The sequence below is a fragment of the Erwinia sp. AnSW2-5 genome (assembly GCF_045107195.1).
Taxonomy (GTDB): domain Bacteria; phylum Pseudomonadota; class Gammaproteobacteria; order Enterobacterales; family Enterobacteriaceae; genus Erwinia.
The window spans coordinates 1-56,989 of sequence record NZ_JBJGXA010000004.1 but is presented as its reverse complement, the minus strand read 5'-3'; the positions used below and the strand labels follow the sequence as shown (position 1 = coordinate 56,989).

The 56,989-nt window shown below is 53.2% G+C and carries 53 protein-coding genes (1 of these 53 cut by a window edge); 27 read left to right on the top strand and 26 right to left on the bottom strand.

Features of this window, described 5'->3' with window-relative positions:
* The 5 genes from accB to ACFL9S_RS04420 all read right to left on the bottom strand — a co-directional run.
* A protein-coding gene (gene accB, locus ACFL9S_RS04440; protein ID WP_133844177.1) for an acetyl-CoA carboxylase biotin carboxyl carrier protein crosses the window boundary here: on the bottom strand, nucleotides 1-199 show its 5' end (the start). 272 nt of this gene lie to the left of the window's left edge; only the first 199 of its 471 coding nucleotides appear in the window; it begins with the start codon at nucleotides 197-199; the stop codon falls past the left edge of the window.
* 21 nt (nucleotides 200-220) lie between these two features.
* Entirely contained in the window at nucleotides 221-673 is a 453-nt protein-coding gene (gene aroQ, locus ACFL9S_RS04435) for a type II 3-dehydroquinate dehydratase (protein WP_405260463.1), read from the bottom strand.
* A 229-nt stretch (nucleotides 674-902) separates the two neighbouring features.
* A complete protein-coding gene (gene msrQ, locus ACFL9S_RS04430; protein ID WP_405260462.1) occupies nucleotides 903-1,514 on the bottom strand; it encodes a protein-methionine-sulfoxide reductase heme-binding subunit MsrQ in 612 nt (203 codons plus the stop codon).
* Nucleotides 1,515-2,519 (bottom strand): protein-methionine-sulfoxide reductase catalytic subunit MsrP, encoded by a 1,005-nt coding sequence (msrP, locus tag ACFL9S_RS04425; protein WP_405260461.1) that lies wholly within the window; start codon nucleotides 2,517-2,519, stop codon nucleotides 1,515-1,517.
* A gap of 134 nt (nucleotides 2,520-2,653) precedes the next feature.
* On the bottom strand, nucleotides 2,654-3,631 hold the full coding sequence (locus ACFL9S_RS04420; RefSeq protein ID WP_405260460.1) for an MDR family oxidoreductase: 978 nt from the start codon (nucleotides 3,629-3,631) through the stop codon (nucleotides 2,654-2,656).
* A gap of 226 nt (nucleotides 3,632-3,857) precedes the next feature.
* Between ACFL9S_RS04420 and csrD the strand changes: the two genes are divergently transcribed.
* The 8 genes from csrD (at nucleotide 3,858) to tldD (ending at nucleotide 16,344) form a co-directional block, all read left to right on the top strand.
* Nucleotides 3,858-5,807, top strand: coding sequence for an RNase E specificity factor CsrD (csrD, locus tag ACFL9S_RS04415; protein ID WP_405260459.1), 1,950 nt, complete (start codon nucleotides 3,858-3,860; stop codon nucleotides 5,805-5,807).
* Nucleotides 5,808-6,120: 313 nt separating this feature from the next.
* Nucleotides 6,121-7,164 (top strand): rod shape-determining protein MreB, encoded by a 1,044-nt coding sequence (gene mreB / locus ACFL9S_RS04410; RefSeq protein WP_126485560.1) that lies wholly within the window; start codon nucleotides 6,121-6,123, stop codon nucleotides 7,162-7,164.
* A 69-nt stretch (nucleotides 7,165-7,233) separates the two neighbouring features.
* On the top strand, nucleotides 7,234-8,262 hold the full coding sequence (mreC, locus tag ACFL9S_RS04405) for a rod shape-determining protein MreC (RefSeq protein ID WP_405260458.1): 1,029 nt from the start codon (nucleotides 7,234-7,236) through the stop codon (nucleotides 8,260-8,262).
* Entirely contained in the window at nucleotides 8,259-8,747 is a 489-nt protein-coding gene (gene mreD, locus ACFL9S_RS04400; RefSeq protein WP_405260457.1) for a rod shape-determining protein MreD, read from the top strand. Before mreC ends, mreD begins: the two co-directional genes overlap by 4 nt.
* A 9-nt stretch (nucleotides 8,748-8,756) precedes the next feature.
* The gene (locus ACFL9S_RS04395) at nucleotides 8,757-9,350 is read left to right on the top strand and encodes a Maf family protein (protein ID WP_405260456.1); all 594 of its coding nucleotides are present in this window, start codon (nucleotides 8,757-8,759) and stop codon (nucleotides 9,348-9,350) included.
* Nucleotides 9,340-10,809, top strand: a complete 1,470-nt coding sequence (gene rng / locus ACFL9S_RS04390) for a ribonuclease G (protein WP_405260455.1) — start codon at nucleotides 9,340-9,342, stop codon at nucleotides 10,807-10,809. The genes ACFL9S_RS04395 and rng overlap by 11 nt, the downstream gene beginning before the upstream one ends.
* A 158-nt stretch (nucleotides 10,810-10,967) precedes the next feature.
* Entirely contained in the window at nucleotides 10,968-14,774 is a 3,807-nt protein-coding gene (gene yhdP / locus ACFL9S_RS04385; RefSeq protein ID WP_405260454.1) for an AsmA2 domain-containing protein YhdP, read from the top strand.
* A 124-nt stretch (nucleotides 14,775-14,898) separates the two neighbouring features.
* Nucleotides 14,899-16,344: a metalloprotease TldD gene (gene tldD, locus ACFL9S_RS04380; protein WP_405260453.1), complete on the top strand. Its 1,446-nt coding sequence runs from the start codon at nucleotides 14,899-14,901 to the stop codon at nucleotides 16,342-16,344.
* Nucleotides 16,345-16,410: 66 nt separating this feature from the next.
* Here tldD and aaeR read toward each other — a convergent pair whose 3' ends face one another.
* A complete protein-coding gene (aaeR, locus tag ACFL9S_RS04375) occupies nucleotides 16,411-17,325 on the bottom strand; it encodes an HTH-type transcriptional activator AaeR (protein ID WP_405260452.1) in 915 nt (304 codons plus the stop codon).
* Between the two features lie 274 nt (nucleotides 17,326-17,599).
* Between aaeR and aaeX the strand changes: the two genes are divergently transcribed.
* The 4 genes from aaeX to ACFL9S_RS04355 all read left to right on the top strand — a co-directional run bounded on the left by aaeX (nucleotide 17,600) and on the right by ACFL9S_RS04355 (nucleotide 21,118).
* A complete protein-coding gene (gene aaeX, locus ACFL9S_RS04370) occupies nucleotides 17,600-17,803 on the top strand; it encodes a p-hydroxybenzoic acid efflux pump operon protein AaeX (protein WP_133844248.1) in 204 nt (67 codons plus the stop codon).
* A gap of 7 nt (nucleotides 17,804-17,810) precedes the next feature.
* Nucleotides 17,811-18,743 (top strand): p-hydroxybenzoic acid efflux pump subunit AaeA, encoded by a 933-nt coding sequence (aaeA, locus tag ACFL9S_RS04365; protein WP_405260451.1) that lies wholly within the window; start codon nucleotides 17,811-17,813, stop codon nucleotides 18,741-18,743.
* Nucleotides 18,744-18,756: 13 nt separating this feature from the next.
* Nucleotides 18,757-20,715: a p-hydroxybenzoic acid efflux pump subunit AaeB gene (gene aaeB, locus ACFL9S_RS04360; RefSeq protein WP_405260474.1), complete on the top strand. Its 1,959-nt coding sequence runs from the start codon at nucleotides 18,757-18,759 to the stop codon at nucleotides 20,713-20,715.
* Between the two features lie 133 nt (nucleotides 20,716-20,848).
* Nucleotides 20,849-21,118 (top strand): hypothetical protein, encoded by a 270-nt coding sequence (locus ACFL9S_RS04355; RefSeq protein WP_133844145.1) that lies wholly within the window; start codon nucleotides 20,849-20,851, stop codon nucleotides 21,116-21,118.
* An 81-nt stretch (nucleotides 21,119-21,199) separates the two neighbouring features.
* Here the strand turns inward: ACFL9S_RS04355 and yhcN (ACFL9S_RS04350) are convergent, their stop codons facing one another.
* From yhcN (ACFL9S_RS04350) to argR, 4 genes are all read right to left on the bottom strand, one after another.
* Complete coding sequence (gene yhcN, locus ACFL9S_RS04350) at nucleotides 21,200-21,463, bottom strand: peroxide/acid stress response protein YhcN (protein ID WP_133844143.1); 264 nt, start codon at nucleotides 21,461-21,463, stop codon at nucleotides 21,200-21,202.
* 92 nt (nucleotides 21,464-21,555) lie between these two features.
* Complete coding sequence (yhcN, locus tag ACFL9S_RS04345; RefSeq protein ID WP_133844141.1) at nucleotides 21,556-21,825, bottom strand: peroxide/acid stress response protein YhcN; 270 nt, start codon at nucleotides 21,823-21,825, stop codon at nucleotides 21,556-21,558.
* Nucleotides 21,826-21,950: 125 nt separating this feature from the next.
* A complete protein-coding gene (gene yhcN / locus ACFL9S_RS04340; RefSeq protein ID WP_405260450.1) occupies nucleotides 21,951-22,214 on the bottom strand; it encodes a peroxide/acid stress response protein YhcN in 264 nt (87 codons plus the stop codon).
* Nucleotides 22,215-22,641: 427 nt separating this feature from the next.
* Nucleotides 22,642-23,112: a transcriptional regulator ArgR gene (gene argR / locus ACFL9S_RS04335; RefSeq protein ID WP_133844137.1), complete on the bottom strand. Its 471-nt coding sequence runs from the start codon at nucleotides 23,110-23,112 to the stop codon at nucleotides 22,642-22,644.
* Nucleotides 23,113-23,429: 317 nt separating this feature from the next.
* On the opposite strand from argR, the gene mdh reads away from it, so the two are divergent.
* Complete coding sequence (mdh, locus tag ACFL9S_RS04330) at nucleotides 23,430-24,365, top strand: malate dehydrogenase (protein WP_405260449.1); 936 nt, start codon at nucleotides 23,430-23,432, stop codon at nucleotides 24,363-24,365.
* Nucleotides 24,366-24,435: 70 nt separating this feature from the next.
* On the opposite strand, the gene degS is transcribed toward mdh, so the two are convergent.
* From degS to zapG, 3 genes are all read right to left on the bottom strand, one after another.
* Entirely contained in the window at nucleotides 24,436-25,500 is a 1,065-nt protein-coding gene (gene degS, locus ACFL9S_RS04325) for an outer membrane-stress sensor serine endopeptidase DegS (RefSeq protein ID WP_405260448.1), read from the bottom strand.
* A gap of 81 nt (nucleotides 25,501-25,581) precedes the next feature.
* A complete protein-coding gene (gene degQ / locus ACFL9S_RS04320) occupies nucleotides 25,582-26,967 on the bottom strand; it encodes a serine endoprotease DegQ (RefSeq protein ID WP_405260447.1) in 1,386 nt (461 codons plus the stop codon).
* 123 nt (nucleotides 26,968-27,090) lie between these two features.
* Nucleotides 27,091-27,489, bottom strand: a complete 399-nt coding sequence (gene zapG / locus ACFL9S_RS04315; RefSeq protein ID WP_133844129.1) for a Z-ring associated protein ZapG — start codon at nucleotides 27,487-27,489, stop codon at nucleotides 27,091-27,093.
* A 176-nt stretch (nucleotides 27,490-27,665) separates the two neighbouring features.
* Between zapG and zapE the strand changes: the two genes are divergently transcribed.
* The 5 genes from zapE to sspB all read left to right on the top strand — a co-directional run bounded on the left by zapE (nucleotide 27,666) and on the right by sspB (nucleotide 31,329).
* Nucleotides 27,666-28,793: a cell division protein ZapE gene (gene zapE, locus ACFL9S_RS04310; RefSeq protein WP_405260446.1), complete on the top strand. Its 1,128-nt coding sequence runs from the start codon at nucleotides 27,666-27,668 to the stop codon at nucleotides 28,791-28,793.
* Between the two features lie 244 nt (nucleotides 28,794-29,037).
* A complete protein-coding gene (gene rplM, locus ACFL9S_RS04305; RefSeq protein WP_048914439.1) occupies nucleotides 29,038-29,466 on the top strand; it encodes a 50S ribosomal protein L13 in 429 nt (142 codons plus the stop codon).
* Between the two features lie 15 nt (nucleotides 29,467-29,481).
* Nucleotides 29,482-29,874, top strand: coding sequence for a 30S ribosomal protein S9 (rpsI, locus tag ACFL9S_RS04300; RefSeq protein ID WP_034890399.1), 393 nt, complete (start codon nucleotides 29,482-29,484; stop codon nucleotides 29,872-29,874).
* Between the two features lie 307 nt (nucleotides 29,875-30,181).
* The gene (gene sspA / locus ACFL9S_RS04295; RefSeq protein WP_405260445.1) at nucleotides 30,182-30,823 is read left to right on the top strand and encodes a stringent starvation protein SspA; all 642 of its coding nucleotides are present in this window, start codon (nucleotides 30,182-30,184) and stop codon (nucleotides 30,821-30,823) included.
* Between the two features lie 5 nt (nucleotides 30,824-30,828).
* Entirely contained in the window at nucleotides 30,829-31,329 is a 501-nt protein-coding gene (sspB, locus tag ACFL9S_RS04290) for a ClpXP protease specificity-enhancing factor (protein WP_405260444.1), read from the top strand.
* A gap of 96 nt (nucleotides 31,330-31,425) precedes the next feature.
* Here sspB and ACFL9S_RS04285 read toward each other — a convergent pair whose 3' ends face one another.
* Both ACFL9S_RS04285 and ACFL9S_RS04280 read right to left on the bottom strand, forming a co-directional pair.
* Complete coding sequence (locus ACFL9S_RS04285; RefSeq protein ID WP_405260443.1) at nucleotides 31,426-33,183, bottom strand: sulfite reductase subunit alpha; 1,758 nt, start codon at nucleotides 33,181-33,183, stop codon at nucleotides 31,426-31,428.
* Nucleotides 33,184-33,250: 67 nt separating this feature from the next.
* Nucleotides 33,251-38,782, bottom strand: a complete 5,532-nt coding sequence (locus tag ACFL9S_RS04280) for a glutamate synthase-related protein (protein WP_405260442.1) — start codon at nucleotides 38,780-38,782, stop codon at nucleotides 33,251-33,253.
* A gap of 1,015 nt (nucleotides 38,783-39,797) precedes the next feature.
* Here ACFL9S_RS04280 and arcB point away from each other — a divergent pair.
* Nucleotides 39,798-42,137, top strand: coding sequence for an aerobic respiration two-component sensor histidine kinase ArcB (gene arcB / locus ACFL9S_RS04275; protein WP_405260441.1), 2,340 nt, complete (start codon nucleotides 39,798-39,800; stop codon nucleotides 42,135-42,137).
* Between the two features lie 793 nt (nucleotides 42,138-42,930).
* Nucleotides 42,931-43,656 carry a monofunctional biosynthetic peptidoglycan transglycosylase gene (mtgA, locus tag ACFL9S_RS04270; protein ID WP_405260440.1) on the top strand — a complete coding sequence of 242 codons (726 nt, stop codon included), beginning with the start codon at nucleotides 42,931-42,933 and terminating at the stop codon, nucleotides 43,654-43,656.
* 58 nt (nucleotides 43,657-43,714) lie between these two features.
* On the opposite strand, the gene npr is transcribed toward mtgA, so the two are convergent.
* The 11 genes from npr to ACFL9S_RS04215 form a co-directional block, all read right to left on the bottom strand.
* On the bottom strand, nucleotides 43,715-43,987 hold the full coding sequence (gene npr, locus ACFL9S_RS04265; protein ID WP_405260439.1) for a PTS phosphocarrier protein NPr: 273 nt from the start codon (nucleotides 43,985-43,987) through the stop codon (nucleotides 43,715-43,717).
* A complete protein-coding gene (gene rapZ, locus ACFL9S_RS04260; protein WP_405260438.1) occupies nucleotides 43,984-44,838 on the bottom strand; it encodes an RNase adapter RapZ in 855 nt (284 codons plus the stop codon). The genes npr and rapZ overlap by 4 nt, the downstream gene beginning before the upstream one ends.
* A 110-nt stretch (nucleotides 44,839-44,948) precedes the next feature.
* Nucleotides 44,949-45,431: a PTS IIA-like nitrogen regulatory protein PtsN gene (gene ptsN / locus ACFL9S_RS04255; protein WP_405260437.1), complete on the bottom strand. Its 483-nt coding sequence runs from the start codon at nucleotides 45,429-45,431 to the stop codon at nucleotides 44,949-44,951.
* A 178-nt stretch (nucleotides 45,432-45,609) separates the two neighbouring features.
* Nucleotides 45,610-45,897, bottom strand: coding sequence for a ribosome hibernation promoting factor (hpf, locus tag ACFL9S_RS04250; RefSeq protein ID WP_133844107.1), 288 nt, complete (start codon nucleotides 45,895-45,897; stop codon nucleotides 45,610-45,612).
* A 22-nt stretch (nucleotides 45,898-45,919) separates the two neighbouring features.
* Nucleotides 45,920-47,353, bottom strand: a complete 1,434-nt coding sequence (gene rpoN / locus ACFL9S_RS04245) for an RNA polymerase factor sigma-54 (protein WP_405260436.1) — start codon at nucleotides 47,351-47,353, stop codon at nucleotides 45,920-45,922.
* A 48-nt stretch (nucleotides 47,354-47,401) separates the two neighbouring features.
* The gene (gene lptB / locus ACFL9S_RS04240) at nucleotides 47,402-48,127 is read right to left on the bottom strand and encodes an LPS export ABC transporter ATP-binding protein (RefSeq protein WP_405260435.1); all 726 of its coding nucleotides are present in this window, start codon (nucleotides 48,125-48,127) and stop codon (nucleotides 47,402-47,404) included.
* A 5-nt stretch (nucleotides 48,128-48,132) separates the two neighbouring features.
* A complete protein-coding gene (gene lptA / locus ACFL9S_RS04235; RefSeq protein ID WP_200642723.1) occupies nucleotides 48,133-48,681 on the bottom strand; it encodes a lipopolysaccharide ABC transporter substrate-binding protein LptA in 549 nt (182 codons plus the stop codon).
* Nucleotides 48,653-49,228: an LPS export ABC transporter periplasmic protein LptC gene (lptC, locus tag ACFL9S_RS04230; protein WP_405260434.1), complete on the bottom strand. Its 576-nt coding sequence runs from the start codon at nucleotides 49,226-49,228 to the stop codon at nucleotides 48,653-48,655. Before lptC ends, lptA begins: the two co-directional genes overlap by 29 nt.
* Complete coding sequence (gene kdsC, locus ACFL9S_RS04225; RefSeq protein WP_405260433.1) at nucleotides 49,225-49,791, bottom strand: 3-deoxy-manno-octulosonate-8-phosphatase KdsC; 567 nt, start codon at nucleotides 49,789-49,791, stop codon at nucleotides 49,225-49,227. The genes lptC and kdsC overlap by 4 nt, the downstream gene beginning before the upstream one ends.
* 18 nt (nucleotides 49,792-49,809) lie before the next feature.
* Nucleotides 49,810-50,796 (bottom strand): arabinose-5-phosphate isomerase KdsD, encoded by a 987-nt coding sequence (gene kdsD, locus ACFL9S_RS04220; protein ID WP_405260432.1) that lies wholly within the window; start codon nucleotides 50,794-50,796, stop codon nucleotides 49,810-49,812.
* A 15-nt stretch (nucleotides 50,797-50,811) separates the two neighbouring features.
* Entirely contained in the window at nucleotides 50,812-51,792 is a 981-nt protein-coding gene (locus ACFL9S_RS04215) for a calcium/sodium antiporter (protein ID WP_405260431.1), read from the bottom strand.
* Nucleotides 51,793-52,020: 228 nt separating this feature from the next.
* On the opposite strand from ACFL9S_RS04215, the gene mlaF reads away from it, so the two are divergent.
* The 7 genes from mlaF to murA all read left to right on the top strand — a co-directional run bounded on the left by mlaF (nucleotide 52,021) and on the right by murA (nucleotide 56,942).
* On the top strand, nucleotides 52,021-52,842 hold the full coding sequence (gene mlaF, locus ACFL9S_RS04210) for a phospholipid ABC transporter ATP-binding protein MlaF (RefSeq protein ID WP_405260430.1): 822 nt from the start codon (nucleotides 52,021-52,023) through the stop codon (nucleotides 52,840-52,842).
* Nucleotides 52,842-53,624, top strand: a complete 783-nt coding sequence (gene mlaE / locus ACFL9S_RS04205) for a lipid asymmetry maintenance ABC transporter permease subunit MlaE (protein WP_405260429.1) — start codon at nucleotides 52,842-52,844, stop codon at nucleotides 53,622-53,624. Before mlaF ends, mlaE begins: the two co-directional genes overlap by 1 nt.
* Nucleotides 53,625-53,628: 4 nt before the next feature.
* Nucleotides 53,629-54,189 (top strand): outer membrane lipid asymmetry maintenance protein MlaD, encoded by a 561-nt coding sequence (gene mlaD / locus ACFL9S_RS04200; RefSeq protein ID WP_405260428.1) that lies wholly within the window; start codon nucleotides 53,629-53,631, stop codon nucleotides 54,187-54,189.
* Entirely contained in the window at nucleotides 54,189-54,824 is a 636-nt protein-coding gene (mlaC, locus tag ACFL9S_RS04195; protein WP_405260427.1) for a phospholipid-binding protein MlaC, read from the top strand. The genes mlaD and mlaC overlap by 1 nt, the downstream gene beginning before the upstream one ends.
* Nucleotides 54,824-55,120, top strand: coding sequence for a lipid asymmetry maintenance protein MlaB (gene mlaB / locus ACFL9S_RS04190; RefSeq protein ID WP_405260426.1), 297 nt, complete (start codon nucleotides 54,824-54,826; stop codon nucleotides 55,118-55,120). Before mlaC ends, mlaB begins: the two co-directional genes overlap by 1 nt.
* A gap of 225 nt (nucleotides 55,121-55,345) precedes the next feature.
* Complete coding sequence (gene ibaG, locus ACFL9S_RS04185) at nucleotides 55,346-55,600, top strand: BolA family iron metabolism protein IbaG (protein ID WP_062744541.1); 255 nt, start codon at nucleotides 55,346-55,348, stop codon at nucleotides 55,598-55,600.
* A 79-nt stretch (nucleotides 55,601-55,679) separates the two neighbouring features.
* Nucleotides 55,680-56,942 carry a UDP-N-acetylglucosamine 1-carboxyvinyltransferase gene (gene murA, locus ACFL9S_RS04180; protein ID WP_405260425.1) on the top strand — a complete coding sequence of 421 codons (1,263 nt, stop codon included), beginning with the start codon at nucleotides 55,680-55,682 and terminating at the stop codon, nucleotides 56,940-56,942.
* Nucleotides 56,943-56,989: the final 47 nt, after the last annotated feature.

Here is a 56,989-nt window from a genome sequence, read left to right as displayed (position 1 = left end):
CGGTAGCCGGAGCGACAGCGTTAGCCAGCGCAGGCTGCTGCATCATTGGTGCAGCATAGGCCTGCTGCATCATCGGGTAACCGACGTTAACCGGTGCACGGCTGATGCGAACAGACTCTTCGCCTTCAGAGATTTCCAGTTCAGCGATGCCTGATTCTTCAACCAGTTCGATCAGTTTTTTAATCTTACGAATATCCATGAGTGTGGTTCCGTACTCTGTTTAATTAGATGATGACAGGCGTTTGACTGCCGTCTGTAAAGCCCAGGAATAACCGTCGACGCCAAGTCCACAGATCACGCCGGCAGAAATATCAGAAAGATACGAATGATGACGAAAGGGCTCACGGGCATGCACGTTTGACAGATGAACCTCGATAAACGGGATACTGACAGCCAGCAGGGCATCACGCAGTGCCACGCTGGTATGGGTGAATGCCGCCGGGTTTATGACGATATAATCGACATTGCCTTTCGCCTCATGTATGCGATCGATCAGCGCATATTCCGCATTAGACTGGAGATGACTCAGTGTGACGTTAAGTGCGTTAGCCTGCGAGGTCAGATCGCTGACAATCTCGGCCAGCGTGGTATGACCATACTTTTCTGGCTCACGGGTGCCCAACATATTCAGGTTGGGGCCGTTCAAAAGCAGTACGTGCAACTTATCCGTCATCTTGCTGCTATCTCCTGCGATAATAATGGCATCGCACAAAATACATCGCCAAAGCCAGTTTGTCACCATTTCAGATGAAATTTGGCAAAGGCAACGCTATGAAGTCGGGCATTATAACGATATCAACGCAATTAGCAGCTAAATACTGGTCGTATCAGCGAAGATGATCAACCACGCCCCGGTAAAAAGGCACGGTTGATTTCTGAAGATGTGGTGTGGAACACAGTAATCAGGATTTGCCAGGCAGCCACTTACGTAGCTTTTTGTAACGCCATGCCAGCAAGATCGCGGCAATTAACGCATAAATCCACGGCTGAGGGGAAAGGATTTTTACCGACCAGAGATAATGAACCGGTGCCAGGATAGCCACCAGATAGACGGCATTGTGCAGTGTTTGCCAGCGTTTACCCAATGCGCGCTGTGCCCGCTGGAACGATGTGGCGGCCAGCAACAGCAGCACGAGCCAGCAAATAATGCCGAGTGTCAGGTAAGGGCGTGAGATCAACTCCGATCCCAGCAGACCCAGATTACTGATCCCCAGTTCCAGTACCGAATAGCTCACCAGATGCAGCGTTGCCCAGGCAAAACACCATAATCCCAACAGACGGCGTACGCGAATCAGCAGCGGTTGCTTACCGTAGCGTGCCAGTGGCGTTACCGCGAGAGAGGCCAGCAAAAATTTTAATGCCATTCTGCCGGTAAAATGCTGGATATCTTTGGCCGGATCGGCGCTGAACCAGCCCTGATCAATCGAGAGTAGCAGCCACAATAGCGGCAGAAAACCCGCTAAATGCAGCAACACTTTCAGGCCAGTAATCTGTTTTAACGACAGGCGTACCATTTAGAAATTCTCCCGCAGATCCAGCCCGCGGTACAGTGAAGCCACCTGTTCTGCATAGCCGTTAAACAGCAGTGTTGGCTGGCGTTTAACATCAAGAATGCCACCGGCGCCGATAAAACGTTCCGTTGCCTGTGACCAGCGAGGGTGATCGACGTGAGGATTCACATTGGCGAAGAAACCATATTCATTGCCCGCCAGCTGATTCCAGGTCGTTGGGGGCATATCTTTCACCAGGGTGATTTTCACGATCGACTTGATGCCTTTAAAACCGTATTTCCACGGCACGGTCAGGCGGATTGGCGCACCGTTTTGTGGTGGCAGTGCTTTACCGTATACACCCGTGGTCAATAGCGTAAGCGGATGCATGGCTTCATCCAGCCGCAGGCCTTCCACATAAGGATAATCCAGCCCGCCGCCGATAAAGCGATCCTGCTGGCCTGGCATCTGATCGGGCGCATAGAGCGTCTGGAATGCGACATAGCGCGCGTTGCTGGTAGGTTCGGCGGCTTTCAGTAGTTTACCCAGCTCAAAACCAATCCACGGGACCACCATGGACCAGGCTTCAACACAGCGCATACGGTAAATGCGCTGTTCCAGTGGAAAGCGTTTAAAGATGTCATCCATATCCAGCGTCAGCGGCTTGCCCACTTCACCGCCGATCTGGATCTTCCAGTCGGTGGTTTTTAATGTGCCGGCGTTGGCGGCAGGATCGGCTTTATCCAGCCCAAACTCATAGAAGTTATTGTAGCCAGTGACCTTGTCTTCTGGCGTCAGGGCCAGGTCCGCCTGATATTGTGCGGGTTGGCTAAACTGCAATGCTTTACCGGATGCCGCCTTCGGGCGGTCATTACCTTTAAACCATGACAGCACATCAGCGCGAGCGGCGGTGGGCAGGGAGAGTGCAGCCGCACTCAACCCGAGGGTTTTGAGCAGCGTACGACGGCGTGTATTAAAGACGCTCTCCGGCGTGACATCATTTTCAGTCAGTTTGTTGATGGTTTTCATCGGTGACCCTTGCTCAGGTATGAGTAATCACTCTGAGCATGGCGCAGTCCCACGGTTTAAGCGAATACTGGCGGAAAAATATGAAATTTCCTGGAAGAAATGTGTCCCTCACCACCATCGAGAGGGACAAAAGATTAGCGGATACGCACCAGAGTACGGCCAGTGAGCTCGTTATTCAGCAGTTTTTCAGCGGCACTGGCGGCTTCTGACAGCGGCACTTCCGTGGTGGCTTGTTGATAAAACGATGCTGGCAGCACTTTCAGCAGACGTTTCCAGGCTTCACGACGACGTGGTGCTGGCGTCATTACGGAATCCACCCCTTGCAGACGGACATTACGCAGGATAAACGGCATAACGCTGGTGGGCAGTGCAAAGCCACCCGCCAGGCCGCACGCGGCGACGACACTGTTGTAGTTCATCTGCGCCAGCACAGTAGCCAGCACCTGATCGCCTGCGGTATCGACCGCCCCGGCCCAGCGCTGTTTCTCCAGCGGGCGAGCCACCGCACTGAAGGCACTGCGTGGCAGCACCTCGCGAGCACCCAGCTGATGCAGGTAGTCATGAGTGGATTCGCGTCCGCTGACGGCCACCGCGTGATAACCGAGTGCACTGAGCAGCGCGATGGCAGTGCTTCCCACGCCGCCACTGGCACCGGTGACCAGTATTTCACCGCTCTCGGGGGTTACGCCGCCTTCTTCCAGTGCCATAACACACAGCATGGCGGTAAATCCGGCTGTGCCGATGATCATCGCCTGGCGACCGTCCATGCCCTCCGGCATCGGGACCAGCCAGTCAGCTTTGACTCGTGCCTGTTCGGCCAGGCCGCCCCAGTGGTTTTCACCTACGCCCCAGCCCGTGAGCAGCACCTGCTGACCGCTGTGGAAACGGGGATCGCTACTGGTATGCACCTTCCCGGCAAAATCGATACCGGGCACCATCGGAAACTGGCGGATAATCTTGCCTTTGCCGGTAATCGCCAACGCATCTTTATAGTTAATACCCGACCAGTCCACATCGACCATGACCTCGCCTTCCGGGAGGCTGTCAGCGCTAATGCACTTCACGACTGCAACGGTTTTGCCTTCTGACTGTTCGAGAACCAGAGCCTGCATGAGAATCTCCTGAAAGTAGTGGTTTCATTAATAAAAAGCGCCCTGTCAGGACTATACTCCTGAAAATGGACAATTATCTGACCCTGGGCAAGCAATCGGTGCGTGTGGTGTGTTATTTTTCTCCGCGCCTGATGTCAGGTTTGTACATTTTATGGTCATTTACATTTTGGTTGCGGTTCAGTGTTAATGACATCTTCTTCTCTCCGCACCAACAATGGGCACAAGGATGCGACTAACCACCAAACTTTCTGCGATTATCACCCTGCTTTGTTCACTGGCTATGTTACTGATGCTGGTGGGCTGCGTGTTGAGCTTCTTTTATCTTAGCAACCAGCGGGCGGAACATCGCATCCAGCGGATGGCAGACGATGTTGATAGCGCGTTACTCACACAGTCACCCCAACAGATAGAATCATGGCTGGGTCAGGTCATGAATCCGCTACAGATTGAACGCGTTGAACTCAACGACGGCAATGCACAACTGTTTCAGGCCATCCGGCATCAGCCTTCTCTGCTGGAGGATGAGCCTAATCGCTATCGCCAGATACAGCTTCCACTGACGCAACATCCCGGCATGACACTGCACATTCAGTGGGTCGACTCCACCCGCACATGGTTCGCTTCCTTAATGGGTGCCACTAGCCTCTCGCTGATTATTGGTGTGGTTGCGATCATGACGCTGCTGCTATGGCAGGCGCGGCGCTGGATCCAGCAGCAATTGCAGGGAATGGAACGGCTGGAGAAACGTGCTGAAGCGGTGATCAAAGGAGAACGATCCACGGTTAAGCCGGGTTCAGTCCACGAATGGCCGCCTAAAGCCAGCAGTGCAATCGATCTGTTGTTGGCAGACCTGAAAGAGGCAGGAGAGCAGCATAACCGCATTGATACGCTGATCCGCGCGTTTGCGGCACAGGATGCCCGCACCGGCCTGAACAATCGCCTGTTCTTTGATAATCAGCTCACCACACTGCTGGAAGATCCGGAGTCCGTTGGCACGCACGGCATGGTGATGATGATCCGCTTGCCAGATTTTGACAGCCTGCGTGAGCGCTGGGGCCATGTGCCGGCGCAGGACTATCTGTTTGCACTGGTCAACATGCTGTCGACCTTTGTGCTGCGTTATCCTGGTGCGCTGCTGGCACGCTATTTCCGCAGTGACTTCGCCGTGTTACTCCCGCACCGCAGCGTAAAGGATGCCGACGGCATTGCTTCACAGTTGATCAAAGCGGTTGATACTCTGCCATCAACGCGGATGGTCGATCGTGATGACATGATCCATATTGGTATCAGCGGTTGGCACAGTGGCCAGAGCACCTTGCAAGTCATGGAGAATGCCGAGCTGGCGACGCGTAATGCGACGCTACAGGGCGGGAACAACTGGTCGGTGGGTGAAGGCGCACAGCAGGATTTTGCGCGCGGTAGCGTTAAATGGCGCACATTACTGGAAAACACACTGAATCGCGGTGGTCCGCGGCTTTATCAAAAACCGGCCGTTAACGCTCAGGGCGAGGTGCATCATCGCGAAATGATGCCACGCATCTTTGACGGTGAAAAAGAGTTGTTATCCGCTGAGTATCTGCCTGTGGTTCAGCAGTTGGGTCTGGCAGAACGCTATGACCGCCAGATGGTGAAACGTATTGTGACGTTGATCGAGCTATGGCCTGAAGAAACCCTTGCCATTCCTCTCACCCTCGACTCATTATTGCAGCGCTCATTCCTGCACTGGCTACGTGATAACCTGCTGCAATGCACTAAATTGCAAAGAAAGCGTATTTTATTTGAACTTGCAGAAGCAGATGTGTGTCAACACATCAGCCGTTTAACGCCAGTTTTCAGATTACTCTACGGTTTTGGCTGTAGTGTGGCGGTGAATCAGGCTGGTTTAACGGTCGTGAGCACGGCGTATATCAAACAGTTCCAGGTCCGTCTGATCAAGCTTCATCCCGGCCTGGTGCGCAATATTGACAGGCGCACTGAGAACCAGCTGTTTGTACAAAGTTTACTGGAGAGTAGTAAGCAAACTTCCACCCAGGTTTTTGCCGCGGGGGTACGTTCCCGGGAAGAGTGGCAAACGCTGGTGGAGCTGGGAGTCACCGGGGGGCAGGGCGACTTTTTCGCTGCCTCAGAGCCAGTGAATAGCAGCGTGAAAAAATATTCGCAAAGATATCGAGTTTAGTCTCACGTCTGGCAGGTTTTCACGTAGAATACCTGGGAGATTGTGGTTCGAAGCGGCTTTCTCGCCGGCCGAGGCGAAACTGAAACTGTTAATTTTTATGTATGTTATGTCCACTGACGGGTCCAAAAACCAAAGCGAAATGCCGTTATAGCGGCTTCCGTTACGCACTATGTCGTAAGGTTGTGGCTCCAGCGAGAGATAGCATGATTTTTCACCGAAGCAGAACGTTTTTGCGCCTTGTCGCTGCTTCGTGTGGTTGGTAAAGTAAGCGGATTTTATTTTCCGCCCCCAGCTTGCAGGATTATCCTTTAGTATGTTTAAAAAATTCCGTGGCATGTTTTCCAACGACTTGTCCATCGACCTGGGTACAGCCAATACCCTGATTTACGTGAAAGGGCAGGGCATTGTTCTTAATGAGCCTTCCGTCGTTGCTATCCGTCAGGATCGTGCCGGTTCCCCTAAGAGCGTAGCGGCAGTCGGTCATGACGCAAAACAGATGCTGGGTCGTACACCCGGCAATATCGCAGCTATTCGCCCAATGAAAGATGGCGTTATCGCCGATTTCTTTGTTACCGAAAAAATGTTGCAGCACTTCATCAAACAGGTTCACAGCAACAGCTTTATGCGCCCAAGTCCGCGCGTGCTGGTCTGTGTGCCCGTTGGTGCAACCCAGGTTGAACGTCGTGCTATCCGTGAGTCCGCTCAGGGGGCCGGTGCGCGTGAAGTTTTCCTGATTGAAGAACCTATGGCTGCAGCTATCGGTGCAGGTCTGCCTGTTTCTGAAGCGACCGGTTCTATGGTGGTGGATATCGGTGGTGGTACGACCGAAGTGGCGGTGATCTCGCTGAACGGCGTGGTTTATTCCTCTTCTGTTCGCATCGGTGGTGACCGTTTCGATGAAGCCATCATTAATTATGTGCGCCGTAATTACGGCTCTCTGATTGGTGAAGCCACCGCAGAGCGTATTAAGCATGAAATCGGTTCCGCTTATCCGGGTGACGAAGTGCTGGAAATCGAAGTCCGCGGTCGTAACCTGGCTGAAGGGGTTCCGCGTGGTTTCACCCTGAACTCTAACGAGATCCTGGAAGCCTTGCAGGAGCCGTTAACCGGCATCGTGAGTGCCGTCATGGTTGCACTGGAACAGTGCCCGCCAGAACTGGCATCTGACATCTCCGAACGTGGCATGGTACTGACGGGGGGCGGTGCGCTGTTGCGTAACCTTGACCGTCTGCTTATGGAAGAGACCGGAATTCCGGTAGTCGTTGCAGAAGATCCACTGACCTGCGTTGCACGCGGTGGTGGTAAAGCGTTGGAAATGATTGACATGCACGGCGGCGATTTGTTCAGCGAAGAATAATTTGCCTGAAGGAGTGGCGGGGCGCTGCCCGCACTCCTTTTTCATGTTGTCGAGGAAAACGCCGAGTTTATGAAGCCGATGTTCAGCAGGGGGCCTTCCCTGCAGTTACGCTTATTTTTAGCGGTTATTGTGGCAATAGGCGTCATTGTTGCCGACAGTCGTATGGGGGTTTTCTCCCAGATCCGCACCTATATGGACACTGCCGTCAGTCCATTCTATTTCCTGGCCAACGGGCCTCGTCAGATTTTGGACAATGTTTCAGAAACATTGGCCTCCCGCCAGCAACTCGAGCTGGAAAATAAAGCCTTACACCGCGAACTGATGCTCAAGAACAGCGAATTGCTGATGCTGGGCCAGTTCAAGCAGGAAAATGCGCGCTTACGTGAACTGCTGGGGTCACCCCTGCGTCAGGACGAGCATAAAATGGTCACGCAGGTGATCTCCACCGGCACCGATCCCTACACCGATCAGGTGGTGATCGACAAAGGTAGCGTAAACGGTGTTTACGAAGGTCAGCCGGTGATCAGTGATAAAGGCGTGGCCGGTCAGGTGGTGGCAGTGGGTAAAATCACCAGCCGCGTGCTGCTGATTTGTGATGCTTCACATGCACTACCGATTCAGGTTCTGCGCAATGACATCCGCGTGATTGCGGCTGGCAATGGCTGCACGGAAGATTTGCAGCTTGAACATCTGCCGGGCAATACCGATATCCGCGTGGGTGATGTGCTGGTGACGTCCGGTCTGGGTGGGCGCTTCCCTGAAGGTTACCCTGTTGGGGTGGTCTCTTCAGTGAAAGTGGATACCCAACGTGCTTACACGGTGATCCAGGCGCGTCCAACGGCGGGTCTTCAGCGTCTGCGTTATCTGCTGCTGCTGTGGGGCGCGGATCGCAATGGCACGATGCCAATGGCGCCGGACGAAGTTCATCGCGTGGCGAATGAACGCTTGATGCAGATGATGCCGCAGGTACTGCCGCAGGCCAGCGAAATGGTGGGGCCACCTGCCCCTTCAGTCGCGGCACCCGCCAGTATCCCGGCAGCGGTTCCTGCCGTTGCACCTGTTCGCCGTTCGCCGCCCGTAAGTGGAGGCCAGCCTTGAGTAGTTACCGCAGCCACGGACGCTGGGTTATCTGGCTCTCTTTTCTGGTGGCGCTGGTGCTACAAATCATGCCCTGGCCTGAGGCGCTGTTTGTTTATCGCCCGTCATGGCTATTGTTGATCCTGATCTACTGGGTGCTGGCGTTGCCGCACCGGGTCAACGTGGGCACCGGATTTGTGATGGGATCTATAATGGATCTTATCTCCGGTTCGACACTCGGCGTGCGCGCACTGGCATTCAGTATCGTTGCCTACCTGGTGGCCTTCAAATTCCAGTTATTCCGCAACCTGGCGCTTTGGCAGCAGGCACTGATGGTGATGGTGTTGTCACTGGCAATGGATGTCATCGTATTCTGGTCTGAGTTCCTGGTGATTAACGTTTCCTTCCGTCCAGAAATTTTCTGGAGTAGCGTCGTCGACGGTATCCTATGGCCCTGGCTGTTCTTACTGATGAGAAAAATTCGCCGCCAGTTTGCCGTACAATAAAGGACAATTATGGTATCCCTGTATCTGGCTTCGGGTTCCCCACGCCGCCGCGAGCTGCTGGCTCAGTTAGGCCTGTCATTTGAACGTCTTTCTAATGACGTCGAAGAACAGCGTCATCCGGGTGAAACCGCAGAGCAATATGTGCGCCGTCTGGCGCGGGATAAAGCGCTGGCAGGTGTTGCCGTGGCTGCCATCGATCTCCCGGTTCTGGGTGCTGATACCATCGTTGTACTGAATAATCATGTGCTGGAGAAGCCCGCGGATGCTGACGCTGCCTCTGCCATGCTGGCGATGCTCTCTGGCAAGACTCATGAAGTCATGACCGCAGTAGCGCTGGCCGATCGTCAGCGCACTCTTGAATGTCTTGTTGTCACTGAGGTGACATTTCGCACGTTAACATCTGAAGATATTGCTGGTTATGTTGCCAGCGGCGAGCCAATGGATAAGGCGGGCGCTTATGGGATTCAGGGAATGGGTGGCAACTTTGTCAGAAAAATTAACGGAAGCTATCACGCGGTAGTGGGGCTGCCTCTGGTGGAAACCGCCGAGCTGTTCAGCCATTTTCAATCGCTGCGTGACGTGAGAGGTCAAGATGACAGCTGAACTGTTGGTCAATATTACGCCATCGGAAACCCGTGTTGCTTACATCGACGGTGGCATTCTGCAGGAAATCCATATCGAGCGCGAAGCGCGCCGTGGCATTGTTGGCAACATCTACAAAGGCCGTGTCAGCCGGGTGTTACCGGGAATGCAGGCTGCCTTTGTTGATATCGGGCTGGAAAAAGCGGCGTTTTTACACGCTTCCGACATCATGCCGCACACCGAATGCGTCGCCCGCGACGAAAAGAAAAACTTCATCGTGCGTGATATCTCCGAGCTGGTACGCCAGGGGCAAGACCTGATGGTGCAGGTGGTGAAAGACCCGCTTGGCACGAAAGGCGCACGTCTGACGACCGATATCACCCTGCCGTCACGCTACCTGGTGTTTATGCCGGGTGCGTCGCATGTGGGTGTTTCGCAACGTATCGAGAGCGAAGCCGAGCGCGATCGCCTGAAATCTGTCGTTGCCAGCTATTGTGATGAGCTGGGTGGATACATCATTCGTACCGCCGCAGAAGGTGTGGGCGAAGATGAGCTGGCGTCTGATGCCGCGTTCCTTAAACGTCTGTGGACCAAGGTGATTGAACGTAAGAAACGCAATCAGACGCGCTGCCGTCTGTATGGTGAAGTCGCGCTTTCACAGCGTATCCTGCGTGACTTTGCCGGTGCCGCGCTGGACCGTATCCGTATCGACTCCCGTCTGACGTTTGAGCATCTGGTGGAGTTCACCAGCGAATATATCCCGGAGATGACGGCGAAGCTGGAGCTGTATGTCGGCAAGCAGCCCATTTTCGATCTGTTCGATGTGGAAAACGAAATTCAGCGTTCTCTCGACCGTAAAGTCGAGCTGAAGTCGGGTGGCTATCTGATCATTGATCAGACGGAAGCCATGACCACGATTGATATTAATACCGGCGCCTTCGTTGGCCATCGTAACCTTGAAGAAACCATCTTCAATACCAACATCGAGGCGACCCAGGCGATTGCCCGTCAGCTCAGGCTGCGCAACCTTGGCGGCATTATCATTATCGACTTTATCGATATGAATAATGACGAGCACCGCAGGCGAGTCTTGCATTCACTTGACCAGGCCCTGAGTAAAGATCGGGTGAAAACAGGCGTGAATGGTTTCTCACAGCTGGGGCTGGTGGAAATGACGCGTAAGCGCACGCGCGAAAGTATTGAGCATGTCCTGTGCCAGGACTGCCCGGTGTGTAAAGGGCGCGGCACGCTGAAAACGGTCGAAACGGTATGCTATGAAATCATGCGCGAGATTGTGCGCGTGCATCATGCTTATGATTCAGACCGTTTCCTGGTTTACGCCTCACCATCGGTGGGTGAAGCGCTGAAGAGCGATGAGTCTCATGCTTTAGCGGAAGTAGAAATCTTTGTGGGCAAGCAGGTTAAAGTTCAAATTGAACCGCTCTATACTCAGGAGCAGTTTGACGTGGTGATGATGTAATATCAGTGCGGATCTCCCCCAGTTTTGCGCTAAAAGTCGCGCAGGTCTGGGGTAAACTGGACGTTATGGCTTGAACCGCCTTGTCGTATCTCACTCGTGAGACACCAACAGATTTTAGTGACTGGCTATCCGTTTCCACGGAAGACAAGGAGAGGAGTGTGAGGCAATTGCCGAGGGTTTTGCTATTCACTGGCGCAACATTGGTGGTGGTTACTGCGCTATTAGTGAGTGGCTTACGTCTGCTGATGCCGCATATGAACAGTTGGCGTACGCCAATTCTTGACGCTGTCTCTGCTGCCGCGGGAGTGGAGGTAAAGGCCAGCGCGATTGAAGGGAACTGGGAGAACTTTGGTCCCCGCCTGGAAATCAAAGATATCCAGACCGGGTTTTCCGATGGCGGCGCGCTGAAAATCCAGCGCGTTACCCTGGCGCTGGATGTCTGGCAATCATTGCTGCATCTGCGCTGGCAGTTTCGCGATCTGACCTTCTGGCAGCTCAACCTGCTCACCAATACCCCATTGAATGGCGGCAATAATCGTCAGTCAGATTTTCAGACTGAACGGTTAAACGATCTCTTCCTGCGCCAGTTTGACCACTTCGATCTGCGCGACAGTCACATCAGTTTTGTTACCCCATCCGGACAGCGGGCAACGCTGGCTATTCCGCAACTGACCTGGCTGAATGAAAAAAATCGGCATCGTGCCGAGGGGCTGGTCAGTCTTTCCAGTTTCACGGGCCAGCATGGTGTGGTGCAGTTGCGGCTGGATCTCAGTGACAGCAATGGCTACCTCAGCACCGGGCGAGTGTGGATGCAGGCCGATGACGTTGATATGAAACCCTGGCTGGGGCAGTGGATACGTGACAACACCAGCCTGGAAAGCGCCCGTTTCAGCCTCGCCGCCTGGATGAGTGTGCAAAATGGTGAAGTCCATGATGGCGATGTCTGGTTGAAACAGGGGGGCGCTAACTGGCAGGGCGACAAACAAACGCACCATCTCAGCGTAGACAACCTCACTGCACATATCAGCCGTTATAACGGTGGCTGGAATGTGAATATCCCACAAACGCGCTTTATCACGGATGGGCAGCCCTGGCCTCACGGGCAGTTATCTCTGTTATGGCAGCCTGAAAATACGCAGCTCCCCGGTCCTGACCATCATCAGGAGCTGCGGGTGCGAGCCACCGATCTGGACCTTGAGCGCCTTGATCCGCTGATCCCCCTGTTTGCCAAACTGTCACCTCAGCTGCTGGAAAACTGGCGTGCGCTGCAACCGCGCGGGCAACTCAACGCGCTGGCGCTGGATATCCCGCTTCAGCAGCCGGAGCTGACTCGCTTCCAGGCCAAATGGCAAAACATGAGCTGGCAGCAATGGGAACTGTTGCCGGGTATGGAACATCTTAGCGGGACGCTGGCAGGCGGGGTCGCTGATGGGCGGCTGACCTTCGATATCCAGCAGGCAACGCTGCCTTATGGTGATATGTTCCGGGCACCGCTGGAGATTGCCCAGGCCAGTGGCGCACTCAACTGGGAGTATGGCAAACAGGGGCTGACGCTGTCTGGTCAGCAAGTTGATGTTCAGGCGCGCTCACTGTGGGCCCGGGGTGACTTCCGCTACCAGCAACAGAATGATCGGCCACCTCGCCTTGATATTCTCGCGGGCATCAACCTCACCAATGCGGGTGATGCCTGGCGCTATTTCCCTGAACCCTTGATGGGTAAATCGCTGGCGGACTATCTGAGCGGCGCGATTAAAGGCGGGCAGGTGAAGGATGCAACGCTGATCTTTGCCGGTGATCCGCACCATTTCCCGTTCAGAAAGAACGACGGCATGTTTGAAGTGGCGGTACCGTTGCGCCAGGCAACCTACGAATTTGAACCGGGCTGGCCGTTGCTGGAAAACCTGGATATTGACCTCGACTTCGCCAATAACGGCCTGTGGATGAAAGCACCGCAGATCAAACTGGGCGAGGTTAACGGACGCAATATTTCGGCGGTGATCCCCGACTATTTGCAGGAAAAACTGATTATTGATGGTGAGATCAATGGCGGAGGACCGCAGATACGTGACTACTTTAATCAGTCACCGCTGAAATCATCGCTGGGAGCGGCACTGGATGAACTGCAAATCGGTGGCGATGTTAGTGGGCGCTTACATCTTGATATCCCGCTGGATGGCAAGCAGGTTCGTGCCACGGGCGATGTGAATTTTGCGAAAAACTCACTGTTCATCAAACCGCTGGAGACGCGTTTTGAGCAACTGAGCGGGCACTTTACCTATGATAACGGCGACCTGAAAAGCGATGCCATGACCGCTCGCTGGTTCGGTCAGCCCATCGGCGTGAGTTTTAACACCCAGGATGGGGAAAAAGAGTATCAAATCGGTGTGGATCTGAAGGGCGACTGGCAGCCAGCAGCGATAACTCAGGTGCCCGAGGCGGTGCGTAAACAGCTGAGCGGGCATCTGCCGTGGCAGGGGAATGTGCTGGTGACCTTACCGCACAAAGGCGGCGCCAGTTACCAGGTTAACCTTGACGGTGATCTTAAAAATGTGAGCAGTCGCTTACCTGCTCCGCTTGATAAAACGGGCGCTAGTGCGCTTCCTGTGAAAGTGTCAGCAAAAGGTAACCTCAACACTCTGGATATCAGTGGTTCAGCGGGCGATCGTCATCGATTCAACAGCCGCTGGCTGCTGGGCAAACAGCTTAAGATTGACCGCGGTATCTGGGAAAACGACACAAAGCATCTGCCTGCGCTGCCGGAGAGCAGCGGAATGGTCCTGAATCTGCCAGCGCTGGACGGTGAGGCCTGGCTTGGCTTACTGGGTTCGGGCATGGGCAGCGGCGGTAACGGCAAAGCGGGAAGCGCGATGTTACCCGGTGATATTCGCCTGCATACACCGGCACTGACCCTTGCGGGCCAGCAGTGGCAGGATCTTACCGCGACGCTAAGCCAAAGCGCAGCGGGTGAGATGACGGTCAATGCACAGGGCAAGGATATCAATGGTGTTCTGGTCACTAAGCAGAACGAACCCTGGGTGGCGAACCTCAAATACCTCTATTACAACCCGCAGTGGGACAGCAAAGGCACCACCTTATCCCCCCTGCCTGATGATGCCACTACGGTGAATTTCAGCGGCTGGCCGGCACTGCGTCTGAACTGTGATGAATGCTGGCTGCGTGGGCAGAAATTCGGCCAGATGAAGGCCGACCTGACGCCATCCGGCGATACGCTGAAGTTGGAGAATGGACTGATCGATAGCGGTAACACCCATCTGACCGTCAAGGGGGAGTGGGTGAACCAGCCGGGACAGCAGCGCACGTCGTTGAAAGGCGTGTTAAGCGGTAAAAAAATTAATGATGCCACTAACTGGTTTGGTGTCAGCTCACCGCTGCGTGATTCGCCGTTTAAGCTGGAATACGATTTGCACTGGCAGTCGGCACCGTGGCAACCGTCGGAGCAGACATTAAGCGGTGTGCTTAAATCGCATCTGGGCGCGGGGCAGATTGCAGATGTTTCGACCGGCCGTGCCGGACAGCTGCTGCGTCTGGTCAGCTTCGACTCGCTGGTGCGTAAATTACGCCTCGATTTTAGCGACACCTTCAGCCAGGGCTTCTATTTCGACTCCATCAACGGTACGGCCTGGATTGAAAACGGTGTGATGCACACTGATAACCTGCTGGTGGATGGGCTGGAAGCTGACATTGCGATGAAAGGTAAGATGGATCTGGTCAGGCGTCAGATCGATATGGAAGCCGTCGTCGCGCCGGAAATTTCCACGACCGTCGGTGTCGCTACCGCCTTCGCGGTGAACCCGGTGGTTGGCGCGGCGGTCTTTGCTGCCAGTAAGGTGCTGGGGCCGCTGTGGAGCAAGATTTCCGTACTGCGCTACCACATCAGTGGACCGATAGATAAACCGCAAATTGATGAAGTGCTGCGTAAACCACGCGAGATCAGCGAGAAGTGAGTTTGACGTGGCTCTCATATTGCCTCACCCTTCATATATCATGTGGGATATCACCACCGTAACTCGTCATCACTGACATTTGAAAGCCAGCAGCCACTGGCTCATCCACACAGAGCGAGAATTCATGAGTCTGAATCTGGTAAGTGAGCAGTTACTAACTGCTAACAACATTCGTCAAAGCGACCTTTTTTCTATTCTCAGCCAGCTGTCAGAACGTAAGCTGGATTATGCGGACCTCTATTTTCAGTCCAGCTACCATGAGTCCTGGGTGTTGGAAGACCGCATCATTAAAGACGGTTCCTACAATATCGATCAGGGCGTCGGTGTGCGCGCGGTCAGCGGAGAGAAAACCGGCTTTGCGTATGCCGACCAGATTACGTTAAATGCGCTGCATCAAAGTGCCACAGCGGCACGCAGCATCGTGCGCGAACAGGGTAACGGCCAGTCACGCACGCTGGGCGCGGTGATGAACCGTGCGCTATACCCGGCACTGGATCCACTGCAAAGCCTGACCCGCGAAGAGAAAATCGCCCTGCTGCATCGCGTTGACAGCGCCGCACGCGCCGCCGACAAACGCGTACAGGAAGTGTCTGCCAGCCTGACAGGTGTTTATGAACTGGTGCTGGTTGCGGCAACCGATGGCACGCTGGCCGCCGATGTGCGTCCTCTGGTGCGTCTCTCGGTGAGTGTTCAGGTGGAAGATAACGGCAAGCGTGAGCGCGGTGCCAGCGGTGGCGGTGGACGCTTTGGCTATGAGTTCTTCCTGGCGAATGAAGACGGTGAAGTGCGCGCCGAAGCCTGGGCGCGTGAAGCCGTGCGTATGGCACTGGTAAATCTGAATGCGGTCGCGGCACCGGCAGGCACCATTCCAGTAGTACTGGGCGCAGGCTGGCCGGGTGTGCTGCTGCACGAGGCGGTGGGTCACGGTCTGGAAGGCGATTTCAACCGTCGTGGAACGTCCGTGTTCAGCGGCCAGATGGGGCAGCTGGTGGCCTCTGAACTCTGTACGGTGGTGGATGATGGCACCATCGAAGGGTTGCGCGGCTCGCTGGCAGTCGATGACGAAGGCGTGCCGGGTCAGTACAATGTATTGATTGAAAACGGTATTTTGAAAGGCTATATGCAGGATAAGCTCAATGCGCGCCTGATGGGCGTGGCGCCTACCGGGAACGGTCGTCGTGAATCCTATGCACATCTGCCGATGCCGCGTATGACTAACACCTACATGCTGGCAGGCAAGTCGACGCCGCAGGATATTATCGAAAGCGTGGAGTACGGTCTGTATGCGCCAAACTTCGGCGGCGGCCAGGTGGATATCACCTCGGGTAAATTTGTGTTCTCCACCTCGGAAGCTTACCTGATTGAAAACGGTAAGGTGACGAAGCCGGTGAAAGGCGCAACGCTGATCGGTTCCGGTATTGAAGCGATGCAACAGATTTCAATGGTGGGTAATGACCTGGCACTGGATAAAGGCGTCGGGGTCTGTGGTAAAGAGGGCCAGAGCCTGCCTGTTGGCGTGGGCCAGCCTACGTTGAAGCTGGACAAACTGACCGTCGGCGGCACAGCCTGACAGGCGTAGTGGGCAGACAGGTCTGACCCTGGGCGAGGCATGCCTCGCCCCTACGATATTTCTGCGTTATGTACGAAACTCCTGGTAAATCTCCGCCACCTTATCGAAATACGCGATCAGATAGTTAATGCACACCTGCACCTTTAGCGGCAATTTGTCTTTCTGGGTGTAGAGCGCATAGACCGGACGCGGCACCGACTGATAATGCCCGAAGAGGATCTCCACCTTCCCGGCATTAATCTCATCAATAATCCACATCAGCGGTACATAGGCGATACCGGTTCCCGATTTCAGCCAGCGGATCAGTGTCTGTGAGTCATTGGTGGCAAATCGGCCCTGAGGTGAGAGACGAATCGACGTGCCTTCCGGTGAGGTCAGCTCAAAATCGTTGTCCATGCGTACGCTGTACTCCAGCCACGAATAGTTACTGATATCGGAAGGTTTCTCCGGCGTGCCATTTTGCGCAAGATAACTTTTAGCAGCACAGACCACCATCGGCATGGAGCCCAGCCGTGTTGAAAACAGGCTTGAGTCTTGCAATGCACCGACCCGGATCACCAGATCCAGCCCGTCCGCAATAAGATCCGGTGCCGGGATCCCCGTGACCAGGTTAACCGTGAGTCCCGGATACTCCTTCAGCATCTCTTCCGTCATGGGCGCCAGCAAATTTTGCGACATGGTTGAAGAGCTGCCGATGCGCAGCGTGCCAACCGGCGTATTATTAAATGCCCACAGTTGTTCATGCACCTGTTGCGCCTCGGACATCATGCGGCGGCAGCCTTGAAAGTAGATCTTTCCGGCCTCGGTCAGCCCCAGGCTGCGCGTACTGCGGTTGAGCAGCTTCACCTGAAGTTCATTTTCCAGCCTGGCGACAATCTGGCTGACGGCCGACACGCTTAACTGCATCTGTTGTGCTGCTGCGGTAAATGAACCCAGTTCAACGACTTTTGCGAAAACGGTCATGCCCTTCAGTCTTTCCATTATTAATCCTGGCTTAAAAGTGATTTAGATCGCATTTGGTAGATAACTTATAGTCAGGCGCGTTACTATAGTCATGTCAGGTTATCGACCTGTCGCCCCGCGTATGACAATGCTGCCCCTGAATAGACTATTATTCAATTGGCTTTGGTGCTGATTAGCGTCTGACTGTCTCCATGTCACCTGATCATCTTTTGCATACATAATCCCCCAGTAACCGGGAGGAGAGCGGGTTGTGGCAGCGAGTGACCTGGTACGGTATCAACAAGGATAAAAGATGAGTGTACTTCCGGTTGTCGTGGTGTTCGGGATGTCATTCCCACCCATTTTTTTTGAAATAATTGTGTCGCTGATCGTGTTCTGGCTGGTCCGCCGTCTGATCACGCCAACCGGGATCTATGATCTGGTCTGGCATCCGGCGCTGTTTAATACGGCATTGTACTGCTGCCTGTTCTATTTGGTATCCCGATTGTTCGTCTGAGGTCATAGTGAAAGCTCTAACAAGAAAAATTGCCCGTTTCGCCATTACCCTGCTGCTGGTGATCATCGCGATTGTCCTGATTTTCCGCGTCTGGGTGTTTTATACCGAATCCCCGTGGACGCGTGACGCTAAATTCACCGCTGATGTTGTGGCGATTGCGCCTGATGTCAGCGGTCTGATCACCGACGTTCGCGTCCGTGATAACCAACTGGTGCAGAAAGACCAGGTGTTGTTCACCATCGACCAGCCACGTTACCAGAAAGCACTGGAAGAGGCGGAGGCGGATGTGGCCTACTACCAGGCGGTGTTGAGTGAGAAGCGCCGTGAAGCTGCGCGCCGCAATCAGCTGGGCATCTCGGCCATGTCGCGTGAAGCGATTGACCAGGCCAACAGTGATTACCAAACCACTGAACACCAGCTGGCGAAAGCCGTCGCTTCTCGCGACCTGTCGAAGCTGGACCTGGAGCGCACTACAGTAAAAGCACCCGCCGCAGGCTGGGTTACCAACCTGAATGTCTATACGGGTGAATTTATTACCCGCGGATCGACGTCGGTGGCGCTGGTGAAGCAGAACTCCTTCTATGTGCTGGCCTACCTGGAAGAGACCAAGCTGGACGGCATCCGTCCTGGTTACCGCGTCGAGATCACGCCACTTGGCAGCAACCATGTGCTGCACGGCTCGGTTGACAGTGTGGCCGCTGGTGTGACCAACAGCAGCAGCACGGTTGATGGTAAAGGTATGGCAACGATTGACTCCAACCTTGAGTGGGTGCGTCTGGCACAGCGTGTGCCGGTGCGGATTCACCTCGACCAGCAGCCGGGTAACCTCTATCCGTCGGGCACTACCGCGACCGTGGTAGTGACGGGGGCACAAGATCGTCAGGATAAAGATATGTCGCCGCTGATGAAGCTGATGCATCGCCTGCGCGAGTTTGGCTGAGGCGGGGCGAATGATGCAGTGGTATCGTCTGCGTTTTCCCATCAAACTGACATTTGCCATCTTACTGGCGCTGTTTGTTGGGTTTGAATTTAATCTGGAAACCCCGCGCTGGGCGGTAATGACGGCGGCTATTGTTGCCGGGGGCACTGCGTTTGCTGCCGGGGGCGACCCTTTCTCCGGCGCGCTGCGCCATCGCGGCATGTTGCGTATCATCGGCACCTTTATTGGTTGTATTGCCGCCGTGGTGATCATGGTGGCCACCATTCGTGCGCCGGTGGTGATGCTGCTGCTGTGCTGCATCTGGGCGGGTGTTTGCGTGTGGATCTCCTCACTGATTAAAGTGGAGAACTCCTATGCACTCGGCCTGGCTGGTTACACCGCTCTGATCATCGTCGTCACCGTCGATGCTAACGGTTCACTGCTGCTGGCTCCGCAATTTGCCGTTGAACGTTGCAGTGAAATCATCATCGGTATTGTCTGTGCCATTCTGGCGGATATGCTGTTTTCACCGCGATCCATCAAGCAGGATATTGACCGGGAAATTGATGCCCTGCTGGTGGAGCAGTACCGGCTGATGCAGCTCTGCGTGTCGCATGCAGACAAAGATGAAGTGGATAAATGCTGGGCGGGACTGGTACGCCGCACCACCGCGCTGAACGGTATGCGCACCCATCTGATGATGGAGTCGGGCCGCTGGCAGAAAGTGGAGCGTCGTCTGCGGGTGTTGAATACGCTGTCACTGACGTTGATTACCCAGGCCTGTGAAACCTTCCTGATCCAAAACACTCGTCAGGAGTATGTCCCTTCGCAGTTCCATCTGTTCTTCGAAAAGCCGGTCAATAATATTGCGGATATCCACAAGCGGATGAAAGTGATGCGCCGGGTGATTGCCGTCAGCGGCAGTAAAAATACGCCCACGACCATCCGTAGCTGGGTGGGGGCGGCCAGTCGCTATCTGCTGCTGCTGAAAGGGGTTCACACCAATAGCAGCATCAGCCGGATCGAAGAAGAGATCCTGAATGCGGAACCCATCGTTAAAATGCGTTCGGCTGAGAGCCGCCATGCTATGGTCAACGGATTACGTACTTTTGTCGCCATTGCTGTGGGGGCGCTGTTCTGGCTGTGGACCGGTTGGACCTCCGGCAGTGGTGCGATGGTGATGCTGGCGGTGATTACCTCACTGGCGATGCGTATGCCGAATCCGCTGATGGTGGCGAAAGACTTCCTCTACGGCATGATCGTGGCGATCCCATTGGGGGCGCTGTATTACATGGTGGTGATGCCGAATACCCAGCAAAGTATGCTGTTGCTGTGTATCGCGTTAGGGCTGATCGCTTTTATCTGCGGCATTCTGATCCAGCGGCGTCAGATTGGTACGCTGGGGGCGTTGGTGGGGACAATCAATATCCTGACGCTGGATAACCCGATGAAGTTTGAAGTCAGCCTGTTTATCGATAGCGCCCTTGGTCAGGCCATCGGCTGCTTTGTTGCTTTGCTGGTGATCCTGCTGATACGCGATACATCGAAAGCACGCGTCGGACGGACTCTGCTTAACCGCCTGATGTATGCCGCTGTTTCGGCGCTGACGACGAACCCGGCGCGGCGCAAAGAGAATCACTTGCCTGCGCTGTATCAGCAACTCTTTATGCTGCTGAATATCTTCCCCGGTGACATCGACAAGTACCGGCTGGCGCTGACGCTGATCATTGGTCACCAACGTATGCGTGATGCTGATGTGCCCGTGAATGCCGATCTCTCTGCGTTCCACAAGCAGATGCGCCATACCGCAGACCGGGTGATCTCCTCCAGCAGTGAAATCAAAAAACGCCATTACTTTGAACGCCTGCTGGCTGAGTTTGAGATCTATCAGCAAAAACTGGAACAGTATGACGCACCGATCGGTGTGACTGAGCCGGTTGCCCGACTGGCTGCGATGCTGAAAAAATACCAGAATACCCTGATCGAGATCTGATCACCTCGCTGGCAGCATCTGCTGTCAGCGCCTTACCCTGCCGGATCCCTTCCTCTGATGCCACTCCGTCATAAAACGACCGCCATTTGCCATCTATACTTATTGGCGTTGTGTGTCCTGCGGAGCTGCCAGCATGAGAAAAGAGAGTTTCGATTTTAATGTGATTGTCGACCAGGCGCATTTCTATCGCCAGTTCAGTGAGCGGTTTGCATTAACGGCGAGTGTGATAAGCGATTTGGATAGCTTGTGGGATGCCATCATTCAGCCGCAGGTGCCGCTACCGCTGGAGATTGAGTTTATTCATCTGGGAAGTGGTCAGAAACGACGATATGGCGCACTGATTTTGCTATTTGATGAAGCGGAAGAGGAGCTGGAGGGCCAGCTCCGCTTTAACGTCAGGTAGACGGGCAAAAAAAAGGCCCCGGCGAACGGGGCCAAAAAGGTCGTCTGGCCTGCCCATCATGGGCAGTGCATTGACGAGGAATTACTTATAGAGCTCGGCGGTTGCGTGCCAGCTGTCCTGATTACGTGCTTCAATAATGCGATAAGCACTGGCACCTTCACGGTCAGCTTTCTGTGACAGCTGCTGACGAATATCCGACGGTGTACCCGCCACGCCACTCAACGTAATTGTCCCCGCAGATTGCAGATTTTCAGCCTGTTGGCTGTTGACCAGCTGTGCAGCAGATGCGCCAAAGCTGACGACAGAGAACAGACCCAATGCAGCGATGGTTGTTTTAATTTTCATGATTAATCTCCTCATTGTGACCAACAACCTGCGGATTCAACATCATGACCGCAGTCATGTCACGGGCGGGTGCAGCAGCACCCGATACGATGTTATTTGTACAGTTCAGCGGTGGCGTGATAGTTACCGTCGTTACGTGCTTCGATAACGCGGTAAGAGGTTGCGCCCTGCTGGTCGGCTTTCTCTGACAGCGCATGACGGATATCCATTGGCGTGCCATCAATGCCGCTGACGCTTACGGTGCCGACAGATTGCAGGTTTTGGCTGGCGACCTGCTCATTAGTGACCAGATTCGCGGCGCTGGCGCCGAATGACAGAACAGAAGCAAGACTCAATGCAGCGATGGTAAAAGTGGTTTTCATGATGATGACTCCAGAATTAGGGTTGCGCGGTAACCGAAAGGGCTTAAAAGCGTTTTTTATACTTGGGGTTACCGTATTTCATTAATTAATTAACTAATAAATAGACGTCCAGGTTACATACTGGCTTATTTGTACAGCTCGGCTGTCGCGTGCCAGTTACCGTTCTCGTAGTCTTCGATAACGCGGTATGCGCTGGCGCCTTTCTCAGTTGCTTTATTATTCAGTGCCTGACGGATATCCATCGGCGATCCGGCTAAACCACTGACACTAACGACGCCGATAGATTGCAGATTCTTAGCCTGATCGGTGTTAACAGATTCAGCGGCAAAAGAACCAAATGACAGCGCAGATAACACGCTCAATGCAGTAATAGTAGTTTTAACGTTCATGATAATTTCCTCGTCAACTGTTTTTATCTTTTTACGTACTGTGATTTGCATCACGAAAACAAGTATAGATCTAATAACGTAAAAAATTAATAGCACGCTAATAATGTTTTGTTGGGATTCTTCTGGTGTTAGGGTGTTTTTAATAACCAGTCGTTATAAAAAACGCTTATATTTCACCCTGCACCTGTTAAATGCTTGTAAAAACATCGCACTGCGTGACATTAGCTATTTGTGCGCTTATTAGGGGGCGATCACATTGCTGAAATAATGTTTGGTAGTTGTAGCTGTGAGGTTCAGAACGAAAAGGAAGTGGGATATGCTGCTGTTGATTGTTTTATCAGGGAAATAAAAAAGGGCCGATGATCATCAGCCCTAAGTAAAATGCATAACTGGCGAGTGTTGCCGCCAGGTTAACGCCGGTGGTGCCTTATAACTCTTGCTCGAAGAGTACCAGCACTGCATCGTAGAGTTGTTTCACCGAAAAGGCGCGCGCAGGCGTAATAAAGATGGTGTCATCCCCGGCGATAGTTCCAAGAATGCCTTCCGCCTTTCCCAATGAGTCTAGCAGGCGTGCAATCAGCTGTGCGGCACCCGGGCTGGTGTGAATCACAACCAGCGCATCGTTAAAGTCGATATCCAGCACCAGATTTTTCAGCGGGCTGGTGGTGGTCGGCACGCCCAGTTCTGCTGGAAGGCAGTAAACCATCTCCATTTTCGCATTACGCGTGCGCACTGCACCGAACTTCGTCAGCATGCGGGACACTTTCGACTGGTTGATATTCTCGAAGCCTTCTTCCTGCAGTGCGCTGACAATCTCGCCCTGCGAGCTGAATTTTTCTTCCTTGAGTAAGGCTTTAAATGCCTTGATCAGGTCTTCTTGCTTTGATGGGTTACGCATAGGTTACCGATAAAAGGGAGTTATTAAGGGATACCCTCAGCAGGATATTACATTAATATGCAATAAAATGAATGTTTATGCAAATGAGAAGTGAGGAAAAGGACATTTTAAGAGCGTGGGTGCGGCAGTTTACCAAATTTTATCAGCAAAAAAAGCGTGCTGACGCGGTGCTGAAATGCGCACTTTGTGAACACTTTGTTATAATGTTGAGGTTGTTCCACAGCGCGCTAAAGGTGTAATGTAACGCCCAATCACGATGTATCTGTTTATTGATTTCCCGGCACATGTAATGTTCAAAAAATAATAAGGAGTTTAGGATGAAAGTTGCAGTCCTCGGTGCAGCAGGTGGTATTGGTCAGGCTTTGGCCCTCCTGCTTAAAACTCAGCTTCCGGCAGGCTCAGAACTCTCCCTCTATGATATCGCTCCGGTTACCCCCGGTGTAGCGGTTGATTTAAGCCACATCCCTACAGCAGTCAAAATTGAAGGTTTCAGCGGTGAAGATGCTACCCCGGCGCTTAAGGGCGCAGACGTGGTGCTAATTTCTGCTGGTGTTGCACGTAAACCGGGTATGGATCGTTCAGATCTTTTCAACGTAAATGCCGGCATTGTGCGTAATCTGATTGAGCAGGTCGCCTCGACCAGCCCAAAAGCACTGATTGGTATCATTACCAACCCGGTCAATACCACGGTAGCGATTGCTGCTGAAGTGCTGAAGAAAGCAGGCGTTTACGACAAAAATAAACTTTTTGGCATCACAACTCTCGATATCATTCGCGCGAACACGTTTGTTGCTGAGCTGAAAGGCAAGCAGCCTCAAGAACTCAACGTGCCAGTGGTCGGTGGACACTCTGGCGTGACGATCCTGCCATTGTTGTCACAGATCCCTGGCGTGACCTTTACCGAGCAGGAAGCGGCTGATCTGACTAAACGTATCCAGAACGCGGGTACTGAAGTGGTCGAGGCCAAGGCGGGTGGCGGTTCTGCAACCTTGTCGATGGGCCAGGCGGCTGCGGTCTTTGGTTTGTCACTGGTGCGCGCCCTGAAAGGCGAAAGCAACATTGTTGAATGTGCTTTTGTTGAAGGGGATGGCGAACATGCTCGTTTCTTCTCACAGCCGCTGCTGCTGGGTAAAAACGGTATTGTTGAGCGTCGTCCTATCGGGACACTGAGCGCGTTTGAACAGCAGTCGCTGGATGGCATGCTGGATACGCTGAAGAAGGATATTGTTCTCGGCGAAGAGTTCGTCAAGTAATAACCCCTTTATGCCTGGCACCGTAACGGTGCTGTTCACCCCGGCCCTGCCGGGGTGAACGTCTGGTACGCTACGGCGTCTGATTTTCTTCCGGGTATTCCTGAACCGTTACCGGCAACGTCATCTTTTTACCATCACGGCTGATTTCTACATTAATCACCGTTCCCGGGCGTATTTCCGCCACCTGATCCATGGTTTCCAGCGGTGAAGCAGCCTGAACGTTGTTGACCCGGGTAATCGTGTCATTGACCTGAAGACCAGCAATATCGGCTGGCCCACCTGCTTTAACAACCGTTACCACGATACCCTGAAGCTGAGGGTGCTCAATGCCGGTATCCAGCCCACTGGAGCGTCGGAATTCCTGGCCTGTAATGCCGATATAACCACGGATCACCCGGCCATCGCGGATCAGCTTTTCCATCACTTTAGTTGCCAGCTTGGTGGGGATAGCAAAGCCCAGCCCTTCCGGTGTTTCACCATTGCTGCTTTTATCAAACGACAGCGTATTAATCCCCATCAGTTCACCCAGCGAATTAATCAGCGCGCCGCCAGAGTTGCCACGGTTAATCGAGGCATCTGTTTGCAGGAAGTCCTGATGACGGGAAGGGCTGAGGCCAACGCGCCCGGTGGCACCGATAATGCCCTGGGTAACAGTCTGTCCGATGTTATAGGGGTTACCAATCGCCATCACCAGGTCGCCGACGTGTGCGACTCGCTGTGGGTTGATGGGGATCACCGGCAATGTGGATGCATTGATTTTCAGCACGGCCAGGTCGGTCAGGGTGTCTGAACCGACCAGCATCGCTTCAAAGGAGCGGCCATCCTGCAGATTGACGATAATCTGGCTGGCATCATTAATCACATGTTTATTGGTCAGGATATAGCCACGAGGGTCCATAATCACGCCGGAGCCCAGGACATCCGTTGAGCCGCTGGCGCTGTGGTTATAGACATAGACCACGGCAGGTGCCGCGCGGCGAACCCCGGCATTGTAACTGACGGGTTCTTCACTGGTGGTGCTGACGCTGGATCGCGACAGCAGGTCGCCCCCAAGCCTGAGGCTCGGTACGGCTACCAGAAGAATACCGGCCACAATCAGGCCAAAGATCACTGAACGCAAAATTTTAAGAAACATGGTCTTAAGCGGTGAATGAAAGAACAACTGGCAGGATAGCATGAGTTACGCAGACACAGTAGCCTGTGTCTGCGTATGGCGTTAAGGCAGGAGCAGGTAGATATTCTCTTCACCGCGCATCACGCTCAGTGCCAGCAGCGGTGGTTTTGCTTCCAGCAGTTTGCGCAGTTCGGCCAGGTTCTGTACCGGCGTACGATTGACGCCAACAATGACATCGTCTTTCTGCAGGCCAAACTGGGCAGCGGGAGTCGATTTTTCTACCTCATCGACTTTCACCCCTTTCGTGCCCTCTTTGGTCGCGCCATCACTGAGCGTCGCGCCCTGTAATGCTGGCGTCGTCAGCTCTGCGCCGGCACTATTCTGCGTGCTGTTATCCAGTTTCACCGTTACGGTGAGTGGCTTAGCATCACGCAACAGGCCGATCTTCACATCCTGACCCGGCGGAGTGGTGCCGATTTTCACCCGCAGTTCCGCAAAATTGGCAATTGCTTTACCGTCGACGCTGGTAATGATATCACCGGCTTTGATGCCTGCTTTGGCTGCGGCGGACTGGGGTAATACTTCGTTGACGAAGGCACCACGCTGAACATCGACATTGAAGGCTTTCGCCATCTCAGCGGTCATTTCGGTGCCTTTGATGCCCAACTGACCACGTTTAACTTCGCCAAACTGGATCAACTGCTGTGCAAGGCCCATCGCCATATTACTGGGGATAGCAAAACCAATCCCAATATTGCCGCCGCTGGAGGCCAGAATGGCCGTGTTCAGGCCGATCAGCTCACCATTGAGGTTTACCAGCGCCCCGCCGGAGTTACCCCGGTTGATGGCCGCATCGGTCTGAATAAAGTTCTCCAGCCCTTCCAGATTCAGGCCACTGCGGCCCAGGGCAGAAACAATCCCTGAAGTCGCGGTTTGACCCAGTCCAAACGGATTGCCGATCGCAACGGCGAAATCGCCGACTTTAAGCTGGTCAGAGTCGGCAATTTTGACTTGCGTTAGCTTCGTGGCACCGTTGAGCTGGATCAGTGCAATGTCGGTCTGCTCGTCATGACCCACCAGCCTGGCATCGAACTCGCGGCCATCGCTCAACTGCACACTGATTTTGTCCGCGCCGTTAACCACATGGTTATTGGTCAGCACATAGCCTTTTGCTGCATCAATGATCACACCTGACGCCAGTCCTTCAAACTCTGGTGATTTATCATCACCCTGCGTGCCGTTCTGGCCGTTCTGATCGAAGAAGCGTTTTAACTGCTCGGGGATCGGCTGCTGTTTGCTGTCGCTCTCGGTTCCCTCAACGTGAACGCTGACCACGGCAGGCAGAACCTTTTCCAGCATCGGTGCCAGGCTCGGCAGCGGTTGTCCCTGAATCTGGGAGGGCAACGATGCCTGAGTTGCCGGGATCACGGCCAGATTAACGCCAATACTTAATGCCAGTGCGCTTAACAGAAATGATTTCTTCTTCATCGGGACTCAGCTCTCGCTACCAGGGGAATAAATAAAGGTGTACCCGGAATTGCAGGCTATTTGTTGAGTGATACAGGTATGACCGTTCAGAAACGAAGGGGTGCCAGGCACCCCATAAAAAAATCATTTGGCAGCGCGATCGCCACGCAGCAGGCCAGAAGCGCTGTCCGGATAATCACGCGGCATTTGCACTGGCACCTGATCGTTATCCGCTTCGGATTCGGTCAGCTGATAGGCAAACGGGTTTTTCTCACCCGGCAGGTTTGGCAGCAGGTCGTTCGAACCCTTCGCCATATGCTGATACAGCTGGCGATAGTCGCGCGCCATGTTGTCCAGCAGCTCGGCGCTGTGGGCAAAATGATTCGTCAGTTCTTCACGATAGTCAGCCAGCTCGGCTTTACTCTTTTCCAGTTCATACTGCAGGCTGCGTTGCTCACGCAGTTTCTTATTGCCGAAACGCATGGCGACCGCGCCAATAATAATCCCAACCACTAACCCAATAAGCGCATATTCCCAGGTCATAATAACTCCCATATTGTCTTCGTTGTTCCGTAGGGCCTTTCCAACTCATACCCGCCACTATAACCGCTAATCTCACGGAAGTGGAATCCTGCGGCAGCTTCGCTTAGTGTAGAACGACTTTTTTTTCGACAATCAATCACCCGGCAAGACCATTTTTCAGGGAATGTGACCACATTATGCAAACGATGTCTCCTCTGGCGCTGTATCAGCAGGCGCTGGAAAACGGCGAGTATCAGGCCGATGACGTACAACGTGCCGCGATGACCCGCTTAGACGGTATCCATCAGGCATTAACCCGTATCAGCCCGCCAGCGCCCGCTGCCAGCGGTGGGTTATTCGGTAAGCTGAATAAGCTGCTGGGAAAAAGTAGAAATGATGTTCAGGCCCCTGCGCGTGGTCTGTATATGTGGGGGGGCGTTGGGCGTGGCAAGACCTGGCTGATGGATATGTTTTTTCGGGCTATTCCTGGTGAGCGCAAGCAGCGACTGCACTTCCATCGATTTATGCTGCGGGTACACCAGGAGTTGACCGAGTTGCAGGGCCAAAGCGATCCGTTACAAATCGTTGCCGACCGCTTTAAAGCCGAAACGGACCTGCTGTGTTTTGATGAGTTTTTTGTCTCAGATATCACCGACGCAATGCTGCTTGGCACTCTGATGGAAGCGCTGTTCAGTCGGGGAATTACGCTGGTTGCCACGTCAAACATTCCGCCGGACGATCTCTACCGTAACGGTTTGCAACGGGCGCGCTTTATACCCGCGATTGAGATGATTAAACAGCATTGTGAGATCATGAACGTGGATGCGGGCATCGATTATCGCCTGCGCACGCTGACGTCTGCACACCTGTGGATGACGCCGCTCAGTGAAGCGACGTCGAAAGAGATGGAGCGTATGTTTGTCGCGCTGGCGGGTAAGCCGCGTGAACATCATGAACCACTGGAGATTAACCATCGTCAGTTGCAGACGCTGGGCGTTGCAGAAGGTGTTCTGGCGATGAGTTTCCTTGCCCTGTGCGGGGAAGGGCGGAGCCAGCATGACTATATTGAACTGTCGCGCCGTTTCCACAGCGTATTGCTGTATGATGTGCCGGTGATGATTTACAAGACTGAAGACCAGGCTCGACGTTTCCTGGCGTTGGTAGATGAATTCTACGAGCGTCATGTGAAGCTGGTGGTCTCGGCAGAAACATCACTTTATGAGATTTACCAGGGTACGAGGCTGAAGTTTGAGTACCAGCGCTGCGTCTCCCGCTTACAGGAGATGCAGAGCGAAGAGTACCTGCGGCTGCCGCATTTACCCTGAGTCTCTCATTACAGTGACGTGATGGTAATTTTATCGTAGAAAACGTTCGCTCTTTGCGGGCGAGTTCTCTATAATCTTGCGACCCCACGTTACAGCAAAGGTTTTTTTCCCAAAACTCTTTGTGTTCCAGTAACTCTATCCGAAGGGGTGGGCTTGCTGGTCAAGATGGTCGTGTGAGCTCCAACCGTTTATTCAAGCGTTTGGGATTTCACCAACGTGTAACTTAATTTGGGTAAGCTTTTAGATGAAAACTTTTACAGCTAAGCCAGAATCGGTCCAACGTGACTGGTATGTTGTTGACGCAACAGGCAAAACCTTAGGTCGTTTAGCGACTGAATTGGCTCGTCGCCTGCGCGGTAAGCACAAAGCGGAATATACTCCGCACGTTGATACTGGTGATTACATTATCGTTCTGAACGCAGAAAAAGTTGCCGTAACCGGTAACAAGCGTACCGATAAAGTGTATTACCATCACACCGGTTTCGTCGGTGGTATCAAGCAAGCGACCTTCGAAGAAATGATTGCTCGCCGTCCTGAACGCGTGATTGAAATCGCGGTTAAAGGCATGCTGCCAAAGGGTCCGCTGGGCCGTGCTATGTACCGTAAACTGAAAGTTTACGCGGGCAACGAGCACAACCATGCGGCACAGCAACCGCAAGTTCTTGACATTTAATCGGGATTACAGGCAATGGCTGAGAATCAAAACTACGGCACTGGTCGCCGCAAAAGCTCTTCCGCACGCGTCTTCATCAAGCCGGGTAGCGGTAACATCGTTATCAACCAGCGTTCTTTAGAACAGTACTTCGGTCGCGAAACTGCCCGCATGGTAGTTCGTCAGCCGCTGGAACTTCTGGACATGGTTGGTAAATTTGATCTGTACATCACTGTTAAAGGTGGTGGTATCTCTGGTCAGGCTGGTGCGATCCGTCATGGTATCACACGCGCTCTGATGGAGTACGACGAGTCACTGCGTGGCGAACTGCGTAAAGCAGGCTTCGTTACTCGCGATGCTCGTAAGGTTGAACGTAAGAAAGTCGGTCTGCGTAAAGCACGTCGTCGTCCTCAGTTCTCCAAACGTTAATTTTTTCTGCTCAGGCAGAATCGATTATCGGAAAACCCGGTGCTTGGCGCCGGGTTTTTTATTTTCTTCTAGTGCAAAAAGCGCGAAACACACACCGCTTTACTCTTTTCCCCTGCAATTCCGTGTGCGACCCCCCACAAGCTGGCTAAAATCTGGTAGACTATGTGTCACTTTGTGCCCATTGGCCGGGCAATGACGGGTGTATCCTGTGTAGCAGGAATCGGTCAATCTTCGGGCTGGTGGCAATGATGAGTCGCCACGTGGATGGCTATTCGCAGTAATTTTCTCGATAAACTTGGAGGTTTACATGGCTGTCGCTGCCAACAAACGTTCGGTAATGACGCTGTTTTCTGGTCCGACTGACATTTTCAGCCACCAGGTACGCATTGTCCTGGCTGAGAAGGGTGTTAGTGTCGAGATCGAGCAGGTTGAAACGGATAACCTGCCGCAGGATCTGATCGACCTCAACCCGTACCGTACCGTACCCACCCTCGTTGATCGCGAGCTGACGCTGTATGAATCACGCATCATCATGGAATATCTGGACGAGCGTTTTCCGCATCCACCATTGATGCCGGTTTACCCGGTAGCACGTGGTGAAAGCCGCCTGATGATGCACCGCGTCGAGCAGGACTGGTACAGCCTGATGCGTAAAGTTGAAAACGGTACCGCGCAGGAAGCTGAAGCGGCACGTAAGCAACTGCGTGAAGAGCTGCTGGCTATCGCTCCGCTGTTCGCCCGTACGCCGTTCTTTATGAGCGAAGAGTTCAGCCTGGTTGACTGCTATCTGGCTCCACTGCTGTGGCGTTTACCGCAGATGGGTATTGAGCTGATTGGCGCGGGTTCTAAAGATCTGAAAGGCTATATGACGCGTGTCTTCGAGCGTGATTCCTTCCTGGCTTCCCTGACTGAAGCAGAACGTGAAATGCGCCTGCATACGCGGGGCTGATTACGATGGAAATGTCCCAACTTACCGCACGTCGTCCTTATCTGCTGCGCGCTTTCTATGAGTGGTTGCTCGACAACAATCTCACGCCGCATCTGGTCGTCGACATTAATTTGCCCGGCGTGATGGTGCCCCTGGAATATGCTCGTGATGGTCAGATCGTTCTGAATATTGCGCCGCGTGCCGTGGGCAATCTTGAGTTGGGCAATGATGAAGTTCGCTTCAGCGCCCGTTTTGGTGGTGTTCCTCGTCAGGTTTCCGTGCCATTAGCGGCGGTTCTGGCGGTTTACGCCCGTGAAAACGGTGCAGGCACCATGTTCGAACCTGAACCTGCGTACGATGGAGCGGGTGAATTCGATGCATCTGGCGGGCAGGATATTGCCCCGGAGACCATGATGTCGGTGATCGATGGCGATCGTCCCGATGACAGCGTTTCTGACGACGATGAGGGTCCTGACGATGAGCCGCCTCCGCGCGGTGGTCGTCCGGCGCTGCGCGTTGTGAAGTAACTTGTGCAATAAATAAGAAACGGGCCTGATGGCCCGTTTTTTTATACCTGTCTTAATGGAGCGAACTGCTGTTGCAGCCCGCCCTCACTTACTGACTCAGTAGACGTCACGCAGGTAGCGTTTCTCTTTCTTCAGCTGATCGACGTAATCTGCTGCACGTTCCGCAGACATCCCACCAAACTGAGTAATCACCTGATACAGCGCCTTATCAACGTCTTTTGCCATGCGTGATGCATCGCCACAGACATAGAAGTAAGCCCCTTCTTCTAACCAGGCAAACAGCTCTGCACCCTGTTCCAGCATGCGGGTTTGCACATAGATTTTCTCCGCCTGATCGCGTGAGAATGCTAAGTCCAGACGCGTCAGCAATCCACTTTCCTTCCAGGCATTTAGTTCATCCTGATAGATGTAGTCGTGTTCCTGATGCTGATCGCCGAAGAACAACCAGTTTTTGCCTTTAGCGCTTAACGCTTCACGCTCTTCAAGGAAAGCACGGAACGGGGCAATACCGGTGCCTGGGCCAATCATGATCAGCGGAGCATCATTGTTGGACGGCACGCGGAAGGCTTTATTCGGTGAAATGAAGATCGCGGGTTTCTCACCACGTTTAACGCGCTCAGCCAGGTAAGTTGAGCAGACACCGTTACGTGCACGACCGGCGCTGTGATAGCGAACGGAAGCGATGGTCAGATGCACCTGATTAGGGTGTGCTTTCTGGCTGGAGGAAATCGAGTAAGCACGATGCTGTAACGGACGCAGCAGGGCAACAAACTCAGGAATGCTCAGTGAACGAGTGACATCCAGTTGCAGCAGATCGAGGGTATCTTTACCCCACAACCACACGCCCAGCGCATCTTTATCGTCATGTTGTAAGACATGACGCAATTCCTGGTTGGTGGTGTTCTGGCCGACCCATTCGATCAGTTTGCGCGAAGGCTCAGAGATCTCAAACTGGTAGGTCAGCAAATCGCCCAGACTTCTTTCAAAGCCCGGTACGGGTGTGTCGTAGTCTGACTTCAGCTGCGTCAGCAGCAGCGTGACCAGCGCCGGTTCGTTGACCGGGATAACACCCAGCGCATCGCCCGCTTCGTACTTCAGACCGCTGTCGGTCAGATCAAACTCGAAGTGGCGAATATCTTTGCCTGAGCTCTCACCGGACAGGCGCTTGTTGGTCGCCAGTGCGGCAGCGTACGGGTTGTTTTTATTGCTGCCAGGGATGACCGGTGCTTCCGGTGCGCTTTCCAGCGCATTGCCGCTGCTGCCTGCGCTGGCAGCAAACTGCGGCATAGAGCTGGCGATCCACGCGTTAGAGGGCTCTTCATAGTCAATATCGCAGTCGATGCGATCATAGACACGTTTTGCGCCCAGCTGCTCAAGACGCATATCGATGAACTTACCTGCCTGGCAGAAACCGTCGTAGCCCGTATCGCCAATCGCCAGTACTGCAAAGTGCATCTGCTCCAGGCGCGGTGCTGTGCTGGCCGAAATAGCCTGCCAGAACAGCTGCGCGTTATCTGGCATTTCACCTTCACCGTAGGTCGAAGTGATCACCAGCACGTGACGCATGGTCGCGAATACGTCGATATCGACTTCGCCCAGGCCCTGAACGACCGGCACCAGGCCTTTCGCACGAGCGGCTTTCGCGGCGCTCTGTGCTAACGCTTCCGCATTACCTGTCTGGGAACCAAACAGGATATGGAGCTGGGTCGTTGCCGCAGATCCGGCGGATCCTGCCGCCTGCGGCTGGTTTTCCAGCACCAGCAGGCGTGAATGTAAACCGGCAAGGAAGCCTGCCAGCCAAAATTTCTGCTCACCATTAAACGGTGCATCTTCAGGAATATAAGGAATCTTCATCGCTTTTATCTACTCAATCCCGTTTAAATACTCGTTATAGACTATTAGTTTCTGTTCGTAACAATCATCAGGCTAGTTTGCCGACTGCGGCAGCCAGTTCAGGCAATGCAGCACGTGCGAACAGCTCTTCAAAGTCAGGCAGTCGGCCCAGAACTTCTCTGTTGCAGGCATCCTGATACATGATCCAACCGTACGTCGCCAGACTGTCCATTGAACGGATGTTACGTTGCGTCAGAGCGGCTTTATAATCTGTCATGCGCTTCGCACCAATCAGGCAGGAAAGCTCTTCATCACTGTAGCTTTCAATGGCCGCGCGACCGTGGCGTTGCAACTTGCTAATCAGCGTGAAATCTTCGGTCATCAGCAGGTTACGCACGGCTTTCTCAACCGCCGGGTCATCCACCGAGGTGCCTTTCGGCAGACGCGAAAGCGCCAGCTGCTGCGCAGAACTGAGGACGGTGTAGTTGTTTAACAACACCAGCATCTCAGGGGTGTCCGTTGCACCGTAGCCCGGAACCGCACCGTTGGCGATAGTTTTACCTTCACGCCATGCTGCTTTGAATTTCGCGACCTGATGGCCAGCCAGCGCCGTAGAGAGTTCTTCCAGCAGATCCTTACGGGTTTTCGCTTTCAGGATCTCAGCACCGTCCTGATACAGCAACAGGGAGCGTGGCATTACGTAAACGAAATGCTGGCTTTCGGTTTCCCAGTGATCAAGCAGCCACTGAGCACGCGGAGAAGAGGTCGCTTCCAGATGCCAGTTCAGCATCGTCAGTACCGCTTCTTTATGGACGCGTGCCATTTCGTTGTCATCAGTGATGGAACCCAGCATCACGGAATCACCGGCTGCAGAACCCGCCAGCTTGCCGTACGGGTCGTACTGGTAGGCGAAACCGCCGCTCATACCATTACCAAAGCCGGTGCCGTAGGTACCAAGATTAAGTACCGCACCGTTGGTCATATATTCACAGCAGAAATCACCGACGCCCTCAACAACAGCGGTCGCACCGGAGTTACGTACGGCGAAACGGTCACCCGCCTGGCCCTGTGCGAACAGACGCCCGCCGGTGGCACCGAACAGGGCAAAGTTACCGATCAGCACGTTGCCTTCTGCATCCTGTGAGCCGCCGCCAGGCGACATCACTACAATCTCACCGCCGCACTGTCCTTTGCCTACACCGTCGTTACAGGTGCCGTAATGTTCCAGGCGCATGCCATCGTTACAGAACACGCCGTAAGACTGTCCAGCAGAGCCGGAGGTAGAGATCGTGACCGTAGCGGGTGCCAGATAGCGGCGACCGCGATCGTCCAGCAGCGCGGCCGGCATGCGGCTCAGATGCTCGGCGTTCAGCGTATGGTTCAGCAGGCGTTCGATATCGATAGCCAGCTGACCGCCTACGCTCTTGTTACGGTTGTTCAGTACGATCCCTGCGCCGAGTTTGATCTCAGTGGATCCCTGGCTGACCAGCTGATCGTTCAGTAGATCAACCCAGCCGTTATCCAGTTCGAAATCTTTTTCCAGATAGACCGGACGGGCGATTTTCAGCTCTGGAACCACGGTCAGCATGGCACGCAGATCCAGTTTGCCCACTTCCAACGGGTGATCCATCAGGTGTAGCAGATCCGAGCGGCCACGGGCTTCACGCAGTGAGCGCAGACCGAGGCGTGCCAGCATTTCACGCACTTCATGCGCGACGTTGATAAAGTACTGCGCCAGCTGGCGCGGGTCGCCATCAAAGGCTTCAGCATTGGTCGTCAGGCCCGCCGGGCATTTCACGTTACAGTTTTTCGCCATCACACATTTCAGCATCATCAGTGCGGTGGTACCGAACTCGAAGCTGTCGCCGCCCAGCAGTGCGGATTTCACCACATCGCTGCCCGTCTGCTGTGCGCCAGAGCAGCGCAGCAGGACTTTTTCACGCAGGCCGTTGGCACACAGTGCCTGATGCACTTCGGCGATGCCGATTTCTGCCACGCGTCCGGTGTATTTCAGGCTGGTGACCGAGGCTGCCCCGGTGCCCCCGGTATTACCGGCGACGTTGATCACATCAGCACCGGCTTTCGCCACGCCAACGGCAATCGTACCGATACCTTCTGATGACACCAGCTTGACGATCACTCGTACACGTGCGGCTTTACAGTCGTGGATCAGCTGCGCCAGATCTTCAATAGAGTAGGTATCATGGTGCGGAGGCGGGGAAACCAGCTCCACGCCCGGTGTACCACCACGCGCTGCCGCGATTTCTACCGTGACTTTGGCAGCCGGTAACTGACCGCCTTCACCCGGTTTTGCACCCTGGCCAATCTTGATTTCCAGCTCTTCAAGCATCGGGTCAGCCAGATAGGCCGCCCAGACGCCGAAACGACCGGATGCCAGCTGCTTGATACGTGAAGCACGAATGGTGCCGTGGCGTGAGTAGTGTTCACCGCCCTCACCGCAGTTACTCATGCCGCCGACCATGTTGGTGCCATGAGCGACTGCTTCATGTGCCGGGGCGACCAGCGCACCGTGGCTCATCGCGCCAGAGGCGAAGGTACGGGTAATTTCGTGTGCAGGCTGCACTTCGCTCAGTGGCAGCACAGGCGAAATGGTAAAGATGCGGGACAGATAGTCCGCTGCTTTACCGGTCGCGGTCAGGTGTAGCGCATCGGAGGACACTTCTGCATGTTTGATAGCATCGCCAAAGCGTTTTTTCAGCACACCAGACAGCGTTGTCAGACGATCCTGTTCGCTTTTCAGGCCTGCGATAGCATCGGTCAGGCGCAGCGTGAACTCACCTTCGCGGTCTGCGACGGCTTCACAAACCAGTCCACGAACGGCAAAACCGTTGTTGACCAGCGAGTAGCGCCCGAGCTTACGGGTGAATTCTGCTTCACTGTCTACATGCGTTAAGTCTGCTGGCAGGGCGAGAATATCACGCAGTGCTGCCGGGCGACGTTTACGCTCTTCCAGCATCAGGCTGGAGAACTGACGATAATCAGAGGTAATCGTGAAGTTATCGATCACCTCATTCGGGATGCGTTCGAAGCTGCTGTCAGCAAAGGTCTTCGTTTTAATATTGAAGGCATTATCCAGCTTGGCCAGCGTCATCAGGCGGATAAAGTTATCCTCCTCACGGGCTTTATCAGCAAAGCGGATAGGATGCTCAGTCATATCGATAAAAGTACGCACGGCAATCGTGCCGTAGGAGTGTCCTGCACCTTCCGCACGTTCTTTAAACAGCCCCAGCAACGGCACCTCAGACTCACCCTGAATGCGCAGCGCACTCTGGTGCCAGTCAACGGCCATCTGCGCGATGGTGGCAAAGCCAGCGCCGCCCACCGGGGTTTTGATATTCGGGAAATACTTCTTCAGCACGCGATCGTCGGTATCGAGGAAGTTCGGCTCAAAGAATTCGCCACAGCTGTAGCTTTCCACGGTACACAGGCCCACTTTACCCATGGTTTTCATCAGGGCTTTTTCAGCGGCTTTGGCATAGCGTTTAAAGGCTTTGTTACCTTCTTCACCTTCACCGTACTTCTCTTCGGCACGCATTTGCACGCCGAGTGGATAAACGGCGGAGGCGCCAAAGCCCAGTGTCGCGGCGATATGGTGCGAAGAGATGCTCTGGCCGCTTTCAACCACCAGTGAGACATCAAGGCGCAGACCTTCCTGTACCAGGCGCTGGTTGATGGCGGAAACCATCAGCAACATTGGAATAGCGGCACGCGTTGTGGAGATATGGCGGTCAGTGATGACGGCAATGCCACCCTGCTCACGAGCAAAGTCGACCACTTCCTGTGCCAGCGCATCAATGGCCTGTTCCAGCGCGTCAGCATTGGCTGCACGGCTCTCCGGGTCAGTCCCCGTCACTGGCACATAGAGCATTTCAAAACGGGCGTAAGGCGCGACTGTCTGCTCACGCAGTTGCAGCATATCCAGATGCGTCAGGATTGGCGTTGGCACCACAATCTGGTGGCCTTTGCTACGTCCCAGGTGCGGTTTGGCACCTAAGGCCACGCGCAGCGTCATGCCGTCGATTTCACGGATGGAGTCCAGCGGGGGGTTGGTTACCTGAGCAAAGCGCTGGGAGAAGTAGTGCGCCATGCCGCCTTCATGATCGGACAGGGCGTTAATCGCGTTGCCGTAACCCATCGCTGAAATTTTTTCAGCACCGGTCGTCAGCATCGGGTCCATCATGAATTTAAAGCTTTCCTGGTTGTAGTAGTACGCCACAAAACGCTGGTAGGTTTTGAGGTCGCCGCTGTAACGCAGAGGAGAGCCTTGCTGCTCTGCCGGGATAACCGGAAGATCTTGTAATGTGACGCGTGACTCAGCCAGCAGGGCAGGATAGTCAGCTACCGCAGCCAATTTTTCCAATGCTTCTGAGGTGGTGTAGCTGCGTTGTTCGCGGTGATCGTAATACAGCATCCCGCCCGCTTCGATACGGCCACGGCGCAATACGCTTTCCGGTGGGAAGGCGATCTGGCCTGCTTCTGACATCGCACCGATATACTCAGCGGTTTCTACAGAACGCAGGGGGCGCAGGCCCAGACGGTCGAGACGTGCGCCAATCACTTCACCATTACCGAAAATCAGCGCTGCCGGGCCATCATTTTTCTCTTCGTACAGTGAGAAGTATTCCAGCATGGCGCGTACTTCAGCAGACAATGACGGATCGTTTTCCCACGCGGGTGGCATCATCGATACCACGGCGGTGATCAGGTCAAGGTTGTCTTCCATCAGGCGGCTGTGGATGCTCTGGTCCAGACGGGAGCTGTCTGACTGGCCCTTCGGACGCACGATCTTCTTACCGCGTGCCAGCGCCAGCGCTGATTCTGCAATACGGTTTTTACGGTCGGTGTTCAGTTCACCGTTGTGCGCCATCAGGCGGAACGGCTGCGCCATGGTGGTATGCGGGTCGGTATTGGTTGAAAAACGGGTATGGAAGAACAGACCGCGCACCTGATGGTCAGCATCGGTCAGATCCTGGAAATAAGGAATCACTTCATTGGAGTTCAGACGCGCTTTAAACACCTGCGTGCGCGAGGAAAGCGACAGCGGATACAGGCCGCCAAATTCGCTTTCAGTAAAAGCGCGGGCTTCGATGTCCAGCAGGGCACGGTAAATGCGTTTTTCAAAGTCAATCTGGTTGGTCACATCGGCCGGGGCAGTAAACACCCATTGCGCGATAGGCAACTGGAACTGAATCGCCGCCGGGCGCAGCACGCTGTTATCCAGCGGCATATCGCGCTTCACGATGATCGTCAGATCATAAGCGGCCAGGGTTTCTTCGACCAGGCGCTCGGCGTTGGCACGTAGCGCACTGTCTTTCGGCACAAAGAAGTTACCGACGCCATAACGGCCCGCTTCCAGCGGCAAGCCGGTAATTTTGCGGAAAAAGTGCAAAGAGAGGTCAACGTTGACACCCGCGCCATCACCCACGCCTTCGGCTGACATACCCCCGCGATGAGGAACGGTGCACAGGGCATTGTGTGCCATCTGCAGAACCTCATGAGTTTGCTCGCCGTCCTTACGAGTAATGAAACCTACGCCACAGCTATCACTGTCTTTTGATGGATCATACAAGCCATAGGGATAAGGTTTTGAGTTGGACATCGAGGGCCTCCTTAAACTGCTTTTGACATTACCACTGTTCTTCAGGCACAGAGCGCTACGGGCGGTCCTCTCTGGCTCTGTATCATTTTACGCCGCTAAAACGCAGACACCGTGACTCCGAACATTCCATTGATGGACAGTTGTCTAAACGTCCTTGAATGAGTTGCTCACGGAATTCCGGGTCTCAAATTGGAGATAACTTGCATCACGAGGGAGTCTACTTGCTGCATAGATATGCTGAGACACTGGCCCGTTAGGAAAGCTTCCAGCGGATTTCCAACTTATCGGGAAAGCGTACTCAGGTCAAATAGCGATCTTACTTATACCTTTTAGCGTGTTTTTGGATATATCATCATGATATATAACAATATAATGTCATATTTTAACCCGATAGACCCATGCATGAAGGCAGCGGAAGTGTGAGCTGACTCACTATAGGGCAGTGAGCAAATCTCTGCACCATGCTGGTGCTGGGGTTATTGACAGCAGAATGTGCTGTTAGGGGGTTGATAACCGCAGGAACACACTGTTTTTGGTGTGACGGGTTTTTTGAATTAAACAGGGGGGTGCTATTAGTAAAATTAATCATGCCAGGTGTGATTAATTTTTCATTAATTGTGAATGATTATTCGTTAGGTGTGACGAGAGAATGCGAGTGAGGTAGACCATCGCTATGAAAACTATCAACAAGAGAAAGGCGCGCTGAATCCAGAGCGGCCCTACAGATTATGCAGTTATAAAATTTAGTCAATATCTTAAAGGGTAACTTTTTGCTGAGAGGGCAAAAAAATTTTGCAGTCGGCAGCCCTTGTGAGAATGCTGCCAGGCCTGGTTTTGCCACCAATTGCCGTCTCTTGCCGCACGGCGCGGATAATCCCGTCATAACCCCCGGTGGGCTGTGGGTGCTGCTGCACTATTACTGTGCAGGTTTCTGTCCGGATGGCCGCTAGATAGCGCGTTGGTCTTTTGTCCAATTCCGGTATGATTGCCGCTATCCGGCTGGAAGGAATCCTTTATGAAACAAATTCGGTTATTAGCGCAGTACTACGTTGATTTGATGGTCAAACTGGGGCTGGTGCGCTTCTCGCTGCTGCTGGCATCGGCGCTGGTGGTACTGGCCATGATTGTGCAGATGGCGGTCACCATGGTGCTACGCGGTCATGTCGAAAGTATCGATATGGTACGTTCGGTATTTTTCGGTCTGCTGATCACGCCCTGGGCGGTCTATTTCCTCTCGGTGGTGGTGGAGCAACTTGAAGAATCGCGTCAGCGTCTTGCCCGGCTGGTCGATAAGCTGGAAGAGATGCGCAACCGTGATTTGGAACTTAATCAGCAGATGCAGGGCAATATCACTCAGTTAAATCAGGAAATTACTGACCGCATTAAGGCCGAAGAGGCTCGATTGCAGGTGGTGGCGAAGCTGAAAGAGGAAATGGCGCGGCGTGAAGAAGCGCAAATCGAACTCGAACAACAATCCTCTTTCCTGCGTTCATTCCTTGATGCCTCCCCTGACCTCGTGTTCTACCGCAATATTGACCAGCAGTTCTCCGGCTGTAACCGCGCGATGGAGTTGCTTACGGGCAAAAGCGAAAAACAGCTTATCGGCCTGACACCCAAAGATGTCTACGACGATGATGCGGCGACCAAGGTGCTGGAAACTGATGAGAAAGTCTTCCGTCATAATGTTTCTCTGACTTACGAACAATGGCTGCAATATCCCGACGGGCGCAAAGCCTGTTTTGAAATCCGTAAGGTGCCTTATTACGACCGTGTCGGGAAACGTAGCGGACTGATGGGCTTTGGACGCGATATAACCGAGCGTAAGCGTTACCAGGACGCGTTAGAGAATGCCAGTAGGGAGAAGACCACCTTTATCTCCACTATCAGCCACGAGCTTCGTACGCCGCTTAATGGCATTGTCGGTTTGAGCCGTATTCTTTTGGATACTCGCCTCAACCAGGAACAGCTGAAGTATCTTAAAACCATCCATGTTTCGGCTATTACACTGGGTAACATTTTCAATGATGTGATTGAGATGGACAAAATCGAGCGACGCAAAGTGCAGCTGGATAATCAGCCTATTGATTTCACAGGGTTCCTCGCCGATCTCGAAAACCTCTCCGGCTTGCTGGCCGAGCCAAAAGGGCTGAAGTTCGTGCTGGCACCTTCGCTACCGCTGCCCCACAAAATCATTGCTGATGGCACGCGCCTACGTCAGATCCTGTGGAACCTGATTGGCAACGCGGTGAAGTTTACTCAGCAAGGGGAAATTGTGGTGCGGGTTGGCTATCAGCAGGATGACTGCTTGTGCTTCGAAGTAGAAGACTCCGGTATGGGCATTCCGCAGGATGAGCAGGACAAAATTTTTGCCATGTATTACCAGGTGAAAGATCAGCGTGGCGGCAAACCGGCGACGGGGACGGGGATCGGGCTGGCAGTCTCCCGCCGTCTGGCACAGAGCATGGGAGGCGACATCAGCGTACACAGCGCGCCTGGGCAGGGCTCCTGCTTCACCCTGACGCTCAACGCGCCGCGTGTGGATGAAGAGGTCAAAGATGAACAGCTGGAAGACGATCTGCCGCTGCCTGCCTTGCACGTACTGCTGGTGGAAGATATTGAGTTGAACGTGGTCGTCGCGCGTTCCGTGCTTGAGAAGCTGGGTAACAGCGTTGAAGTGGCGATGACCGGGCAAGCCGCACTGGATATGTTTGACCCGGACGAGTTCGATCTGGTGTTGCTGGATATCCAGTTACCCGATATGACGGGGCTGGATGTCGCACGTACGCTCCATCAGCGTCATGCTGGAGAGCGTCTGCCGCCGCTGGTGGCGCTCACAGCGAATGTCCTGAAGGATAAGCGTGAATACCTTGATGCGGGTATGGATGACGTTCTGAGTAAGCCTCTGGCCGTTCCTGCCCTCACAGCGATGATCAAAAAATACTGGGATTTCCAGGCAATCGATCTGCCTGATGCACCGGAGTTCAATATGGATGAGAAAGAGCTGGCGCTTCTGGATGTGCCTATGCTTGAGCAATATATCGAGCTGGTTGGGCCGAAATTGATCCATCAGAGTCTGGCGATGTTCGAACAGATGATGCCGGGTTACCTGGCGGTGCTGGACTCCAACATGATGGCACGGGATCAGAAAGGGATCGCGGAAGAGGGACACAAAATTAAAGGCGCTGCGGGTTCCGTAGGTCTGACGCATTTGCAGCAGATTGCAAAACAGATTCAAAGCCCTGAGCTGCCTGCATGGTGGGATAACGTTCAAGAATGGATCGATGAGCTAAAACAAGAGTGGCGCAATGACGTGGAAGTGTTACGGCAATGGGTGACTGACGCTGAAAAAAAATGACCCCGACCGAAGCCGGGGTGCGCGAATACTGCGCCAGCACCAGGGAAAAAGGTCCTCCTGAGCTATTCTGATAGTCATCGTCGAGAGCTCAGGTTCAGGTATTGGGTGAACATAACAATGCTCAGTCACTACTTTAGCAAATCTTGTGTCACATGTTACCGGATTCATTAAAATGTGTGATGTTGAGCAGCGTTCGTAAACAGAAGAACCGATTTTTACAATCTAGTCAAGCGACGAATTGCATTTTACGATAATACGCATGTTTATTGAACGATCGTGATTTTTCTGCTGTTCGTGAGATTGACGTAAACTTTTTGTTCTGATGCTTTTTTCTTAGGTACGAGAGTCTCACTGCTGTAATCGGATTTTTATACTTTAACTTAATGTTTTGTATGGATTTTGTTGGTTTTTTGGCTCTTCCTTCCGAAACGTTTTGGTTTCTGCTAGCACAAATTACCGAATCACCCTCCGGCGGCCAGTAAATGCTGACTCCGTTCAGCAGGATAAAAAGCGCTTTCCGCCTCGGTAAAACGTTGGAAAACGGACTCTAAGGTCAAATGCACGCGTGATTTTCTTTATATGAGAGTGAATAATCAAAAGCTTCCTGATGAAATTTATAAGCAGGACGAACCAATTGATTTAGTGTGTTTTCTGCTTCCGACAGATCCATCGTGGAGTGAAGGTAAAGTGCATGATTTAATGGAACCGATTCCGGTTATGTCGGATTAACTGACAATGATGGAGGAATCCTGGTGTATTTTCATACTGATAAATTTTGGGCGGATCCTCGGGTATGAGTCGTAATAAATTGCGCGTGATGGCGCGGATCAAGTCGGGTTTATTTCGCCTGGTCCTGGGCGTAATGGGTTTATGGGTTGGCGGGATTGTCATTTTTGCCTTTTTACCGGTGCCATTTTCTGCCGTCATGGTCGAACGGCAACTGGGTGCCTGGTTCAGTGGTGACTTCCGCTATGTGGCCCATTCTGACTGGGTGGCGATGGACGAGATTTCACCGTGGATGGCGCTGGCAGTGATTGCCTCTGAAGATCAGAAGTTCCCGACACACTGGGGGTTTGATGTCGCCGCTATTCAGTCGGTGCTGGACAGTAGCAATGAGAAGGCTGGCATGCGCGGCGCATCAACACTTTCGCAGCAAACGGCTAAAAACGTATTTCTCTGGGACGGAAGGAGTTGGGTGCGTAAAGGACTGGAGGCAGGGCTGACTGTAGGGATTGAAACGGTATGGACCAAACGCCGGATTCTTACTGTTTATCTTAACGTGGCAGAGATGGGGAAAGGGGTGTTTGGCGTAGAGGAAGCCTCTCAGCGCTATTTCCATAAACCGGCCAGCCGACTGTCTATGTCTGAAGCGGCGCTGCTGGCTGCGGTGCTACCTAATCCGATTCGTTTCAGGGCCGATGCGCCGTCTGGCTATGTGCGCCAGCGTCAGCAGTGGATCCTGCAGCAGATGCGTCAGCTCGGTGGTGAGGGTTTCCTGCAGGAACATAAGTTACGTTGATTCTGGCGGGGAATGGCTAACAGACCGGCTGAAGCGCCGGTCTGATCAGGGTTGATGATTAATCTTCGTCGAATCCGGCGTTAAACAGGTCGATGACGGCCGCCAGCGCATCTTCCTCTTGCGGGCCACTGGCTTCCACTTCGATATGGCCGCCTTTAGCGGAGTCCAGCATCAGCAGCGCAATCACGCTGCTGGCTTCCGCTTCGGTGCCGCTTTCATTACGCAGCAGCACTTCTGCATCAAAACTCTGCACCAGTTCGAACAGCTTCATCGCCGGGCGCGCGTGCATACCCAGCTTATTTTTAATCTCAACGGTTTGTTTTACGGTCATGTTTTGCGTTTTTCCAGCGTACGGTGACGAGACTGAACATTTTTACCGCGCGAGCGGAAATAATCCGCCAGCTGCTCGGCAATATACACGGAACGATGTTTACCGCCGGTACAACCGATAGCCACTGTCAGATAGCTACGGTTATTGGTTTCCAGCATCGGTAACCACAACTCCAGGTAGCTGCGCGTCTGATAGATAAAGTTATGCACCTCAGTATGACGATCGAGGAAGGCCGCAACAGGGCGGTCAAGACCGGTCATCGGACGCAGTTTTGGATCCCAGTGTGGGTTCGGCAGAAAACGGACGTCAAACACATAATCGGCATCAATAGGAATACCGTGTTTGAACCCGAACGATTCGAACACCATGGTCAGTTCACGTTCACGTTTCCCCAGCAGGCGCGTACGCAGCATCTCTGCCAGTTCGTGCACTGACATTTCTGAGGTGTCGATAATCAAATCGGCACGGGAACGTAGCGGTTCCAGCAGATCGCTCTCTTCATCGATGGCACTTTCCAGCGACAGATTTTTACTGGAGAGCGGATGCAGGCGACGGGTATCGCTATAACGACGGATTAAGGTATTACGGTCAGCATCCAGAAACAGAAGCTGCGGCGAAAAACAGTCTGGCAAATTGGTGAGTGCAGTTTCAAACACCTCCGGTGATTCCGGCATGTTGCGGACATCAATGCTCACTGCAGCAGATATGTTGCGCTCAGCCAGCGAATTAGCCAGATCAGGCAGCAATACCACAGGGAGGTTATCCACGCAGTAAAAACCCATGTCTTCCAGCGCGCGTAACGCCACTGATTTCCCTGAGCCTGAGCGACCGCTGACGATCATCAGCACCATTTCACGTTTCCCCCAATTTAACCCGCTGTCCCTGATACCTGAAGCTACACCAGCACTGCATTTCGCTGCGTTGTTGCAACTTCACTGTGTCGGGGATTGTTGCAGAATGACTAACTTTCTTCGTGATCTTCCGTGATGATCTCGTAAAGATCTTCATCGCTTTGTGCGGCGCGCAGGCGTTTAAGAACGGTTTTATCCGCCAGGCGCTTGGCAACCAGAGAGAGTGTGTGAAGATGCGTTTTGCACTGATCTGCTGGCACCAGCAGGGCAAACAACAGGTCCACGGGCTGATTATCAATCGCATCAAACGCGATGGGCTGATCAAGACGAATAAAGACACCGACTGCGCGTAGCGTGTCTTCTTCCAGCTTGCCGTGCGGGATGGCAATGCCATTACCGATACCGGTACTGCCCATTCTTTCGCGCGTCAGAATCGCTTCAAAAATTGTCTGATGCGGGAGGTTGAGCTGTTTCGCCGCAAGTTCGCTGATAATTTCCAGCGCACGTTTTTTGCTTTGGCAATGCACACCATTACGGGTACACGAGACGCTCAACACGGAGCCCAGTTCCAGTTTCAAATCATTGTTCATCATAGTTTCACTTCACTTTTCACTTCCGCAGGCAGGACACTCTTTACCAACGTTCAGATCAAGAGATTAACATGCCGTATTGATTAACGGCTCGTATTCCCGGAAGAATACGAGCCGATACCGCTTTCAGCATAAGCCTGAAGAAGCGGGTTGCTGAAACACCATCAATGCATTGTGAGATTTAGTGTTGTTTTAGCTTATCTTTGTGTTTATTCAACTGGCGAGTGAGCTTGTCGATCAAGCCGTCAATCGCCGCGTACATGTCTTTATCTTCCGAGGTGGCATGCAGCTCGCCGCCATTCACATGCAATGTTGCATCGGCAATTTGCGTCACTTTCTCCACTTTTAAAACAATATAGACCTGGTTGATCCGGTCAAAGTATTGCTCCAGTTTGGCAAACTTCGCTGTCACAAACTCGCGCAATGGCTCGGTGATTTCAACGTGTTGTCCAGTGATATTGAGCTGCATAGTGTCTTCCTTCTCTGTTCGTTCAGACCAGCTGTTTGCGCTGATTTGATGGCGGGATGGATAAAGACTCTCGGTATTTTGCCACAGTGCGCCGTGCCACCATAATTCCCTGTTCGGAAAGCATGGAGGTGAGCTTGCTGTCGCTGAGTGGTTTGACGGGATTCTCCGCCGAGATTAATTTCTTCACCAGTGCACGAATTGCCGTGGAGGAGGCTTCGCCACCCCCTTCGGTATTGACGTGACTGGAGAAAAAATACTTAAGTTCAAAAATACCACGTGGACTGTGCAGGTACTTCTGGGTGGTCACACGGGAAATGGTCGATTCATGCATTTCGACGGCACTGGCAATATCGGCCAGCACCATCGGGCGCATATATTCTTCGCCCTGTTCGAAAAAGGCTTGCTGCTGATCCACGATGCAGCGTGTCACTTTCAGCAGCGTATCATTTCGGCTTTCCAGGCTTTTTATCAGCCATTTCGCTTCCTGCAAATTACTGCGGATAAACTGCGAATCACTGTCGCTACGCGAGCTTGAGCCTAGTGAAGCATAATGCTGGTTAATCTTCAGACGCGGTACGCTGTCTGCATTCAACTCGACCATCCAGCGGTTGCTGACTTTACGTACCAGCACATCCGGGATGACATACTCCGGTTCCTGAGTATTGATCGATTGGCCTGGGCGCGGATCGAGCGTTTGAATAACCTGCATTGCCCCCTTCAGCACCTCTTCCTTAAGGCGTGTGACGCGCATCAGGCTGCGGAAATCATGGTTGGCCAGCAGATCGAGATGCTCACTGACAATCAGGCGGGCTTCTTTCAGCAGCGGCACATCTGACGCGAACTGGGAGAGCTGTACCAGTAAACAGTCGCGCAGATCGCGGGCGCAGACGCCTACCGGATCAAAACGCTGTACACGTTTCAGCACCGCTTCCACTTCGTCGATGGTTAACTCGTCGTTACCAATACTCTCAAGGACTTCTTCCAGCGATGCGGTCAGGTAACCCGTGTCGTCGACGGCATCAACAATAGAGGTGGCAATCGCCCGATCGGTATCGGTAAAAGGCGTTAGCTCCACCTGCCACATCAGATAATCCTGTAGCGTCTGGGTGGTTTCACCCTGATAAACAGGTAATTCATCGTCATGGTAGTCGGTGCCTGTGCCGGACGGCGTCCCTGCGGTGTAGATCTCATCCCAGGTTGCATCCAGTGGAAGCTCCTCGGGCATGTCTTTCTGTTCCAGCGCTTCCCGGGTATCCAGCGCTTCTGTTTCCTGATATTCGCGGGTATCAACTTCTTCGTGAATGTCGGTCTGTTCAAGCAACGGGTTACTTTCCAGCGCCAGCTGAATTTCCTGCTGTAGTTCAAGCGTAGAGAGTTGCAGCAGGCGAATGGCCTGCTGCAGTTGTGGCGTCATGGCAAGCTGTTGACTCAGCCTGAGTTGTAAACCTTGCTTCATATTCAGAGTATTAATTCCCCAGAAAACTGCCCGAATGTGAACACCTTATCAGAGTCTGAACTCTTCGCCCAAATAGACACGCTTAACTTGTTCATCGGCCAGGATTTCTTCCGGGGTGCCGTGGGCAATCAGATGCCCCTGGCTGACGATATAGGCACGCTCACACACTGCCAGCGTTTCACGTACGTTATGGTCGGTGATCAGCACGCCGAGGCCGCTGTCACGCAGGTGTTCAATAATCTTTTTAATATCAATAACTGAAATCGGGTCAACACCGGCAAACGGCTCATCCAGCAGGATGAACTTTGGATTGGCGGCTAGCGCACGGGCAATTTCTACGCGGCGGCGTTCACCGCCTGATAGCGCCTGACCAAGGCTGTCACGTAAATGTTCGATGTGAAACTCTTCCAGCAGTTCATTCGCGCGATCTTCACGCTGCTCACTGGTCAGGTCATCACGAATTTGCAGTACCGCCATAAGGTTATCGTAAACACTCAGACGGCGGAAAATAGAGGCTTCCTGTGGCAGATAGCCAATGCCCCGACGTGCACGCGCATGCAGCGGCAGAATGCTGATGTCTTCATCGTCGATCACGATACGACCTGCATCACGCGGCACGATGCCAACCACCATGTAAAACGTGGTGGTCTTGCCTGCACCGTTCGGACCCAGCAGGCCCACGATTTCGCCAGACTTCACTTGCAGGCTGACATCTTCAACCACGCGGCGGCCTTTGTAAGCCTTCGCGAGGTTTTCTGCAATTAAGGTTGCCATGTTCGTTAGTTACTCTTTTTCTGACCGTTTGACGGAGTGCCTTTGTCCTGCAACTGCGATGGCACCAGAACGGTAGTGACACGTTTACCGGTGCTGCCGAAGGCCTGCATTTTCTGCTCTTTGACCAGATAGGTGATGCGATCGCCTTTGACGTTGCTGTCGAGCTGCTCCAGATAAGCGTTGCCGGTTAATTCCACCAGGTCTTTCGCTAACTCGTAATGCATTTTCTGGGCGTGACCCTGCACGGGTTTGCCGCTGTCCTGCATCTGGTAGAAGGTTGCCGGATTGCCGTAGGCATCAACAATGGTTTTATTGCTGTCACCACCTGGACGGGTTACGACCACTTTGTCGGCCGTGATTTTGATCGTTCCCTGCGTCACAATGACTTTGCCGGTAAACGTGGCAACGTTGCCCTGCATATCCAGCGCCTGATTTTCCGAGTCGACGTTCACCGGTTTATCCGAATCGCCCGTTAACGCTAAAGCGGGAACGCTTACGGCGAACAGCAGGGTTGCAGTCAGTAACTTAAGGCTTTTGTTCATTTTGAATTTCATAAGATGTTTTGACCTTTTCAATCAACTCGGCAGTTTTCTTCCGTAAATTCCCACGCATCTTCATACCTGTAGAGTTAAAGCTGCGGCCATAAAGTGTGACCTGATCGTCCGAGGTTACATCCTGAGTCGTCAGGTTAATTTGCGCATTGTCTGTTTTGATGCGTTCAAGCTGTGCGTCTTTCGTCAGGCTATTCACTTCCACATGCCCGTAAAGATACAGCATGCGGTCGTTAGTGAGTTTGGCCTTGTCCCCCCGCACTGACCAGGTTGGAACCTTGTTCTCATCGTAGGTGGTCATCACCGGGTTATCGAACCAGGTCACAGCATCCGTCGAAAAATAGGTCACCTTGTCAGAAACCAGCTTGTAGCTCAGTGCCCCTGTTGGGTTATAAACTACCGTATGTGAGTTATCACTCATATAGGTGGGTTCATTATTGTCCTGCGTTGCTGCACCGTCGTTGTCATCGGTCGCAGTCAGATTCCAGCCAATCAGCACAATGGCGATCAGTGCCAGTATCAGCGTCATCCAGCGTCTTGTTTTACTCATACCGACTGCCCTTTGGCCTCGTCAAACTTGCCCTGTGCAATCAGGATTAGATCGCAAATTTCCCGGACTGCACCACGACCACCCGCAATGCGAGTCACGTAGTGAGCGCGGGGAAGCAAAATGGGGTGCGCATCAGCAACTGTCACACTCAGGCCGACTTCAGCCATGACCGGCCAGTCGATCAGGTCATCACCAATATAGGCAACCTGCTCCGCACTGAGTGACAGTGTATCCAGAAGTTCATGGAAGGCCAAAAGCTTATCCGTTTGTCCCTGGTAAAGATGAGTAATCCCTAAGGTGGCACAGCGATCTTCCAGCAGTTTGGCTTTACGGCCAGTAATAATAGCCACTTCAATCCCGGAGGTGAGCAGGCAGCGAATACCATAACCATCACGTACGTTGAATGCTTTTAGTTCTTCACCATTGTTACCCTGGTAGATCACGCCGTCTGACATGACGCCGTCTACATCACAAATCAACAGTTTTATGCTTTGTGCTTGTATCATCACCTGTTGGCTGACCGGGCCGTAGCAGGTGTCAACGGTGGCTGCTGAATGACTCATTTCTGTTCACTTCCTTTGTTAAACCACACCAGCACGTAGCATGTCATGCATATGCACCACGCCCAGTAGTGTGTCGCCGTCGGCGACCATCACGGAGGTAATATTTTTATTTTGCATCAGATTCAGCGCATCCACTGCCAGGGTATTCGGCCGAACGCGGATGCCGCCTGGAGTCATCACACTTTCGATACCGGCATGCTGGATATCAATGCCCATATCGAAGACGCGGCGTAAGTCGCCATCGGTAAAGATGCCTTCGATTTTCATCAAATCGTTGCAGATTACCGTCATTCCTATATTTTTACGCGTTATTTCCAGCAGTGCATCACGCAGTGAAGCATCACGGCTCACGTGCGGCATGTCGCTACCTGAGTGCATGATATCATCAACACGTAGCAGGAGCTTACGCCCCAGCGCACCGCCTGGATGAGACAGCGCAAAATCTTCCTGTGTGAAGCCACGTGCTTTCAGCAGGGCAACGGCCAGGGCATCCCCCATGACCAGTGTTGCCGTGGTGCTGGTGGTTGGCGCCAGGCCCAGCGGGCAAGCTTCCTGTGGCACTTTAACACACAGATGCACATCCGCTGCGCGACCCATTGCACTTTCCGGGCGGCTGGTGAGGCAAATCAACGTGACTCGCAGGCGTTTTAGCACCGGGATCAGCGCCAGAATTTCGGAAGACTCACCGGAGTTAGAGATGGCCAATACCACGTCATTGGGACTGACCATACCCAGGTCACCGTGACTGGCTTCAGCAGGGTGGACAAAAAAGGATGGCGTACCTGTGCTGGCAAAGGTGGCGGCTATCTTCTTACCGATATGTCCCGATTTTCCCATTCCCATGACCACCACTTTGCCACCGCAGCGATAAATCAGGTTGCAGGCATGGGTGAAATCGTCGTTTATGTACTGATCGAGCTGTTCTAACCCTTCACGTTCAATCCGCAATACTTCTTTCCCGGCCTGTTGAAAGTCAAAGTCGGGATCAGCAGTGATATGCGCCATAGTAGTCCAGTCCTTTTACCAGAAAGTCACAGAGGGGAACTCATACAGCATCCCCACCCAGACGATAAATCCGCACAGCAACAACGCGCCAGCCAACCGACCAATGCGACGACTGCGCTGCAAACAGATTAATGTGAACAGCGCACTGACACCCAGCATCACCCAGTAGTCACGGGCGAAGATAGCGGTGTCGAGCGTGCCGGGATGAATCAGCGCCGGGATACCCAGCACAATCGCGATATTATAGATGTTTGAACCAATCAGGTTTCCGACGGCGATATCATCTTCGCCTTTTAATGCGCCAGCAATCACGGTGGCCAGTTCTGGCAGGCTGGTGCCCACTGAAATGATGGTCAGGCCAATCACCAGTTCACTCACGCCAAAATAATCAGCAATGACTGTCGCATTATCGATAACCATACGCGTAGACATGGGCAACAGAATCAGGGCTACGGCCAGCCACAGAAAAGCGACGGTATTTCCTGCATCATCACGCGGCAGTTCGGCCAACTGCTCCCGCGTCAGTGAATCATTGCCTTCTCGTTCAGCACGACGTGCTATTTTAATAATGAATAACAGATAGATGGCAGCAATAGCGATGAGTGCCAGGCCATCATTTCGGCTCAGTTCGTTGTCGAACAGCGTCACGCCGCACAGCAGGGTAACCAGCAGCATCAGTGGCAGTTCGCGCCGGATAAGGTTCGAATGTACGGTCAGTGGATGCAGTAGCGCAGCGCCTCCCAATATCAGCAAAATATTGGTAATATTCGACCCCATCGCTGTTCCGACGGCAATATCCATCTGGCCATGTGTGGCGGCAGAGAACGAGACAATCAGCTCGGGCAATGAAGTGCCGATGCCCACCACGGTCATCCCGATAATTAACGGGGGAATACCGAAGGATCTGCACAAGATAGCGGCGCTAAACACCAGACGATCGGCTCCATAAACCAGTAAGACTAAACCGATAATCAGTAGTGCTGTAGCGACGAGCATGAAGTGTCCTTGTGGTCAGGTATTATCGTCGAGGGCGGCTGGCGACAACGAAGTCAGGCATGGAAAATTTAATGGCAGTGATTTTGACGGTCTCAGGGCAAAAAGTAAAACTTATGCCAACTTTAGCTACGTCCCAGAGGTAAGATTCTGTAAAAATGCCCGGCCCGAAGGGTAATACGTTACTATCGGGGGTAAATTAATCGCCTAAAAATAAAGATAGAGGTAACTATGAGCCAGGCGGAGACGAATCTGGTGGATGTCCGGGGTGTGAGTTTCTCCCGTGGCAACCGTCCGATTTTCGATAACATCTCGCTTACGGTGCCCAAAGGGAAAGTCACCGCCATTATGGGGCCATCCGGCATTGGTAAAACCACGCTGTTGCGCCTGATAGGCGGACAAATCCCGCCTGACAGCGGTGAAATCTGGTTCAATGGTGAGAACATCCCCACGCTGTCGCGTTCGCGTCTTTACGAAGCGCGTAAGAAGATGAGTATGCTGTTTCAGTCAGGTGCGCTGTTTACCGATCTCAGCGTTTTTGACAACGTTGCATGGCCGCTGCGTGAACATTCCCAGCTTCCAGAACCTTTGCTGAACAGTACAGTGATGATGAAACTGGAAGCCGTGGGATTACGCGGTGCCGCAAATCTGAAACCGTCTGAACTGTCTGGCGGGATGGCGCGACGTGCCGCTCTGGCCCGTGCGATTGCACTCGAACCCGATCTGATTATGTTCGACGAACCGTTTGTGGGGCAGGACCCGATTACTATGGGCGTACTGGTGAAGTTAATCGATGAGCTAAATCATGCTTTAGGTGTCACCTGCATTGTGGTTTCTCACGATGTGCCTGAAGTGCTAAGCATTGCCGATTACGCCTATATTATTGCCGATCAAAAAGTGATTGCGCAGGGCACCGCCCCGCAGTTACGTGAAAATGATGATGCTCGCGTGCGTCAGTTTATTGATGGTATTGCTGACGGGCCGGTGCCATTCCGTTTCCCGGCAGGGGATTATCTGCAAGATTTAGTTGGCTCAGGGAGGGTGACAGACTGATGTTTCTAAGAGCACTGGCGTCACTCGGGCGAACAGGCATTAATACCTGCGCCTCTTTTGGCCGTGCAGGGTTGATGTTATTCCATGCATTGTTTGGCATTCCTCGCTTTCGTAAACATGCGCCACTGCTGATAAAACAGTTGTACAGCGTCGGCGTGATGTCGTTACTCATTATCGTGGTCTCCGGGCTGTTTATTGGCATGGTATTGGGCCTGCAGGGTTATCTGGTGCTGAAGACATACAGTGCGGAAACAGGCCTGGGCATGATGGTCGCACTGTCGCTGCTGCGCGAACTGGGGCCGGTTGTTACCGCGCTGTTGTTCGCCGGGCGTGCCGGTTCGGCACTGACGGCCGAAATTGGCCTGATGAAAGCCACTGAGCAGCTTTCCAGTATGGAAATGATGGCAGTTGACCCTTTGCGACGCATTATCTCTCCGCGTTTCTGGGCGGGTGTTATCAGCATGCCGTTGCTGACACTGATCTTTGTTGCTGTCGGGATCCTCGGTGGCGGGCTGGTGGGCGTGAGCTGGAAGGGCATCGATCCTGGCTTCTTTTGGTCAGCAATGCAGAATGCAGTCGACCTGCGCACCGATATTATTAACTGCGTGATCAAGAGTGCCGTCTTTGCGGTGACTGTCACCTGGATTGCGCTGTTTAACGGCTATGACGCCATCCCGACCTCTGAAGGGATCAGTCGGGCAACGACGCGTACCGTAGTACATGCTTCACTGGCAGTGCTCGGTCTGGATTTTGTGCTTACAGCACTGATGTTTGGGAACTGATTCAATGCAAACGAAAAAAAGTGAGATTTGGGTAGGTGCCTTTTTACTGCTGGCGCTGTGCGCGATTATTTTTCTCTGTCTGCGCGTTGCCGACCTCAAGTCACTAGGGAATGAGCCGACCTGGAAGTTGTATGCCACTTTCGACAACATTGGTGGCCTGAAAGCAGGCTCTCCGGTGAAAGTTGGCGGTGTGGTGATTGGCCGGGTAGAAGAGATCACCCTTGACCCCAAAAATTACTCACCTAAGGTCACGATGGATATTGAAGATAAATATAACAATATCCCTGACACCAGTTCTTTGGCGGTGCGCACTTCCGGCCTGCTGGGTGAGCAATATCTGGCCCTGAACATCGGGTTTGATGACCCGGAAATGGGAACGGCTACGCTTAAAGATGGCAGCACGTTGCAGGACACCAAATCTGCCATGGTGCTGGAGGATTTGATCGGACAGTTCCTGTACAAAAGTGGCAACGGTGACGATAAGAACCAAAATTCATCTGCGTCGGGTGACGAGCCGGCCTCAGTGCCCGCCCCGGCGGCGACAACTCCAGAAGAGGGCAAGTAATGTTTAAACGTTTACTGATGGTGGCGATGCTGGTGATCGCGCCAGTGGCAGCCAATGCCGCAGCGGATCAGACCGATCCGTATAAGTTAATGGACGAAGCAGCCGCGAAAACCTTTACCCGGTTGAAGACGGAACAACCTAAAATTAAGCAGGATCCTAACTATCTGCGTCAGATTGTTCGTGAAGAACTGCTGCCGTATGTGCAGATCAAATACGCCGGGGCGTTAGTCCTTGGTCGCTACTATAAAGAGGCTACGCCAGCACAGCGTGATGCCTATTTCAAAGCCTTCGGTGACTATCTGGCACAGGCTTATGGCCAGGCGCTGGCGATGTACAACGGGCAAACATACCAGATTGCTCCGCCTCAGCCGCTGGGGGATGCCAATATTATTGCTATTCGAGTGACCATTGTTGATCCGAACGGTCGCCCGCCGGTAAGGCTGGACTTCCAGTGGCGTAAAAACAGTGTCTCTAATCACTGGCAGGCTTACGACATGATTGCGGAAGGTGTCAGCATGATCACCACCAAGCAGAACGAGTGGAGTGACACCCTGCGTAAGAAAGGAATCGACGGTCTGACTGAGTTGTTGAAGTCCTACTCACAGCAACCCATTACCCTCGATAAGCAGTCGTAATGAGCGAACAACTGCGTTGGGAGGTAGAGACGGATAATCTGCGTCTCTTCGGGGAACTGGAACGTGAAACGCTGTTGCCACTTTGGCAGCAGCGGGAAGCGGTTATGGAGTGGGTCGAAACGATCGATGTTTCCGGGCTGGAACGTGTGGACTCCGGTGGTCTGGCATTGCTGGTTCATCTGCGGCAGATTGCGATACAGCGCGGAAGAGTACCGCAGTTTACTGGCATCACCGATAAACTCAGTTCGTTGATCACGCTTTACAACCTGCAGAAAATTATTGTCGATAGCGACTGAACCGTCAAAACTGATGTGCCGCGTAGCGACAGCGGAACACCTTGAGTTTGCTCATTTTTACTTCAGGAACTGGTCCGCCGGTTCCTCATTTACCTTGCCTCCGTATTGTTATCCATTCTCATTTACTCTTTTTCTGTTGGCACAGGCATTTTTTGCTTGTTTAAGAGTGGGTCGGATTCCACTAAGATGTGTGCCTGTTTATTATCAAGTGAATTTGAAAGCATCATGGAAAATAGTGAAATTCAGTCCGTGCTGATGGGCGCGTTACCGCTGCAGGAAGTCCACGTTACTGGTGATGGCAGCCACTTCCAGGTGATTGCCGTCGGTGAACTGTTCGGCGAGCTGAGCCGTGTGAAGAAGCAACAGACGGTCTATGCACCCCTGATGGCTTACATCGCCGATAACCGTATTCATGCGGTTTCCATCAAAACTTATACCCCTGAAGAGTGGGCGCGTGACCGTAAACTAAACGGTTTTTAAGCTGTGCAGCGTTCGCCACGTTTGGCGTGGTGAGAGTCTGAACAGCAGATTTTTTGACAGACAACAGAGAGCAGTTGCAATGGATAAATTTCGTGTACAGGGTCCGACCCGCCTGAGTGGTGAAGTCACAATTTCCGGGGCTAAAAATGCCGCATTACCGATCCTGTTCGCTGCTTTGTTGGCTGAAGAGCCGGTAGAGATCCAGAATGTCCCGAAACTGAAGGACATCGATACCACCATGAAACTGCTCAGTCAGTTGGGTGTGAAAGCTGAACGTAATGGTTCCGTGCATCTTGATGCCAGTGACGTCAATATCTTCTGCGCGCCTTACGACCTGGTGAAGACCATGCGTGCTTCTATCTGGGCGTTGGGGCCGCTGGTGGCACGTTTTGGCCAGGGACAGGTATCACTGCCTGGCGGCTGCGCCATCGGTGCCCGCCCGGTTGACCTGCATATCACGGGTCTGGAACAACTTGGCGCAGAGATCAAACTGGAAGAAGGCTATGTGAAGGCTTCGGTTAATGGGCGCCTGAAGGGCGCGCATATTGTGATGGATAAGGTCAGCGTAGGTGCTACCGTCACCATCATGAGTGCCGCAACATTGGCAACCGGAACAACGGTTATTGAAAATGCTGCGCGTGAGCCAGAAATTGTTGATACCGCAAATTTCCTGAATACGCTGGGCGCGAAAATCACCGGTGCTGGCAGCGATCGTATTACTATCGAAGGCGTAGAACGCCTGGGTGGTGGTGTGTATCGCGTGCTGCCTGACCGTATCGAGACCGGGACATTCCTGGTGGCGGCGGCGATCTCCGGCGGCAAAGTGGTCTGTCGTGCAGCTCAACCGGATACACTGGATGCCGTGCTGGCTAAATTGCGTGAAGCCGGTGCGGATATCGAAGTGGGTAGCGACTGGATCAGCCTGGATATGCACGGTAAGCGGCCAAAAGCGGTAAACCTGCGTACGGCGCCACACCCAGGTTTCCCGACCGATATGCAGGCTCAGTTCAGCCTGTTGAATCTGGTGGCAGAAGGTACGGGCGTGATCACCGAGACCATTTTCGAGAACCGTTTCATGCATGTGCCAGAGTTGGTACGCATGGGCGCACACGGTGAAATTGAGAGCAATACGCTGATTTGCTATGGCGTGGAGAAACTTTCAGGTGCTCAGGTGATGGCGACCGATCTGCGTGCTTCCGCCAGCCTGGTTCTTGCAGGCTGTATTGCTGAAGGTACGACGCTGGTGGATCGTATCTACCACATCGACCGTGGTTATGAACACATTGAAGATAAGCTGATGGCGCTGGGCGCAAATATTCAGCGTATCAGCGGCGAAGAGTAATCTTCCCGCAATAAAAAAGGGCCGGTATTGAACTGAACCCCAAAACC

What these genes read in the sequence shown, in the direction of transcription:
- aroQ (WP_405260463.1), bottom strand. Translation starts at nt 673, where the DNA reads ATGACGGATAAGTTGCACGTACTGCTTTTGAACGGCCCCAACCTGAAT.
- msrQ (WP_405260462.1), bottom strand. Translation starts at nt 1,514, where the DNA reads ATGGTACGCCTGTCGTTAAAACAGATTACTGGCCTGAAAGTGTTGCTG.
- msrP (WP_405260461.1), bottom strand. Translation starts at nt 2,519, where the DNA reads ATGAAAACCATCAACAAACTGACTGAAAATGATGTCACGCCGGAGAGC.
- ACFL9S_RS04420 (WP_405260460.1), bottom strand. Translation starts at nt 3,631, where the DNA reads ATGCAGGCTCTGGTTCTCGAACAGTCAGAAGGCAAAACCGTTGCAGTC.
- csrD (WP_405260459.1), top strand. Translation starts at nt 3,858, where the DNA reads ATGCGACTAACCACCAAACTTTCTGCGATTATCACCCTGCTTTGTTCA.
- mreB (WP_126485560.1), top strand. Translation starts at nt 6,121, where the DNA reads ATGTTTAAAAAATTCCGTGGCATGTTTTCCAACGACTTGTCCATCGAC.
- mreC (WP_405260458.1), top strand. Translation starts at nt 7,234, where the DNA reads ATGAAGCCGATGTTCAGCAGGGGGCCTTCCCTGCAGTTACGCTTATTT.
- ACFL9S_RS04395 (WP_405260456.1), top strand. Translation starts at nt 8,757, where the DNA reads ATGGTATCCCTGTATCTGGCTTCGGGTTCCCCACGCCGCCGCGAGCTG.
- rng (WP_405260455.1), top strand. Translation starts at nt 9,340, where the DNA reads ATGACAGCTGAACTGTTGGTCAATATTACGCCATCGGAAACCCGTGTT.
- tldD (WP_405260453.1), top strand. Translation starts at nt 14,899, where the DNA reads ATGAGTCTGAATCTGGTAAGTGAGCAGTTACTAACTGCTAACAACATT.
- aaeR (WP_405260452.1), bottom strand. Translation starts at nt 17,325, where the DNA reads ATGGAAAGACTGAAGGGCATGACCGTTTTCGCAAAAGTCGTTGAACTG.
- aaeX (WP_133844248.1), top strand. Translation starts at nt 17,600, where the DNA reads ATGAGTGTACTTCCGGTTGTCGTGGTGTTCGGGATGTCATTCCCACCC.
- aaeB (WP_405260474.1), top strand. Translation starts at nt 18,757, where the DNA reads ATGCAGTGGTATCGTCTGCGTTTTCCCATCAAACTGACATTTGCCATC.
- ACFL9S_RS04355 (WP_133844145.1), top strand. Translation starts at nt 20,849, where the DNA reads ATGAGAAAAGAGAGTTTCGATTTTAATGTGATTGTCGACCAGGCGCAT.
- yhcN (WP_133844143.1), bottom strand. Translation starts at nt 21,463, where the DNA reads ATGAAAATTAAAACAACCATCGCTGCATTGGGTCTGTTCTCTGTCGTC.
- yhcN (WP_133844141.1), bottom strand. Translation starts at nt 21,825, where the DNA reads ATGAAAACCACTTTTACCATCGCTGCATTGAGTCTTGCTTCTGTTCTG.
- yhcN (WP_405260450.1), bottom strand. Translation starts at nt 22,214, where the DNA reads ATGAACGTTAAAACTACTATTACTGCATTGAGCGTGTTATCTGCGCTG.
- argR (WP_133844137.1), bottom strand. Translation starts at nt 23,112, where the DNA reads ATGCGTAACCCATCAAAGCAAGAAGACCTGATCAAGGCATTTAAAGCC.
- mdh (WP_405260449.1), top strand. Translation starts at nt 23,430, where the DNA reads ATGAAAGTTGCAGTCCTCGGTGCAGCAGGTGGTATTGGTCAGGCTTTG.
- degS (WP_405260448.1), bottom strand. Translation starts at nt 25,500, where the DNA reads ATGTTTCTTAAAATTTTGCGTTCAGTGATCTTTGGCCTGATTGTGGCC.
- degQ (WP_405260447.1), bottom strand. Translation starts at nt 26,967, where the DNA reads ATGAAGAAGAAATCATTTCTGTTAAGCGCACTGGCATTAAGTATTGGC.
- zapG (WP_133844129.1), bottom strand. Translation starts at nt 27,489, where the DNA reads ATGACCTGGGAATATGCGCTTATTGGGTTAGTGGTTGGGATTATTATT.
- zapE (WP_405260446.1), top strand. Translation starts at nt 27,666, where the DNA reads ATGCAAACGATGTCTCCTCTGGCGCTGTATCAGCAGGCGCTGGAAAAC.
- rplM (WP_048914439.1), top strand. Translation starts at nt 29,038, where the DNA reads ATGAAAACTTTTACAGCTAAGCCAGAATCGGTCCAACGTGACTGGTAT.
- rpsI (WP_034890399.1), top strand. Translation starts at nt 29,482, where the DNA reads ATGGCTGAGAATCAAAACTACGGCACTGGTCGCCGCAAAAGCTCTTCC.
- sspA (WP_405260445.1), top strand. Translation starts at nt 30,182, where the DNA reads ATGGCTGTCGCTGCCAACAAACGTTCGGTAATGACGCTGTTTTCTGGT.
- sspB (WP_405260444.1), top strand. Translation starts at nt 30,829, where the DNA reads ATGGAAATGTCCCAACTTACCGCACGTCGTCCTTATCTGCTGCGCGCT.
- ACFL9S_RS04285 (WP_405260443.1), bottom strand. Translation starts at nt 33,183, where the DNA reads ATGAAGATTCCTTATATTCCTGAAGATGCACCGTTTAATGGTGAGCAG.
- ACFL9S_RS04280 (WP_405260442.1), bottom strand. Translation starts at nt 38,782, where the DNA reads ATGTCCAACTCAAAACCTTATCCCTATGGCTTGTATGATCCATCAAAA.
- arcB (WP_405260441.1), top strand. Translation starts at nt 39,798, where the DNA reads ATGAAACAAATTCGGTTATTAGCGCAGTACTACGTTGATTTGATGGTC.
- mtgA (WP_405260440.1), top strand. Translation starts at nt 42,931, where the DNA reads ATGAGTCGTAATAAATTGCGCGTGATGGCGCGGATCAAGTCGGGTTTA.
- npr (WP_405260439.1), bottom strand. Translation starts at nt 43,987, where the DNA reads ATGACCGTAAAACAAACCGTTGAGATTAAAAATAAGCTGGGTATGCAC.
- rapZ (WP_405260438.1), bottom strand. Translation starts at nt 44,838, where the DNA reads ATGGTGCTGATGATCGTCAGCGGTCGCTCAGGCTCAGGGAAATCAGTG.
- ptsN (WP_405260437.1), bottom strand. Translation starts at nt 45,431, where the DNA reads ATGATGAACAATGATTTGAAACTGGAACTGGGCTCCGTGTTGAGCGTC.
- hpf (WP_133844107.1), bottom strand. Translation starts at nt 45,897, where the DNA reads ATGCAGCTCAATATCACTGGACAACACGTTGAAATCACCGAGCCATTG.
- rpoN (WP_405260436.1), bottom strand. Translation starts at nt 47,353, where the DNA reads ATGAAGCAAGGTTTACAACTCAGGCTGAGTCAACAGCTTGCCATGACG.
- lptB (WP_405260435.1), bottom strand. Translation starts at nt 48,127, where the DNA reads ATGGCAACCTTAATTGCAGAAAACCTCGCGAAGGCTTACAAAGGCCGC.
- lptA (WP_200642723.1), bottom strand. Translation starts at nt 48,681, where the DNA reads ATGAAATTCAAAATGAACAAAAGCCTTAAGTTACTGACTGCAACCCTG.
- lptC (WP_405260434.1), bottom strand. Translation starts at nt 49,228, where the DNA reads ATGAGTAAAACAAGACGCTGGATGACGCTGATACTGGCACTGATCGCC.
- kdsC (WP_405260433.1), bottom strand. Translation starts at nt 49,791, where the DNA reads ATGAGTCATTCAGCAGCCACCGTTGACACCTGCTACGGCCCGGTCAGC.
- kdsD (WP_405260432.1), bottom strand. Translation starts at nt 50,796, where the DNA reads ATGGCGCATATCACTGCTGATCCCGACTTTGACTTTCAACAGGCCGGG.
- ACFL9S_RS04215 (WP_405260431.1), bottom strand. Translation starts at nt 51,792, where the DNA reads ATGCTCGTCGCTACAGCACTACTGATTATCGGTTTAGTCTTACTGGTT.
- mlaF (WP_405260430.1), top strand. Translation starts at nt 52,021, where the DNA reads ATGAGCCAGGCGGAGACGAATCTGGTGGATGTCCGGGGTGTGAGTTTC.
- mlaE (WP_405260429.1), top strand. Translation starts at nt 52,842, where the DNA reads ATGTTTCTAAGAGCACTGGCGTCACTCGGGCGAACAGGCATTAATACC.
- mlaD (WP_405260428.1), top strand. Translation starts at nt 53,629, where the DNA reads ATGCAAACGAAAAAAAGTGAGATTTGGGTAGGTGCCTTTTTACTGCTG.
- mlaC (WP_405260427.1), top strand. Translation starts at nt 54,189, where the DNA reads ATGTTTAAACGTTTACTGATGGTGGCGATGCTGGTGATCGCGCCAGTG.
- mlaB (WP_405260426.1), top strand. Translation starts at nt 54,824, where the DNA reads ATGAGCGAACAACTGCGTTGGGAGGTAGAGACGGATAATCTGCGTCTC.
- ibaG (WP_062744541.1), top strand. Translation starts at nt 55,346, where the DNA reads ATGGAAAATAGTGAAATTCAGTCCGTGCTGATGGGCGCGTTACCGCTG.
- murA (WP_405260425.1), top strand. Translation starts at nt 55,680, where the DNA reads ATGGATAAATTTCGTGTACAGGGTCCGACCCGCCTGAGTGGTGAAGTC.